This window comes from Micromonospora sp. NPDC050397 (genome assembly GCF_044901685.1).
GTDB lineage: Bacteria > Actinomycetota > Actinomycetes > Mycobacteriales > Micromonosporaceae > Micromonospora_G.
The window spans coordinates 55,623-112,352 of record NZ_JBJDPS010000008.1 but is presented as its reverse complement, the minus strand read 5'-3'; the positions used below and the strand labels follow the sequence as shown (position 1 = coordinate 112,352).

Genomic DNA, 56,730 nt, shown 5'->3' with positions numbered 1-56,730 from the left:
CACGGACCTGCTCGACGCCCCGGGCCGGGAGCGCTGGGCGGCCCTGGCCGGGACGGTCGCCGCGCCGCACCTGGTCGGCCGGGTGACCGTGGAGAGTGTGCTGGCCGCCTCGGACGCGTTCGCCGCCGCGCTCGACGCCGGTCAGGAGGGCGTCGTGGTCAAGTCACCGGAGGCGCCCTACGAGGCGGGGCGGCGCGGTGGCGGCTGGATCAAGGTCAAGCCCCGGCACACCCTGGACCTGGTGGTGCTCGCGGTGGAGTGGGGCAGCGGCCGGCGGCGGGGCTGGTTGTCGAACCTGCACCTCGGCGCGCGCGACCCGGACACCGGCGGGTTCGTGATGCTCGGCAAGACCTTCAAGGGGCTCACCGACGAGTTGCTGCGCTGGCAGACCGAGCGCTTCCTGGGGTTGGCGGTCGAGCGCGGCGACTGGGTGGTCCGGGTCCGGCCCGAGCAGGTGGTGGAGATCGCCTTCGACGGGGTGCAGACCAGTTCCCGCTATCCGGGCGGGATGGCGTTGCGGTTCGCCCGGGTGGTCCGCTACCGCGACGACAAGAGCGCCGCCGAGGCGGACACCGTGGACATGGTCCGAGCCATCCGCGACGGCCGGGTCAGCGGCTGAACCGTGGACGACGCTGTGGAGATCGCCGCCCGTGCCGGCGCGGTCAGGCGGGCGTGCTCGGGCTGGGCTCGGCGGCCCGGTCCCGGCTGAGCGGGCTGCCGTCGCCCGCCTTGGTCCGGCTGTCGCCGAGCGCCTCCCGGCGGGCCAGCCAGCCGAAGCCGTAGAGGGTCATCAGCGCGAACAGCCACCACTGGACCACGTAACCGGCGTTCTGCCAGTTGTTCTCGTGCTGGATCGGCACCGCCGCGAAAACCGGGTCGGCCGCCGGGGTCTGCTCGTCCAGCAGCAGGTACGCGCCGTAGAGCGGGTACGGCAACTCGCCGGCGAGCCGGGGCACGGCGATCCGCCTGGTCTCCAGCCGGCCGTCCCGACGCTCGACCGCGCCCGGCTTGCTCTCCGACATGTGCACCCGCCCCACCACGGTCACCTGCCCCGACGGGGTGGCCGGGAGCTGGGGCCGGGCGGTGGCCGAACCGGGCGGCGGCGGGACCCAGCCGTGGTCGACCAGGACCGCGCTGCCGTCGTCCATCAGCAGTGGGGTGACCACCTCGAAGCCGACCTTGCCGTCGACCGTACGGCCGCGTACGACGATGGTGTTGCCGCTGTCGTACCGCCCGGTCACGGTGACCCGGGTCCAGGCGTCCTCCTTCGCCGGGGCGGGTCCCGCCACCCCGGCCGCCCCGCCCGCCGTCGGCATCACCTCGGCCAGCGGGGCCGGTGCCACCCGGTCGGCGGCGTCGATCCGTTCGTTGATCGCGGACCGCTCCCGGTACCGACTGAGCTGCCAGTTGCCGAGCAGCACCATCACCGTCGCCGCGGCCAGCGTCAGGGCGAGGATGCCCAGCCAGCGTGGGGTGAGCAGGAAGCGGTACACGACATGAGATTACCCGTGTGACCGCAGCCACTACGCTGGCGCCCGGATCGGCGGCCGGCACGTGTCCCCGACGCCCGGTATCGTCACGGCCGGCGAACCGGTGCCGGCTTGGCCCGCTACGCCCGTGTCCGTCGAAGGCGGGTCGGGGGGACCGGGTGGGCAGGGCAACCGTTCTGCCGTACGACCACGTTCTTACCGGTAAGCGCTTGTCCGCAACTGACAGCTTCACCCCGCACCCTGACCCAGCCCGTCGTCGCCGATCCGTCCGCCCCCGAGGAGCCGATCATGACCGCCGTGCCGCGCGTGCTGGTGAGCGCGCCCTCCTCCGGACACGGCAAGACCGCGGTCGCCGTCGGTCTGCTCGCCGCGTACGCGGCCCGAGGGCTCGACGCCGCCGGATTCAAAGTCGGGCCGGACCAGACCGACGCCGCGTACCTCGGACTCGCCGCCAACCGGCCGGCGCGCAATCTCGATCCCCGGCTGGTCGGACCGCACCGGGTCGCGCCGATCTTCGCGTACGGCTCGGCCGGCGCCGACGTGGCCGTGGTCGAGGGGACCATGGGGCTCTTCGACAGCCTCGCCGGCCGTTCCGAGACCGACTCCACCGCCGCCGTGGCGACCGTGTTGCGTACGCCGGTGGTGCTGGTGGTCGACGTGTCGGCGATGGGGCAGTCGGTGGCCGCGCTGGTGCACGGGTTCCGCGCCTACGACGAGATGCTCTGGCTCGGCGGGGTGATCCTCAACCGGGTCGCCTCGGACCGGCACGAGCAACTGCTCCGGGAGGCGCTGGACGACATCGGCGTACCGGTCTTCGGTGCGCTGCGCCGGCATGAACTGCCTGCCGCGCTCCCGTCCCGCCAGCACGGTGTGGTGCCGGTGCTGCACCGGGGCGTGGAGGCGTACCGGGGGGTGCGCCGGCTCGGCGAGGCGATCTCCGCCACCATCGATTTCGAACGGCTCCTCTCCCTGGCCCGCTCGGCGCCCCGGCTCGCCACCGAACCGTGGTCGCCGCAGGAGGCGCTGGCCGGTCTCCGTACGCCGGCTCCGGGCCAACCCGGTCCCGGGCAGCGCGGCCCCGCTCCGGCCGGCCCCGGCGGTCCCCGGCGCCCGGTGGTCGCCCTCGCCGGCACCGCCGCGCTCTCCTTCTCCTACCCGGAGACGGCCGAGTTGCTGGCCGCCGCCGGCCTGGAGGTGGTGCCGGTCGACCCGCTCCACGACGAGCGGTTGCCGGAGGGGACCGAGGCGCTCGTCGTCGGCGGTGCCCTGCCCGAGTCGTACGCGGAGGAACTGTCGGCCAACCGGCGTCTCGGCGCGGACGTGGCCCAGCTCGCCCGGGGCGGCCGGCCGGTGCTGGCCGAGGGGGCCGGGGCGCTCTGGCTGGCCCGGGAGTACGACGGGCGGCCGATGTGCGGGGTGCTCGACGCCACCGGGGTGAGCACCGACCGGATCGTGGTCGGCTACCGCGAGGCGACGGCGCGGGCGGCGAGCGTGGTCGCCCCGCTCGGGGCCCGGCTGGTCGGTTACAAACAGCATCGCGGCCTGCTCGACCCGCGCGCCGGGCAGACACCGGCCTGGACCTGGGGCAGCGGTACGCCGGAGGGCTTCGTCTGGCGGCAGGTGCACGCGTCGCAGCTCATCCTGCACTGGGCGGGTGCGCCGGAGATCGCGGGCCGGTTGCTCGGCGCGCTCTCCGTACCGGGTCCGTTGGCGCCCCGGGCGGGGGCGGAGCCGGTTGCCGGTGGACGGGTCGGACCGGTGAGCGGGCCGCTGGCGCCCCGGGAGGGCGCCGAACCGGTCGCCGGCCCACGGGCGGTCCCGGTGGGGCGGCCGACGGTCACGGCGGAGTCGGGTGCCGGACCGGGGCGGGGGGAGCGGCCGGGGCCGGGTGGCCCGGACGGCGGGATGTCGGCGTGAGCGGGGAGGTGGCCGTCCGCCGCTTTCCGACCCTCACCGTCTCGACCCCGCGCGCGCACGTACGGCCGCTGATCGACACCGATGTCGAGGCGGTCGCGGCGATTTTCGCCGACAAGCTCACCCAGCGCTGGTTGCCGTTACCGGAATCCTCCGGTCCGATCGACGCGCGCGCGTGGTGTACCGAGATGGCCCAGGAACGGCGGGACAGTGGCAACGGTGACCACTACGGGGTGATCCGTCGCGAGGACGACCGGCTGGTCGGCTCGCTCTGGACCAAACGGACCGACTGGTCCGGCCGGGTCACCGAGGTCTGTTGCGCGATCGCCCCGGAGGCGCGCGGGTACGGACTCGCCGCAGAGTCGGTCCTCGCGCTCGCCATCGCGCTGATCCTGGAGCACGGCTTCCAGCGGGTGGAACTGCGAGTGGCGCCCGGCAACATCGCCTCCCGACGGGTGGCGGAGAAGGCCGGCTTCAGTTACGAGGGGCTGCTGCGCAACGCCGGCTACGCCCAGGGCGGCCGGGTCGACCTGGAATCCTGGTCGTTTGTCTCCGCCGACCTCCGCTGACCTCCACCCCACCACCGCGCCCCTCACTCTCTGAGGCGTTAGGAGGGGGCCCTTCCTATCCCTATGCGTTAATAGGGGGCCCTTCCTTACAGCTCAGCGGGTGATGTTGAGGGAGGGTGGGGCGAACTGGCGTACGGGTTGGTCCTTGAGCGCCTCTTTCAGGGTGTCCGAGACGGTGCTGACGGGTTTGTTCGACTGGGCGTCACCGACCGCGTTGAACGGGTTGTCCGGGTCGGCGAGGAAGCTCGCCATCGCGTACTCGGGGGTGTAGCCGACGAACCAGGCCGACCGGGTGCTGTCCGTGGTACCGGTCTTGCCGGCGACCGGGCGGCCGACCGTGCCCCTGACGCTGTCGGCGGTGGACCAGCCACCACACGAGCCGCGCGCCGGGGTGTCACCGGTCGGGCAGCGGGCCGCGTCGGTGGCGGCTCGGGCGGCGTCCGCGCTCACCTCCTGGTGGCACCGGGGCTTGGCGGCCTCGACCTGCGCACCGCTCTTGGTGGTGATCATCGTCGGGGTGCCGTCCGGGTTGCTGATCGAGGTGACCGGGATGGCCTCGCAGAACCGGCCGTCGGCGGCGATGGCCGCGTACGCGTTCGCCATCTCCAGCGGTGTGACGTCGGAGACGCCCAGCACGAAGGCGCCCCACTCCTTGCGCTTCTCCGGTGACGCCTGCCGCTTGTCGACGTCCGTACGCCACTGCAACCCCAGCCGTTCGGCCAGCTCGACCGCCTTGTCCGCGCCCACCGCCTGTTCGAGCTGGACGAAGTAGGTGTTGACCGACTTGCCGAAACCGGACCACATGGTCTGCCGGCCGGTCATCGCGGCGCTGGCGTTGGACGGGCACCAGAGCCCGCCGCAACTGCTGGTGGTGCCGCCACCAGGATAGATCGAGGTGATTTTCATGGGTGAGTCGTACGCGGTCGACAGCGGCATGCCGGCGTCGAGCGCGGCGAGCATGACGAACATCTTGAACGTCGAGCCGGCCTGGTAGCCGGGGAGGTCACCGCCGCCGAGCAGCGGGTTGACCGTGTTCGGGTAGTTGCCCTTCATCCGGGCCCGTTTGCTCGGGTCGGAGTGGGGGCCGTTGTCGCTGGAGTCGAGCGAGTAGACCCGGTTGACCGCCATCGCCTTGACCCGCCCGGTGCCGGGTTCCACGGCGACCAGGCCGTGCGCGAACGGGCTGCCCTCGCTCTCCTTGGCCAGTACGTTCTTCTCGGCGATCTCCTGGACCCGGGGGTCGATACTCGTGGTGATCTTGAAGCCGCCCCGCCGCAGCTTGTCCAGGCGCTCCATCGAGTTGGTGCCGAAGCCGGGCTGGACCGACCACCACGATTTGAGGTAGTCGCAGAAGAAGCCCCAACTGTTGTACTCCTTCGAGACCGAGGCACAGTCGTTCGGCGGGGTGGAGAGCTTGAGCTTGATCGGCTCGGCCTGCATCGCCACCGCCGAGTCCGGCGAGATGTAGCCCATGGCGCGCATCCGCTCGATCACGTAGTTGCGCCGGTCGGTGGCGGCCTTCTGGTCGTTGACCGCCGGGTCGTACTCGGAGGGGGCCTTGACCAGGCCGGCGAGGGTGGCCGCCTCGACCGGGCTGAGGTCCTTCGGGTGCTTGGAGAAGAAGATCTCCGAGGCGGCGTAGATGCCGTACGCGCGGTGACCGAAGTACGCGGAGTTGAGGTAGCGCTCCAGGATCTCGGTCTTGCTCATCTCCTTCTCCAGGTCGAGGGCGATCCGCATCTCGCGCAGCTTCCGGATGCTGGTCTGCTCGGTCGCCTCCTGCACCTCCAGCGGCGTCTGGGCGCTGTCCCGCAGCGCCATCCGGACGTACTGCATGGTCAGCGTCGAGGCGCCCTGGGAGACGCCGCCGGCCTGCTGGTTCGCCACGAAGGCGCGGGCCACGCCCTTGGCGTCGACGCCGTTGTGCTTGTAGAAGCGGGAGTCCTCGGAGGCGACGATCGCCTGTTGGATGTAGGGCGACATCTCCCCGATCGGGGTGTACTTCCGGTGCTCCTCGTAGAACGTGGTGAGCAGGGTCTTGCCGTCGGCGCCGTACACGTAGGTGGTCTGCGCGGGTGAGGTGTGGCGCAGGTCGCGGGGCCGGTCGCGGACCAGGTCCCCGGTCGCCTTGGCGCCGAGCCCGCCGATCGCGACCAACGGGAACGCGGCGGCGGCGAGGATGACGCCGGCGATGAGCCCGGCGCGTAGCAGGGGAAGGAAGCGGTTGCCTTCGGAAGGCGAGAGGGTGGGCTTCGTCACCCTCTTAAGCTATGACAAGGTCCGTTTTAACCTGATAAAAATTCGCGAACGTGGGCGTCGTTCTCCGCGCCGCAGCCCCAACCCCGTTGGCCAGCGGTTGTGCCGCCGGGCAGGATCGCCACCATGCATCCGCAGGTAACCGCGCCGCACCCGCCGGTGAGCGCGCCCCGGCCACCGGCGCCCGGCGAGGCGGTCCCCGATCGGCCCGGGGAGATCGAGATCGACCTCGGTCACCATGGTGACGTCGAGGTGGTGCCCGGTCTGGTGGACCTCGCGGTCAACGTCCGGCGGGCGCCGATGCCGGACTGGCTGGCCGACCCGATCACCGCGTCGCTGGGCGACCTCGCCAGCTACCCCGACCCCGGTCCGGCCCGCGCGGCGGTCGCCGCCCGGCACCGCCGGCCGAGCGAGGAGGTGCTGCTCACGGCGGGGGCCGCCGAGGGGTTCGTGCTGCTCGCCCAGGCGCTGCGCGGCGCCCGCCGGCCGGTCGTGGTGCATCCCCAGTTCACCGAGCCGGAGGCGGCGCTGCGGGCCGCCGGGCACCGGGTCGAGCGGGTGCTGCTGCCGGCCGAGACCGGATTCCGGCTCGACCCGGCGCTGGTGCCGGAGGATGCCGACCTGGTCTTCGTCGGCAACCCCACCAACCCGACCTCGGTCCTGCACCCCGCCGACGTACTCGCCGAACTGGCCCGACCGGGTCGGGTGCTGGTGGTCGACGAGGCGTTCGCGGACACCACCACAAATCCCGACGGGCCGGTCGGCGAGGAGCCCGAGTCCCTGGCGGCGCGGCGCGACCTGCCCGGCCTCGTGGTGGTGCGCAGCCTCACCAAGACCTGGGGACTGGCCGGGCTGCGGATCGGCTACCTGCTCGGACCGGCCGACCTGATCGGTCGGTTCGGCGCCGTACAGCCGCTCTGGGCGGTATCGACGCCGGCGCTCGCCGCCGCCTCGGCCTGCGCGACGCCGGTCGCGGTCGCGGCCGAACGGGAGATCGCGGTACGCCTCGCGGCCGACCGCGAGCACCTGGTCGCGCGCCTGGCGGCCCTGCCCGGCGTACGCGTCGAGGGCGCCCCGGCCAGCGCCTTTGTGCTCGTCCACCTGGCCGGTGCGGCCGAGGTACGACTCGCCCTGCGGACCCGTGGTTACGCGGTGCGCCGGGGCGACACCTTTCCGGGGCTGGGCGCCGACTGGCTCCGGGTGGCCGTACGGGACACTGCCACCACTGACGCGTTTGTCGCCGTGCTGGCGGAGATCCTGGAGGCATGATGTTGGAGGCGTTGATCGCCACGATCCGCCCACTCGACGCCGAGGCGATGGCGGCGGCCCGTGCCCTGCACAGCCGGCTGACCAAGCCCGCCGGGTCGCTCGGTGCGCTGGAGGAGCTGTCGGTACGCCTCGCCGGGCTGGCCGGCACCTGCCCGCCGCCGCTGCCCGCCCCCGCCGCCGTGGCGATCTTCGCGGCGGACCACGGCGTGCACGCCCAGGGTGTGACCCCGTGGCCGCGCGAGGTGACCGCGCAGATGGTGGGCAACTTCCTCGCCGGTGGCGCGGTGGTCAACGCGTTCGCCCGGGAGACCGGCGCGTCGGTCACCGTGGTCGACGTCGGGGTGGCCACCCCGCTGCCGGACTTCCAACCGGCCGGTGGTGACGAGCCGGCCGACCCGGAGCACCCGACCACGTACGACGAGCGCACCGCGCTGGACGATCTCGTCTCCCCGGACGCGCTGGTCGACCTGGACGGCCCCGCCACCGCCACCGGGGCGGGTACGGGCCGACCGACCGCACCGGCCACCATCTTCGACGAGCGCACCGCGCTGGACGATCTCACCTCCCCGGACGCCCTGGTCGACCTCGACGGCCCCACCCCCACCGCCGCCGTACCGCCCCAGCGGACCGCCGCCGGTCCCGTGGCGCCGGCCGGCAACGCCACCCGCGAGGAGCCCGGCAACGCCGGGTTCCGGGTGCCCGCCCTGATCCAGTCACGGGTCCGCCCCGGCACCCGGGACATGACCGTCGAGGCGGCGCTCACCAGGGACGAGGCGCTCGCCGCAGTCGAGGCGGGCGTACGGACCGCCGTCGAGTTGATCGACGCGGGGGCGGGCATCCTGCTCACCGGGGACATGGGCATCGCCAACACCACCGCTGCGGCCGCGCTGATCGCCGTACAGACCGGCCTCACGCCGGCCGAGGTGACCGGCCGTGGCACCGGGGTGGACGACTACACGTATGCCCGCAAGGTGGCCGTGGTGGCGGCGGCGCTGGCCCGGCACCGCCCCGACCCGGCCGACCCGCTCGGCGTGCTCGCCGCCTTCGGCGGTCTGGAGCACGCCGCGCTCACCGGGTTCATCCTCGGCGCCGCCGCCCGGCGGACCCCGGTGCTCCTGGACGGGGTCAGCGCGGTCGCCTCGGCCCTGGTCGCGGCGGCGTTCGCGCCGGACGCGGTGGGTGCCATGATCGCCGGACACCGGTCCGCCGAGCCGGGTGCCACCGCCGGCCTGCGCAAACTCGGTCTCGAGCCGCTGATCGACTTGGGGCTGCGGCTCGGCGAGGGGACCGGTGCGCTGCTCGCGCTGCCGGTGGTCGCCGGCTCGGTCCGGGTGCTGCACGAGGTGGCCACGTTCGACGCGGCGGGAGTATCGGAGAAGTGACCCAACAGATCGGTGCCAACCCCTACCCGCTCGGGCTACGGCTCGCGGGGCACCGGGTGCTCATGGTGGGTGGGGGTGCGGTGGCCACCCGCCGGGTGCCGGCGCTGCTCGACGCGGGCGCGCTGGTGGAGGTCGTGGCACCCGAGCTGACCCCCGCGCTGCGGGCGCAGGTCGACGCCGGCCGGGTCCGGTGGACCGAGCGCCGGTTCGAGCCCGCCGACGTGGACGGGGCCTGGCTGGTGCAGGTGGCCGTCGACGACCCGGTCGCCGCCGAGGAGGTGAGCGCCGCCGCACTGGAGCGCCGGGTCTTCTGCGTACGCGCCGACGACCGGACCGCCGCCAGCGCGTGGACCCCGGCGGTGGTCCGGCACGGCGCCGTGACCGTGGCCGTGCTCGGCGGCGGCGACCCGCACCGCGCGGTGGCCGTACGCGACGCCATCCGCGACCACCTCACCGACGGCACCCTGGTAAGGAAGGGCCCCCTGTTATCGGATTCGGTAGTAGAAGGGCCCCCTGTTAACGCCGAGCTCGGCCGGACGGGACGCGACGGCCGGACCGTCGGGCGGGTGGCGCTGGTCGGATCCGGGCCGGGTGACCCGGAGTTGATCACGGTCAAGGGGCGGCGGCTGCTCGCCGAGGCGGACGTGGTGGTCGCCGACCGCCTGGTGCCCGGACTGCTCCTGGACGAGCTGCGGCCGGACGCCGAGCTGGTCGACGCGTCGAAGATCCCCTATGGCCCGGCCCGTACCCAAGAGGAGATCAACCGGATCCTGGTCGAGCGCGCCCTGGCCGGCGCGTTCGTGGTCCGGCTCAAGGGCGGCGACCCGTACGTCTTCGGCCGTGGCGGCGAGGAGGCGCTCGCCTGTGCGGCGGCTGGCGTACCGGTGACTGTGATCCCCGGCGTGAGCAGTTCGATCGCGGCGCCGGCGCTCGCCGGCATCCCGGTCACCCACCGGGGGGTGGCGCACGAGTTCACCGTGGTCTCCGGACACCTGCCCCCCGACGACCCGGCCTCGCTGGTCGACTGGGCGGCGCTGGCCCGGCTGCGCGGGACGCTGGTGGTGCTGATGGGGCTGAAGAACCTGGCCGCGATCACCGCGACGCTGCTGGCCCACGGGCGGGAGCCGGGCACGCCGACCGCCGTGGTCCAGGAGGGTACGACCGGAGCCCAGCGATCCCTGCGGGCCACCCTCGGTACGGTGGCCGACGCCGCCCGTACCGCCAACATCAGGCCCCCCGCGGTGGTCGTGGTCGGCGACGTGGTCGGCACCCTGCCCACCACCGCCTCCGTGGCACCGACCCCGACTGCCTGACCCAGTGGCTCCGGCCGGTCCCCCTCCCGGCCGGAGCCCGAGGTCACACCGTCACCGTCGCGACCACCCTCACCAGGTCAGGCTCTGGGCGCACCGTGCCCGGCGCGGACATCAAGCCTGACGGTCCACGCCGGGCACGGTGCGCCCAGAGCCCACACCCAACTACCTCACTCCTTGACCATCTCGTCCAGCAGCAGCGCACACCGGATCAACCCCAGGTGGCTGTACGCCTGCGGATGGTTGCCCAACCCCCGCTCGGCCAGCGGGTCGTACTGCTCCGGCAGCAGCCCGGTCGGCCCGGCCGTGTCGACCATCTGCCCGAACAACTCCTCCGCGTCCGCCCGTCGGCCGGTACGCAGGTACGCCTCGATCAGCCAGGCGGTGCAGATGTGGAAGCCGCCCTCGCGCCCCGGCAGACCGTCGTCCCAGTGGTAGCGGTACACCACCGGCCCGCTGCGCAGATCCGCCTCGATCTTGAGGACCGTGGCGAGGAAGCGCGGGTCGTCGTCGGGGAGCAGACCGGAGAGCCCGATCCAGAGCGAGGAGGCGTCCATCTCCTCGTCGCCGTACGCGACGCTGTAGGCGCCGACGCCCTCGTGCCAGCCGTACTCGAGCACGTTGTGCCCGATCCGGTCACGCAGCTCGACCCAGTCCGGCCGGTCACCGTCGCCGTGGCGGCGGACGATGTGCAGCGCCCGGTCCACCGTCATCCAACACATGACCTTGGAGTAGACGTGGTGCCGGGGAGGGAGGCGGGCCTCCCAGAGCCCGTGGTCGGGCTCGTGCCAGCGCCGGCTGACCGCCTCGACCATCGACTCCAGCACCCGCCACTCGGTCTCCAGCACCTCACCGCGCAGGTCGGCGACGGCCGCGAGCAGGTCGGCGATCGGCCCGAAGACGTCGAGCTGGAGCTGGTGGTTGGCGAGGTTGCCGACCCGGACCGGCCGCGAACCGGCGTAACCGGGCAGGGTGTCGATGACCGCCTCGGCGCCGAGTTCGTAGCCGTCGACGGTGTAGAGCGGGTGCAGCCGTTCCGGGTGGCCGCCGGTGCGCTCGACGCAGCCGTCGACCCAGCGCAGGAAGGCTTCGGCCTCGGTGAGCGAGCCGAGGTCGACCAGGGCGCGCGCGGTCATCGCCGCGTCCCGCAGCCAGCAGTAGCGGTAGTCCCAGTTGCGTACCCCGCCGAGCTCCTCGGGGAGCGAGGTGGTCGCGGCGGCGAGGATCGAACCGGTGGCCTCGTGACAGAGCCCGCGCAGGGTGAGCGCGCTGCGGGCGACGAGTTCGCGGTCGTGCGAGGGAAGCTTCAGGCTGGCCACCCAGTCCCGCCACGGCTGCTCGGCGGCGGCCTGGCGTTCGGCCAGCGGGACCCGGTGATGCGCCAGGCTGTGCGAGCCGAAGCGGAGTTCCAGGGTGACCGATCCGCCGGCGGCGGCGAGGTCGACCACGGCCCGCGCGGTCTCGTAGCCGCCGTCGGCGACCACCTGCCACTCGATGCCCGGCGCGTAGAGCGCGATGGGCTCGTTGGAGCCGAGCACCAGCAGCCCGTCGGCGAGCGGTTGGAGTTGGACCGCCACCTGGCCGAACTCGGGGCGGGGGGCGAATTCGAGCCGGACCCGGCCGGAGCCGGTGAGCACCCGGACCAGGGTCGAGTCACCGGAGATGACCGCGGAGCCGGCCGGCACGTTGTCCGACGACGGCCGGTCGAGCCAGTCGGTCACGGTCAGCCCGGACCAGCGGGTCTCCACGGTCATGGTGCCGGGCCGGTAACGCTGGCCCAGCGGCAGTCCGCCCCGCTCCGGCCCCACGCTGAAGTGACCGGCCGGCGAGCCGCCGACCAGGTCGGCGAAGATCGCCGAGGCGTCGGGTTTCGGGTGGCAGAGCCAGGTGACCTTGGCCTCGGGGGTGAGCAGCGCGACGGTACGCCCGTTCGCCAGCATCGAGTGGCGCTCGATCGGCACCGCCCGCTCGCCGAAGAGCCAGGTGCGGCGTACCTGGAGCAGTAGGCCGAGCACCCGGGCGGCCTCGACCGGGTCGGCCACCCGGTACGCCGCCTGGGTTTCGCCGCTGCCGATCTTGATGCCCAGGTCGGGGCCGTGCAGGTTGGCGAAGGCGTTCTCGTCGGTCACGTCGTCGCCCATGAAGAGCACCGCGCTGGCCGAGATCTGGGTACGCAACTGGTCGACCGCGGTGCCCTTGTGGGTGGGGATCACCGACAGCTCGATGACCTCCTTGCCCTGGGTCACCGTCACGCCGGACCAGGTCGCCGGACCGTTGCGCACCGCGTCGACCACCCGGGACGCGACCTCGGGCTGCGCACCACGGGTGTGGACCGCGATGCTGGCCGGCTTGCTCTCCAGCCGTACGCCGGGCTGCTCGGCGGCGATCCGGCGCAGCTCGTTGCGGAGCCGGGTGCGGACCTCGACCAGTTCCGGTGCGAGGCGCTCCACGAAACCGATGTCGAACTCGGACCCGTGGCTGCCGACCAGGTGCACCTCGCTGGGGAGCCGGGAGAGCGTGGCGAGGTCCCGTAGCGCCCGGCCGGAGACCACGGCCACCGTGGTCTGCGGCAGGGCGGCGAGGGCGCGTACGGCGGCCACCGACTCGGGCAGCGGGACGGCCTTGCTCGGGTCCTCCACGATCGGCGCCAACGTGCCGTCGTAGTCGCACGCGACCAGCAAATTGGGGGAGCGTGCGATCCGGCCGATCGCGTCCCGCAGTGCGGGATCGATCGTGTCCAGGCTCATCGACCCGGTGTCCAGTACGGACGTGCTCACACTGCCTCCGTTTCGGGCACGCCCAGCTCGTTCAGGAAAGACCGGGCCCAGTGTTCGACGTCGTGGGTGCGCAGGTGGCGCTGCATGATGCGCATGCGCCGCCGAGCCTCCACCTTGTCGACGTGGACCGCGCGCAGCAGCGCGTCCTTCACCCCGTCGGGGTCGTGCGGGTTACAGAGGAAGGCCTGGCGCAACTCGGTGGCGGCGCCGGCAAACTCACTGAGCACGAGCGCGCCGCCAGAGTCGGCGCGCGATGCAACGTACTCCTTGGCCACCAGGTTCATTCCGTCTCGCAGTGGGGTCACCATCATCACATCAGCCGCGCAGTAGAGCGCGGCAAGTTCACTGCGACTGTACGACTGGTGCAGATAGTGAACAGCAGGTACACCGACACGCCCAAATTCGCCATTAATCCGGCCAACTTCGCGCTCGACCTTTACCCGTAGTGCCTGGTAGTGCTCGACCCGTTCGCGACTCGGGGTGGCGACCTGCACCATAACGGCATCCGGAACTGTCAACTTTCCGTCAGCCAGTAGCTCGCGGAAAGCCTTGAGGCGAAGTTCGATGCCCTTGGTGTAGTCGAGCCGGTCGACGCCGAGCACGACGGTCTTCGGGTCGCCCAGCTCGGCCCGGATCTGCTTGGCCCGGGCCTGCACCGCCGGGTCGGCGGCCATTCGCTCCATCTCGGCGACGTCGATCGAGATCGGGAAGGCGCCGGCCTTCACCTGACGCCCGTCGACCTGGATCATCTGTCCCTCGTACCGGAGGCCGAGCAGGTGCCGGGCGAGCCGGACGAAGTTCTGCGCGGCCAGCCGCTGCTGGAACCCGACCAGGTCGGCGCCGAGCAGGCCGCGCAGCACCTCGGCCCGGAGCGGCATCTGCATGAACAGCTCGATCGGGGGGAATGGGATGTGCAGGAAGAAACCGATCCTCAGGTCCGGCCGCAGCTCGCGCAGCATCGCCGGCACGAGTTGGAGCTGGTAGTCCTGCACCCAGACGGTGGCGCCCTCGGCGGCCACGTCGGCCGCGGCCTCCGCGAACCGGGCGTTGACCAGCCGGTACGCCTCGCGCCAGCGACGTTTGTAGGCCGGTGTCTCGACCGCGTCGTGGTAGAGCGGCCAGATGGTGGCGTTGGACTGGCCCTCGTAGTACCGCTCCAGTTCCTCGGCGCTCAGCGGAACCGGGTGCAGCCCGATGCCATCGAGGTTGAACGGTTCCGGGGCCGCGCCGACGCCGCCGGCCCACCCCACCCAGGTGCCCTGGTGCTGGACCAGGACCGGGTGCAGGGCGGTGACCAGGCCGCCCGGACTTCGGCGCCACTGGCGGCCCTCTGGGGTGGTCACCTCGTCGACCGGCAGACGATTCGCCACGACCACGAAAGAGCTACGTTCCGTCACGATCTGTGCACCTCCGGTGATTCCGCGGTCCACCGCTGAGCGTACTGAGCGTAGCTGCGGCGCCTACCTCGCGGTGCCACTCTTACTGCCCTGCGGGACGCTGTGGGCAAACCGGCAAGTGATCTTGACAATATCGCCCGTCGGCACCCGGCGCCCAGGGTCGGCGGGGTGATGTGGGCGTACGACGCTCCACCTGTCAGGATTGACGACGGCCCGCGCGGAGTTGACCCTGCGCTCGCGCCCCGTTCGCGGCGCTCCCGGGCTCGGGCAAGGCTCCCTGTTCCGCAGACTATGGAGGTAGGCCGCACCGTGGCCCAGTACATCTACGTTCTGGAAAAGGCGCGCAAGGCGCACGGCGACAAGGTCGTGCTCGACAACGTGACGCTGAGCTTCCTGCCCGGGGCCAAGATCGGTGTGGTCGGCCCGAACGGCGCCGGTAAGTCCAGCCTGTTCAAGATCATGGCGGGGCTGGACCGGCCGAGCAACGGCGAGGCCCGGCTGATGCCCGGCTACACCGTGGGCATGCTCGCCCAGGAACCGCCGCTGAACGACGCCAAGACCGTCCTCGGCAACATCGAGGAGGCGGTCGCGGAGACCAAGGCCAAGCTGGAGCGGTTCAACAAGATCGCCGAGCAGATGGCCACCGACTACTCCGACGAGCTGATGGAGGAGATGGGTCGGCTCCAGGAGGAGTTGGACAACGAGGACGCCTGGGACGTCGACTCCAAGCTCGAACTGGCGATGGACGCCCTGCGCTGCCCGCCCCCGGACGCCGACGTCACCCAGCTCTCCGGCGGTGAACGCCGCCGGGTCGCGCTCTGCAAGCTGCTGCTGGAGGCGCCCGACCTGCTCCTGCTCGACGAGCCCACCAACCACCTGGACGCGGAGAGCGTGCAGTGGCTGGAGCAGCACCTGGCCAAGTACGCCGGCACCGTCATGGCGATCACCCACGACCGGTACTTCCTGGACAAGGTCGCCGGCTGGATCCTGGAGCTGGACCGTGGCCGGGCCATCGGCTACGAGGGCAACTACTCCACCTACCTGGAGAAGAAGGCCGCCCGACTGGCCGTCGAGGGGCGCCGCGACGCCAAGATGAAGAAGCGGCTCACCGAGGAACTGGAGTGGGTCCGCTCGAACGCCAAGGCCCGGCAGACCAAGTCCAAGGCGCGGCTGGACCGCTACGAGGAGATGGCCACCGAGGCGGAGAAGACCCGAAAGCTCGACTTCGAGGAGATCCAGATCCCGCCGGGCCCGCGCCTGGGCAACACGGTGATCGAGGCGAACGACCTGACCAAGGGCTTCGGCGACCGGATCCTGATCGACGACCTCAGCTTCACCCTGCCGCGCAACGGCATCGTCGGCATCATCGGCCCCAACGGTGTCGGCAAGACCACCCTGTTCAAGACCATCGTCGGGCTGGAGCAGCCGACCGGCGGCTCGGTCCGGGTCGGCGAGACGGTGCACCTGTCCTACGTCGACCAGAACCGGGAGGGGCTCAACGGCGACAAGACCGTCTGGGAGGTGGTCTCCGACGGCCTCGACTACCTGATGGTCGGCAAGGTCGAGATGCCGTCCCGGGCGTACGTGGCCGCCTTCGGGTTCAAGGGCCCGGACCAGCAGAAGCCGACCAAGGTGCTCTCCGGTGGCGAGCGGAACCGGCTCAACCTCGCGCTCACGCTCAAGATCGGCGGGAACGTGATCCTGCTCGACGAGCCGACCAACGACCTCGACGTGGAGACGCTCTCCTCGCTGGAGAACGCGCTGCTGGAGTTCCCCGGCTGTGCCGTGGTGATCTCGCACGACCGAATGTTCCTGGACCGGGTGGCGACGCACATCCTGGCCTGGGAGGGCGACGACGAGAACATGGCCAAGTGGTTCTGGTTCGAGGGCAACTTCGAGGCGTACGAGAAGAACAAGATCGACCGCCTCGGCGCCGAAGCCGCCCGTCCGCACCGGATCACCTACCGCAAGCTCACCCGTGACTAGTCCGGTCGCCGCCGAGCACCCGCCGGCCGCCCGGTACGTCTACCACTGCGCCCTGCGCTGGTCCGACCTGGACGCGTACGGCCACGTCAACAACGCCCGCTTCCTCACGCTCTACGAGGAGGCCCGGGTGGCGCTGATGTTCGTCGGCGGGCGGGCCTGGGGGCTCAGCTCGTTCGCCGACGGGGTGGTGATCGCCCGGCACGAGGTGGACTACCTGCGACCGGTGGACTACGCCCTCGGCCGGGCCACCGCCGAGCAGGCGCCGACGGTCCGGATCGAGCTCTGGGTGGAGGAGATCCGGGCATCCCGGTTCACCATCGCCTACGAGCTCTTCGACGCCGACGTGCTGGCCAGCCGGGCCCGTTCGGTGCTGGTGCCGTACGACCTCGAACGGGCACAGCCCCGCCGGCTCTCCGAGGACGAGCGGGCCTTCCTGCGGCCGTACGTGTTGCCGTGAACGGTCCGGAGGTGGGTGCACCCCGAACCGGTGAGGAGTTCACCGGGACGGGGCACGGGCTGACCGGGATCGCCGACGCGGGCGCCTTCCTGGCCCGGCTGACCCGGCTGGACCCGGCCGCGGTGGTGCGGCTGCGTCCGGCCGGTACGGGTGGACGTACCACGCTCTGGGCCCGCCTGCCCTGGACCGTGCTGGTCAGCCGGACGGTGGCCGGCGCGGGCCCGGGTGACGTGACCGTCTCGGCGGCCGCCCTTCTGGCCGAACTGGCCCGGGGCGGCCCCGGCCTGCCGGCGGCACGCGACGCGGACTGGCGTTGGCCGTTGCCGCCGTCGAGCGGAGAACTAATCGACACGATGGCCGGCGCGGACGTACGCCGGATCGCCGTTGCGGCGGCCGGTGCGCTGCGCGACGCGGCCGAGCACGGGGTGAGCGGTCGGGCGGTGGGCCAACGCGTGGTCCGGGACGCGCTGCTCGACCACGTCGCGGTGGTGGCCAGCAGTTCGTCGCCGTCGGGTCCGAGCGGCCGGTTCGAGGTGTCGCAGCGACTGGTCCAGGCGGTGGTCCGGATGGGCTTTCTCGGTCCCGCCGCGCCCGCGCCCGCGGCCGATCCAGTCGGTCCGGCTGATCCAGTCGGTCTGGCCGAGCCGGTCGGTCCGGCCGAGTCAGTCGGTTCCGGTTCCGGTTCCGGTTCCGGTTCCGGTTCCGGTTCCGGTTCCGGTTCCGGTCCGGACCGGGCGGTCGGAACGGATCGGGGCGCAATCCCGCGACCCGACGGGGTCCAGGTCCGGACGACGGGGCGATGGATCGGCCTTTCCGCACCTTATGGAGCGGCTTGGCTGCAAAGGGTGAGCCAATTGTCGATCATGCCCATCCGAGATCCTCTGAACGGTTGATGCTATATAGTTCCTCTGGTCACGGGCGTCCGGTGGGGGGATGCCTCGGAACGGCTATCCGGGTACCGTCGTCCCTCGGATCCAACGCACCGTAGGCGACTGGATCCGCTGGGGAGCGAGGTGCGCGAGCAATGCCGTGGTGGTCATGGCGCCCCGGTCACACCGCCGCGAGCGGTGAGCCGGAGACTCGAAGCAGGATCTCCGTCGACGAGGCCGTGCGGGTCGGACCGCCCGCGCCCCGCGAGCCGCAGCACGACTGCGAGGCGGCGGAGCTACCAGCGATGAACGAACGCGCGACGGCCGTCGTGCCGCCCACCGCCGCCTCGGCGACGGTCGCGCCGGTCACCCTGCGCCGGCTCGGTGAGGCACTCGACCTGCTCGACGTCCGCTACCTGGCCGACGGCGACGGCAGCCTGCTGGCGATGTGGGAGCGGCACGCGGTGCTCTTCACGCTCGAGGGGCCGGAGGACGAGATCCTGGTGATGCGCGCCAGGCCGTACTCGACCGTGCCGCCGGACTGGGCCGATCGGGCGTACCGGGTGGTCAACGAGTGGAACCACGCCCAGCGCTTCGCCAAGGCGTACGTGGGCGACCCGACCGAGCGCGGCCAGTTGCCGATCTACGCCGAGATGCAGGTGCCGATGCGCTCCGGTGCGCACGACGCGCTCGTGGTCGAGGTGCTCGACTGCGGCGCGGCCATGGCCACCACCTTCGTCGACTGGCTGCACGACGAGGGTGCCCTGCTCTGACCCGCCGCGCCGAGGTGACCGAGGGGCGGTCCGGTCCGCCCGACGAGCCGATCGGTGCCGGCCCCCGGGTCAGCCGAGTCGGGGTGGGGGAGTGACATCACCCTCGTCCGTGTTGACCATGAAGTACGCGGCCCGCTCCAGGTAGTCCCAGAGCGTGCTCTCGTATTCCCGGGGCAGGTCCAGGCTCTCCACGGCCCGGCGCATCTGCCGCAGCCAGGCGTCCCGCTCGGCCGGGCCGACCCGGAACGGCGCGTGCCGCATCCGCAGCCGTGGGTGCCCCCGCTGCTCCGAGTAGGTGCTCGGGCCGCCCCAGTACTGCATCAGGAAGAGCGTCATCCGGTCGGCCGCCGGACGCAGGTCCTCCTCGGGATAGAGGGGGCGCAGCAGCGGATCGGTGGCGACGCCGACGTAGAACTCGTCGACCAGCTTGCGGAAGGTCGGCTCGCCGCCGATCGCCTCGAACAGGGTGGTCGGCGTACCGGTCGGGTCGCCCTCGGCTGGAGACGTCACCCTTCCATCCTGCCAGGTGCCCGTCGATCGGTCGTGCCACGGTCGGCGCGGCCTTGATCACAACGTACTGACGCCGCTCTGCGGGCTGGTCGAGCCGGTGGCCCGGTCGTCGACCGGTTCCTCGGCCGGGTGTCGCGCAGGCTGGCCCTGGCCACCCGTCCGGCTCTGTGTGGCGGCGTCCGCGATCGCGCTGTTGAACTGCGCGGCGCTGGGCCAGCGGGCCGAGACGAACAACATCAGCAGTACGCCACCGAGGCTCCAGAGCCCGACCACGACCGGAATCTCGAACCGACTGGCGAGGACGCCGGTGACCAGCACCGCGCCGCCCTGCAACACCTGCATCCCGCTGCTCATCACGCCGAACGCCCGGGCCCGGAACCCGGCCGGCAGGGCCTGCACGAACAGCCCGTTCGCCACCGGTAGCAGGCCGGCCACGGCAAAACCGCTGACCAGCGCCATCAGCGCGATCAGGGGCGGCGTCGGGCTGAGCAGGGCGGGCACCAGGGCGAGCGGTGCCAGCACGGCGAACGGCCGGATCAGGGTCCGGCGCAGGTCCGGCCGGAGTCCCCGCCCGATGGTCAGCCCGCCGAGGATGAAGCCGAGCGGGCTGGCGATCATGATCATGGCCTGGATCAGCCCTCGCCCGGGGTGATCCGGATCGGACGCCGAGGTGAATTCGGAGGCCCAGCCGGCGGCCAGCCCCTCGGGCACGATGGCGAAGAGCATCGAGGCGAAGACGATCACGGCGATGGAACGCAGCACCGGCGTACCGAAGACCAGCCGGAACCCCTCCGCCGTCTCGTGCAGCAGGTGGGTACGGTGTTCCACCGCCATCGCGGCCGGTCGGTGCCGTACGCCGAACCGGATCAGCGCCGCCGAGAGCGCGAAGGTGGCGGTGTTGACCAGCAGCGCGGTGGTCGGGTTCAGGGTGGCCGCGGAGGCGCCGATCACGTACCCGACGATCTGCGCCGCCTGGCCGGTGCTCGTGCTGACCGCGAGGCCGACCACCAGCCGGTCACCGCTGAGCAGCATCGGCAAGAGTGCCGACCGGGCCGCCTGACTGGGCGGGTTGGCCAGGGTGACGCCGAAGAGCAGGATCAGGATCACCGGCACCGGCAGGTCGGGGATGGCGATGAGGCCGATCAGCACCATCCGGGTGAGGTCGCAGATGACCATCACCGTCCGGTACGGATGACGTTCGGCCAGTGCCGCGAGCAGCGGACCCCCGACCAGCCAGGGCAGGAAGCTCACCGCGAAGGCGGCGGCGGAGAGCGCGACCGACTCGGTCTCCTGGAACACCAGTACGGTGACGGCGGCCCGCGCGAGGTAGTCGCCGAGCCAGGAGAACGCGTTGGCCGTGTACAGCGCCCGGAACTCCGGCTGGGCGAACACCTCGCGGAAGGTAGCCGGCCCTTCGGGCGTTCGTGTCGCGTCGGACACGGGGGGCCTCCATCGTTCTCGACCGCTGACCACTCGGAATGGGGCTGTCGGGAAACGCGTCAGACATTGGGGGGCAGCGAGGTCTTCGTTACGCTCCGAGAGGAGCTTGTCCCGGATTCTGCCCGATCGTCAGACATTTGGCTAGTGTGGATAGGTAGATCGTCGCATCACTGACTGAACGAACGGACGATACCTGACCACCCGTGCGGTCCGCGACCCCCGGCGCCCGGCGTGCCCCTCCGCTGCCCCGGACGCCCGGCTCAGGTCGCCCCGCCCTGACCCGTCTCGGTGCCGTTCGACGGTGGTGCGGGCGGGCGGACGTACATCCGCGAGGCGGCGATCTGGGCGGTGATACCGGAGTTCTCCAGCGCCTCGGCCAGCCGGCGGCGCAACTCGCGGCCGACCGCGAGCTGGCCGTCCGCGGTCGTCTTGACCACCGTACGGATCACCGCGCCGTCGACCGTGATCTGCTCGACGCCGAGCACCTCCGGCGCCTCGACGATCTCCGGGGCGAGTTCCGGGTCGACCGCGACCGAGGCCGCCGCCGTACGCAGCACCGCGGTCGCCTCCTCCGAGCCGGCGAACCCGATCGGCAGGTCGACGATGACCATCGCCCAACCCTGGCTCTTGTTGCCGACCCGGATGATCTCGCCGTTGCGGATGTACCAGAGCACCCCGCGACCGTCCCGGATCGTGGTGATCCGCAGGCCGACCGCCTCGACGATGCCGGTGGCCTCGCCCAGGTCGACCGTGTCGCCGACGCCGTACTGGTCCTCCAGCAGCATGAACAGCCCGGCGATCAGGTCCTTGACCAGCGTCTGCGCGCCGAAGCCGAGCGCGACGCCGGCGATGCCGGCACTGGCCAGCAGCGGCGCCAGGTCGAAGCTGAGCTCGCTGAGCACGAGCAGTACGGCGATCCCGAACACCACCGCCGTCACCAGGCTGCGCAGGACCGAACCGATCGCCTCCGCGCGCTGGCGGCGCCGCTCCGGTACGACCATCGCCGGATCCACCGCGGCCGTCGGGATCCGTTCCCGCAACGGCTTGAGGATGGTCGGTACCGAACCCTCCGCGGTCGCGCCCACCAGCCGCTTGATCGTGCGGTGCAGCAGGTAGCGGGTGAGCATCGCGATCAGCACGATCGCGATGATGCGAAGGGGCTTCACCAGCAGGTAGTAGCTGCCCTCCGCCAACCAGGGGACGTCGGTCCAGCGCCACAGCAGGTCGCAGGCGTAGCTGTTCAGGCAGTCCGGGCCGGGGCTGGGACTGCCGCTCGAAGCGCTCGGGCTCGGCGACGGGACGGCTAGGGGAAGCGCGAGATTCACGGTTGCCTTCGTACCGCACCCGGGGGCGTGGGCCTCGGCCGCCCCGCCGCGCGGTGGTGTCGCCCGCGTGCGTCGCGGCACCGGCGGGGCGCGGGCGGCGCCCAGGTTAACCGGGCGGAACCGGTCATCCTGCCACGCGACACAAAAGCTTCATGGGGGACCCCGGATTAGTGCGTGCAATCGGGGGTCCTATCGGGGACTATTGGCGCACGGACGCCGGTGATCTGCCGGCGTCGGCCGCGGTCGGCAGCGAACCGCGCCGTCGGTCGACACGGGCAGATGACAGGGGTGGGGTTAGACACAACCGGGAGGGTGATCGCGATGCCTGACATACGACCCACGGTGGGCTCCGGCTCGTTGGTGCTCAACGCGACGTATGAGCCGCTGTGTGTCGTTTCGGTGCGTCGAGCAGCGATTCTTGTGCTCTCGGCCAAAGCAGTCTGTGTCGCCGACGGTGAGGGGATGCTGCACAGCGCCCGCAACTCGCTGCCGGTCCCCTCGGTGGTGCGGCTGACCCGCTTCGTCCGGGTGCCGTACCGCAGCCACGTCGGCCTCTCCCGTCGCGCGATCTTCGCCCGGGACGGCTGGCGGTGCGCCTACTGCCGGGGTCCCGCCGAGACCATCGACCACGTCTTCCCGCGCAGCCGGGGCGGCCGGCACGCCTGGGAGAACGTCGTCGCGGCGTGCGCCAAGTGCAACCACAGCAAGGGCGACAAGACGCCGGCCGAGATGGGATGGCGGCTGCACGCCCTCCCCGCCCCGCCGAAGGGGACCGCCTGGCGGGTGCTCGGCCACCGGACACCGGACCCGCGCTGGGCCGACTGGCTCGACCTACGCGACGCCGGCCTCGCCGCCTGAGCGCGGATCACGGTGGGCGGGCGGAGACCAGCGAGGCGAAGACCACCACGTTGTCCGCGTACCCGGTGGTGCCGCCGACCCAGCGCCCGCCGCAGGTGATCAGGCGCAACCCGGGCCGGTTGAAGTCCTCGAAGACCTGGTCGGTCGGCAACTGGGACTTGTCGAACCGGCGTACGGAATTGACCTTGAAAACCGCCACCGAGCGGTCCATCCGGGTGATCTCGATCTGCGCCCCGGCCCTGACCTTCGCCAGGTCGTGGAAGACCGCCGGACCGGTGCGGGTGTCGACGTGCCCGACGATCACCGACGGACCGTACTGACCCGGGGTCGGGCTCTGGTCGTACCAGCCGGCCTCCTGGTAACGGTCCGGTGGTGGTACGGCGATCGAACCGTCCGGGGCGATCCCGACCCGGTGCACCCGGGCCCGTACGTCCAGTGACGGAATCGTGATCGCGGTCGGCGGGCTCTGGGCCATCACCGGGAACTTGCGGGGCGGTGGCTGGGTGCCCGAGGAGAACCCGGGCAGGAAGTTCCTCCCGGTGACGTACTGGACGCCGAAGCCGGTGACGATCAGGCCGATCAGCACGATGATGACCGGCACCGGTCCGGGTCGGCGGCGTACCTGACCACGAACCCGGGTGATCCGGTCGCGGGTCGGCCGGTGTCCCGGCGTACCGGCGGCCACCGGCGCCGCACCCGGGGGTCGGGCGGTGCCCACCGCGCGGCCACGGGTTCCGGGACCGGGGCCGACCGCCGGACCGGTGGCACCGGCCGTGCCGGGACGCAGCGTGCCCGGGGCGGTGCGATCGGCGGTGTCCGGGGTGACGATGCTCGCCGCCGACGCCTCGGTCACCAGCCGGGAGAACACCCGCCAGGCCCGGCCGTGGGCAGCCCGGACCGGAGCGAGGCGACCGGCCATCGTCGGGCGTCGACTCAGAGTCTCGTCTCGGCCCGGCGACGCGCGCTCACCAGCCAGAGCCCACCGCCCAGCACGACCACGGCGAGGCCGCCGACGAGCACCATCGGGCCACCGAAGCCGCCGGCCGTGCCACCACCGCCGGTGGCCGGACCCTGGGTCGGCTTGCTCATGTTCACCACGGTCAGGGTGGTGTGCGCGGTATTACCGTTCGGGCAGGTCAGGTTCACGTCGAAGGTGCCCGGCGCCCGGTTGCCCGGGATCGTCACCGCGCCGGTCAGGAAGCCGTTGTTGGGCCGTACGATGGCTCGCCCGAACGCCTGCGACTCCACCGTCGCCTGATTGTTGTTCGCCTGGTCACAACTGGCCCGGATGTTCACCCGGCTGCCCGCCTGGGCGGTATTCGGAGTGACCTCGACAAACGCGTTGGATGTCTGGGTCGGTGCCGGTGTCGGGGCCGCCGCCGCCGGCACCGCGGGCGCGCCGAGGGCGACCGCCCCGACCGCCGAGACGAGTGTCCGACGCAGTGTTGTCACACGCTGCATGACCTCCCCCTTCCGGCCGGTCCGGCCGGCTCGTATAAGGAGGGGGCCCTTTTTATCGTTTTCGGTAGAGGAAGGGCCCCTTCCTAACCCGTGCGCCAGGGGTGTTCCCACCCGGCTCCGGGAATCACGCCGGGGCGGCGGGTCAGGGGGCGTCCGGTCCGGGTTCCGCCGGAAGTGCGGTCACCGGGTGCCAGTTCAGCGGGGACGAGAGCACCATCGTGCTCGACGGCTGCCCGTACGGGGCGAGCCGGTCGATCACCTGCTCGAAGGCGTCGATCGACCCGGCGGCCACCTTGAGCACACTGCACGCGTCGCCGGTGATCCGGTGTATCTCCAGCACCTCCGGCCAGCCGGAGACGGACGGGTCGCGCAGGATGCACCGGGGGCCGTAACAGGACATCCGGATCAGCGCCACCACCGGGCGCCCGGCCCGCGTCAGGTCCACGTGCGCGTGATAGCCGGTCACCACGCCCGACTCCTCCAGTCGGCGGACCCGTTCGGCGACCGCGGGCGGTGACAGGTGCACGCGGCGGGACAGCTCGCTGAACGAGAGCCGGGCGTCGGCTTGAAGCTCGCGGAGCAGCGCCCAGTCCATGTCGTCCACAACACACCTTCCCTTCGTGAGGTGATTTCTCAAATTACCCCCTGGGTCGTGGGGCGGAAGTGGCTGTGCGCCGTTGGTTCGGCATTCCGCGCGACGCCCCCGCAGGGCGATCATGACGCTAGCGGGAACGGAAGGAGACGACGGTGCGGCAGCGGCAGGCAGGATCGACGGTCGGCGACGGCCCGGTGGGCGGCTACGGCGAGGTGTCGAGGGCAGGGACCGGCATCCGTCCGGTCGACGCGGACGAGCGCGCCGCCCGGGCGGCGGCGAACGAGGGCGAGCCGACGCTGGAGTTCGCCGACCGGACACCGTACGACGCGTACGTGCACGCCAGCACCCTGCACACGTTGCAGCAGACGCTGAGCAAGGACCCGGGCGAGATGTCCTTCCTGATGATCAGCCAGATCATGGAGCTCTACTTCGGGCTGACCTGCTTCGAGCTGCGCGAGGCGCGGCGCCTGCTCGGCGAGGACGAGGTGTGGGCCGCGCTCGCCCCGCTGCGCCGGGCCGCGTTGCACCTGGAGGGGCTGAACGCCGCCTGGCGCGGCCTGCGCTGGATGACCCCGGCCGACTTCAACACCTTCCGGGACCTGCTCGGCGAGGGCTCCGGGTTCCAGTCCGCGATGTACCGCCAGTTGGAGTTCCTGCTCGGCCTGAAGACCCCCGCGCTGATCCGCCCCTTCCGGCGGCAGCCGGCGGTGTACGACGCGCTGGCCGACGCCCTGCACGCGCCGAGCCTCTGGGACGAGGTGCTGCGGCTGCTGGCCCGGCGCGGGTTCGCCGTACCGGCCGAACTGCTGGCCCGCGACCTCACCGAGCCGGCCGAACCGAGCCCCGAGGTCGAGCGGTGCTGGGTGGAGATCTACCGCGACGCCGGACCGGACAACCACCTGCGCCTGCTCGGCGAGGCGCTGTCGGAGATCTCCGAGCAGTTCGGCGACTGGCGCTACCAGCACCTCAAGGCGACCCAGCGGGCGATGGGCGCCAAGCCCGGCACCGGCGGCTCGGGCGGTGTGGCCTGGCTGCAACGGAGCATGGCCCGTACGGTCTTTCCCGAGCTGTGGTCGGCCCGTACCGACATGTAGTGCGCGACGACCGATCGACGAACCGGGAACCGGAACGACACCGAGAGTGGAAACGACGATGCGTTCATCCGAAGAAGAAGCCCGCCGGCTCGACGCCGACGACCCGGGACACCGCGACCTGTTCCTGGTCCCGCCGGCCGAGGGCGGTCGGTACGCCCACAGCGCGTACCTGGTCGGCAACTCGCTCGGCCTGCAACCCCGGGCCACCCGGGGCGAGCTGATGGAGGAGCTGGACACCTGGGCCAGGCTGGCGATCGAGGGCCACTTCGAGGGCGACCGCCCCTGGACCCCGTACGTCGGTCTGCTCACCGAGCCGGCCGCGCGACTGGTCGGCGCCCTGCCGGCGGAGACCGTGGTGATGAACACCCTCACGGTCAACCTGCACCTGCTGATGGTCTCGTTCTACCGCCCGACCGGCAGCCGGAACCGGATCGTCATCGAGGACACCGCGTTCCCGTCGGACAGCTACGCGGTGCGCAGCCAGGCCGGCTTCCACGGGCTCGACCCGGACGACGTGGTGGTCCGGCTGCGGGCCCGTCCCGGCGAGGAGAACCTGCGCACCGCCGACGTGCTCGACTACCTGGAGCGGGAGGGGGACCGGGTCGCGCTGGTGCTGCTCGGCGGGGTCAACTACCTCACCGGCGAACTGCTGGACATCCCGGCGATCACCCGGGCCGGTCGGGCGGCCGGCGCGGTGGTCGGCTGGGACCTGGCCCACGCCGCCGGCAACGTGCCGTTGCGGTTGCACGACTGGGACGTCGACTTCGCCGCCTGGTGCACGTACAAGTACCTGAACTCCGGCCCCGGTTCGGTGGCCGCCGCGTTTGTGCACGAACGGCACCTCGGCGACCGGGGACTGCCCCGGTTCGAGGGCTGGTGGGGCAACGAGCCGGCGACCCGGTTCGAGATGACCTCGCGGATCCGGCCCCCGGCCACCGCCGACGCGTGGCAGATCTCCAATCCGCCGATCCTGGCCATGGGCCCGGTCCGGACCTCGCTGGAGCTCTTCGACAAGATCGGCATGGCCGCGCTGCGCGAGCGGAGCGTCCGGCTCACCGGGTACGCCGAGCGGCTGCTCGACGAGGTTGTCGCCACCCGTCCGATCAGCCTGCTGACCCCGCGCGACCCGCAGCGCCGCGGCGCCCAGCTCTCGCTGCGGATCGGCTCGGGCAGCGCCGCCGAACTGGCCCGCCGGCTGCGGTTCGAGCACGGGGTGCTCACCGACTCGCGCGAACCGGACGTGATCCGGGCCGCCCCGGTGCCGCTCTACTCGACGTACCACGACTGCTGGCGGCTCGCCGACGCGCTCGCCCGTACGGTCGACGAATGATCCGTCGAGTGGTATGGCACCGGCAGCCGGCCGGTGTCCGGTTGCCCGCGATGTGGTGAAAACCGGGCCGCGATACGGCGACAGCGGCCGATCCGCGTCGCCGTCGGGCAACCGCGAGCAGGTCAGCGGCAGTCGGGTTCGCCACCCCGAGATACACCGCGCCTCGCACTCCGATACCGTTGACATCGTCTGAGTCGGAGCGGACCGGCAACCTGGCCGCCCAACCCTGGGCCGGGTTTTTGGTCCCTATCACGCCTGGGAGCGTTGAGGTTGTCTGCTACCGAGCAGTGGACGGTTACCGACACCTTGCTGTATTTCGTCGGGATCCCGGCTGCCGTGGTGCTGGTGATCGCCGTGCTGGCGTTCGCCGGTAGCGGCCGGAGCGCCCGACGTTATCGGCCGGGACGGCCATTCGACTTCACCCCGGTCTGGTTCCTGTCCGCACCGGAGAACCTGGCCGGTTCGGCCGCCGCCGCGCTGCGGGGCAGTGGTCGGGCGGCCGAGTTGACCGGAGCCCAGACCGAGAGCACGGGTACGCCGAGTCAGGCGGGCACAACGGGAGGCGCAAGTGACCGCTGGTGAGCAGGCCATGACGACCTACAGTCCGGCCGAGCCGGAGCCGGCCGGTCGGCCGGACGTCCTCGACGGTCCGTTCTCGACCCGTCAGCTTCTCCGCATCGACGAGGCACTGCGCCTGGCCGACCAGGGCAGCGGTCTGGTCTTCACGGTCTACGTCGGCGCACTCGACGAGCCGGTGCGCGAGCACGCCGTACGGCTGCTGGACCAGCTCGCCGAGCCGTCCCGGTCGGTGCTGGTCGCGGTCTCGCCGAACCAGCGGGTGCTGGAGGTGGTGACCGGCTCCGAGTCACGCAAGCGCATCCCGGACCGGGACGCCAAGCTGGCGGCACTCTCCATGGTGGCCGCGTTCGGCGGTGGTGACCTGGCCGGTGGCATCATCAGCGGCCTGGACCAGCTTGCCAGCCGCGCCGGCAAGGCGTGACCGACCCACACCGTCCCGCCCGCAGGGCCTGACCGCCCACAGCGTAAAGAACCCGGCCGCGTCACCGGATCGAACCGGTGCCGCGGCCGGGTTTCTTCTGCCTCGGGCAGTGGCCCCGCGACTCAGGCCGCGGCGGCGTCGCGGGCGCGGGCGGCGAGGGCCCGGACCACGCCGTCCCGCCCCTCGCTGACCAGGCGGCGCAGCGGCGCCGGGTGGCCCTCCTGGGCCAGCCAGTTGTCGGTGGCGGCGATCGTGTCGGCGCTCACCTGGTAGGCCGGGTAGGCCAGGACGACAAACTCCTGCGCGGGCTCGCTGTCCCGGCTCGCCCACAGCCGGCTCACCGACTCGAAGAACCGCGCGGCGTACGGCGCCGTCAGCTCCACCTGCGCCGGGTGCTGGAAGCCCTGCAACAGCGCCCGGTTGCGCCAGTTCGGCAGCACCTCGTCGCCGGTCAGCGCCTGCCACACCTCGGCCTTCTGCTCCGGGGTGGGCAGCAGCGCGCGGGTCAGCGCGGCCTCGCGCTCACCACTCGCGGTCCGGTCACCGGCCAGTTCGGCGTCGACGTCGGCGGCATCGGCGGCACTGCAGGCGACCAGGGCCCGCAGCAGCGTCCAGCGCAGTTCGGTGTCGATGGTCAGACCATCGGGCACCTCGGCACCGTCGAGCCAGGCCCGGATCGCGGCCAGATCCTCGTCCGACCGGGCGGCGGAGGCGTAGGCGCGGGCCCAGGCCAGTTGCAGGCCGCTGCCCGGCTCGGCCAGCCGGAGCGCGGTCCTGGCCGTGCGCGCCAGATCGGCCCAGCCGGTCGGGGCCCAGTCCGGGTCCGCGTACATGGCCAGCGTGCTGCTCGCCTGGCGCAGCGTCTGGGTGACCAGGTTGATGTCGGTCTCGGCCGGCAGTCCCGCCAGCACCAGGGCGACGTAGTCACGGGCCGACAACTCGGCGTCCCGCACCATGTCCCAGGCGGCGGCCCAGCAGAGCGCCCGGGGCAGCGAGGACTCGAACGCGCCGACGTGCTGCACCACGGTCGCCATCGACCGCTCGTCGAGCCGGAGCTTCGCGTACGTCAGGTCGTCGTCGTTGAGCAGCAGCACGTCCGGCGCCGGCACACCGACGAGCTGGGGCAGCTCGGTCGACTCCCCGGTCACGTCGACCTCGATCCGCTCCCGCCGGACCAGCCGGCCGTCGCGCAGGTCGTAGAGGCCGACACCGATCCGGTGCGTACGCAGCGTCGGGTAGTCCGACGGCGCCTCCTGACGTACGACGACCCGCTGGTAGTTGCCGTCGGCGTCGATCGCCACCGCCGGACGAAGCGTGTTGACCTGGGCCGTCTCCAACCACTGGGCGGCGAACTTGCGCAGCTCCCGGCCGGAGGCCGACTCCAGTTCGCTGAGCAGGTCGTCGAAGGTGGCGTTGCCCCAGGCGTACCGGGCGAAGTAGTTGCGCAGGCCGGCGACGAACGGCTCCTCGCCGACGTACGCGACGAGCTGCTTGAGCACGCTCGCCCCCTTGGCGTACGTGATGCCGTCGAAGTTGACCTCGACCGCCTCCAGGTCCGGCATCTCGCAGTAGACCGGGTGGGTGGAGGAGAGCTGGTCCTGCCGGTAGCCCCAGTTCTTGCGGATGGACAGGAAGGTGGTCCACGCGTCGGAGAACCGGGTGGCGTTGGTGTTGGCCCAGTGGCTGGCCCACTCGGCGAACGACTCGTTCAGCCACAGGTCGTTCCACCACCGCATCGTGACCAGGTCACCGAACCACATGTGGGCGAGTTCGTGCAGGATCGTGTTCGCCCGCTGCTCGTACTCGAAGTCGGTGACCTGCGAGCGGAAGACGTAGTGCGTCTCGGAGTGGGTGACACAGCCGAAGTTCTCCATCGCGCCCGCGTTGAAGTCCGGCACCCAGAGCTGGTCGTACTTGGGCAGCGGGTAGCGGACCCCGAACTGCTCGTGGAAGAAGTCGAATCCCTGCGTGGTCACCAGGTGCAGCTCGTCCGGGTCGAGGTACTCCGCCATGCTGGCCCGGCAGTAGTAGCCCATGCTGATGCCGTCGTGGGTGTAGCGGACCTCGTGGTACGGGCCGGCGCAGAGCGCGGTGATGTACGTGCTCATCCGGGCCGACTCGGCGAAGTGGAGGGTCTTGGTGTCGCCGTGCGACTCCTCGGCCGAGACCGGCATGTTCGAGATCGCCCGCCAGTGCGCCGGCACGGTGGCGTGCCAGGTGTAGACGCTCTTCAGGTCGGGCTGGTCGAAGCAGGCGAAGACCCGCTGCGCGTCGGCCGTCTCGAACTGGCTGTAGAGGTAGGTCTCGCCGTCCACCGGGTCGACGCTGCGGTGCAGGCCCTGCCCACTCGCCGAGTAGAGGTAGTCGGCCTCGACCACCAGGGTGTTCTCGGCGGCCAGGCCGGTCAGGACGAGCCCGTTCTCCGCCGACCAGGTGCCCAGGTCGACCGGGGCGCCGTTCAGCGTGGCCGACCGTACCGCGTCGGCGGCGACCTCGATGAAGGTGCTGGCGCCGGGCTCGGAGCAGCGGAACCGCACCTCGGTCACGGACCGGAACGTGCGATTGTCGGCGGCCTGGCCGCCGGAGGTCAGGTCCAGGCTGATGTCGTACCCGTTGACGTCGAGCAGGCGGGCCCGCTCGGTCGCCTCGACCTGGGTAAGGTTGCGCACTCCCGGCACGTCATTTCTCCATCCGCTGCTAGCCCGCTGTCCTCGCTGACAGCGAAGATCCACCCCCGGTGGCTCCCGGTCGAGTGTTTCACGGGCGGGAGCGAGCGGGGGTGGTCTAACTCACGGTCTCATCCCGGTGCCTTTGCGGCACCCCCGGGGTGAGGATTCACAAAGGTGGATACGATTCACCTTTCGTGAATAGTGGAGGGAGTCGCCGTGTCCGAACGGGCGAGCGTCACCATGTACTTCGATCCGTCCTGTCCCTGGGCGTGGATGACCTCCCGCTGGTTGCTGGAGGTGGAGAAGGTCCGTCCGGTCGACATCGAGTTCCGGGTGATGAGTCTCGGGGTGCTGAACGAGGGCCGGGACGGACTCCCGGCGGACTACCGGGAGTCGATGAAGACCACGTGGGGACCGGTGCGGCTGAGCATCGCGGTCGAGCAGAAGTACGGGCAGCGGACGCTGCGCGACTTCTACACCGCCATCGGCACCCGGATCCACCCCGGACGGCAGGAGCGTGGACCGGAGTTGTACGCCGCCGTCCTCGCGGACCTCGGTCTGGACCCGGCGTTGGCCTCGGCCGCCGGCTCCACCGGGTACGACGAGGCACTGCGGGCCAGCCACGAGGCCGGCATGCGCCCGGTCGGCAACGATGTCGGCACCCCGGTGATCCACGCCCCCGGTCCGGTCGAGGGCGAGACGGTCGCCTTCTTCGGCCCGGTTGTCACCCCGGCGCCCAAGGGGGAGGCGGCCGGTCGCCTCTGGGACGGTGTCCTGCTGGTTGCCGGCACGCCCGGCTTCTACGAGTTGAAGCGGTCCCGGACCCTGGGCCCGATCTTCGACTGACGCCCCGGCACGGCCGGCCGGGGGAGACCCGGTCGGCCCTCGGACTCTCCGTACGCGTTGCGGTGCGACGTACGCCGGGGTGCCGAACGTGACCGGACGGTGGGCGCGCTCGTTGGACCGGGCGTCCGTCGCGGCGGTCGCACCGGCCGCCCGGTCACGTCCGACCACCGGAGAGGCCCCGATGCCCAAGCACCACCAGGATCGTGAGCAGTCCGTCGCGCCGCCCGCCGAGGCGGTGGCCCGCAACCTCGGCGGCGCCTACTGGTCCGTGGACGACTGCCGGTGGCCGGCACTCCACCCCGGGCTGCCCGAACACCTCGCCGACCTGGTCGCCCCGCCGATCGTGGTCGGGGTGGCGCCGGTGCCGACCAGCGCGCTGGTCGCCGGGGCGGCCGTACCGCGCCGCCGGGCCGGGCGGCACCGCCGCCGTACGCCGGCCAACTGAACGCGACGTGTCGAGCACGTCCAGCCGGTGGACTCGCCCGGGGGATCGACGGCCGCGGGCGGCACCCGCCCGGTAGCGTCACCGGGCATGACGGTCGTACACCCGATCGCCCGGGCCTGGATCACCACCGGCGGCACCGGCGCGCAGAACTATGACGAGTTCGCCGACGACGCGGAGATCACCGCGATCATCGAGGCCAACCCGCACAGCGCTCTCGCCATCGAGATGCCCCACCGGGCGCCGGAGAGTCTCGGCAGGTCCTTCGCCGACTCCCTGCCCGACGCGGTGGCCCGGCTGGCCGAGGCGAAGGCGGACGGCAGCTACACCCCGGCGGACCGGGTGGTGGTCCTCTACCGGATCAGCTCGCCGGTCGACGAACCCGGTTACGGCATGTTCGCCCTGGTCGACACCGACCAGATCTCCACCAGCGCGGACGAGCCGGGGCTGGTGATCCGCAACGAGGACGTCTTCATCGCCAAGGTCAGGGAGCGGGTGGCGCTGGCGCAGGCGACCGGTCACCTGCTCTCTCCCGTACTGCTGCTCCAGACCGGGCGCGGCGACGAGCTGCACGCCGCGCTGGCGGCGGCGACCGAGGCGGCCGGGGCGCCCGCCGCGACCGACACCGACCAGTCCGGCCGGACGCACGCGATCTGGCTGCTCGGCCCCGGGCAGACCCAGGACGAGCTGTGCGCCCTGGCCGGCGGCGGCGAGCTGGTCGTGGCGGACGGCAACCACCGGAGCCTGGCCGCGCAGACCGGCGGCCTGCCGCGCTTCCTCGCCGTGGTCACCACCCCCGCGTCGGTGGCGATCCAGCCCTACAACCGACTGGTCAGCGAGCTGACCAGCAGCCCGGCGGAGCTGCTCGACCGGCTCCGCGCGGCGGGCGCCCGGGTGGAACCGCTCGCCGGGGCGCCGACCGGACCCACCCCGGGCGAGCCGGTCCAGCTCTACCTCGACGGCCGGACGTTCGCGGTGACACTGCCGGCCGGTCCGGGCACGGCGGTGGAGAACCTCGACCACGCCCTGGTCGAGCGGGTGCTGCTGCGGGACGCGCTCGGCCTCGACCCGGGCGACAAGCGGATCACGTACGTCGGCGGCGACTACCCCGCCTCCTGGCTGGCCGGCGAGGTCGACCGGGGCCGGGCGGAACTGGCAATCCTGGTCGCCCCGGTGACCGTGGAGGACTTCGTGGCGGTGAACCTCGCCCGGCAGAAGATGCCACGCAAGAGCACCTGGTTCACCCCGAAGGCCCGGGGCGGTCTGGTGCTGGCGGAGCTGGACGCGTGAGCCGCGCCGGTACGGGTGTGAGCCCGGTCAGCTTGCCGGCGCCTGCGCGTCGTGCCGCCGTGGTCGACTGAGAGACTGCCCTCATGCGCGTCTACCTGGGATCCGACCACGCCGGCTACGAGTTGAAGGTGCACCTGGTCAACCACCTGGCCAAGCAGGGCTACGAGGTGGTTGACGTCGGACCGCACGTGTTCGACCCGGACGACGACTACCCGGCGTTCTGCCTGCACACCGGCGACCACGTGGTCGACGACCCGGACAGCCTCGGGGTGGTGATCGGCGGCTCCGGCAACGGCGAGCAGATCGCCGCGAACAAGGTCGCCGGGGTCCGCGCGGCGCTGGCCTGGAGCGTCGAGACGGCGCAGCTCTCGCGTCAGCACAACGACGCGAACGTGGTCGCGGTCGGTGCCCGGCAGCACACCCTCGACGAGGCGACCGCGATCGTCGAGGCGTTCCTGACCACGCCGTTCTCCGGCAACATCCGGCACGCCCGGCGGATCGCCCAGGTCACCGAGTACGAGGAGACCGGCGCGCTGCCGTCGCTGCCCTCCTGAGACGGGATCACCGGTGGCCGCCGGAGCGGATGCTCCGACGGCCACCGGATCGGGTGTGACGCGACGACCCTGACGGGTCGGATGCGGTGACGGGTCAGTGCCGGCGACGGGTCAGTGCCGGCGACGGGTCAGAGCCCGCCCACCCGGTTTCCGCACGAGCGGACCGGGTCGAGGGTGAAGTCGACCGTCGAGACCACTCCGGCGGTGATCGGCAACCGCCGGGTCTGCGGCTTCCAGCCGTCCCGGGCGACGATCACCTCGTACCGTCCCCGGGGCAGCCAGAGGGCGTACCGGCCATGTTCGTCGGCGGTCACGGTGTAGCCGGTGCCCGGGTCGCTGACCACGTTGACCTGGACCGTGGCCGGCACCGGGACCGGCGCTCCGGCGCACGGTCGACCCAGCACGGTCCCCTGGATCTTGCCCCAGTTCGGCGGGGGCGCGACGTTCGCGGTGACCGCTACCTTCGGCGACGGGTACGGCGTGTCCGCCTGGAGCACCACCCCGGCGCGGTAGGCACCGGGCTGGGTGATCGTGTTCGCCGAGGTGGCGGTCAGGGTCAGGGTCAGCACCCGCGACTGCCCGGGTGCCAGCGTGAACGTGGCCGGGGCCGCCGCCAGCCACGGTACGTCGACCGGGTCGTCGCAGGACTCCAACCCGCCCAGCCGCTCGGACTCGACCGACGGGGTGAACGGCTCCGGCATCCCGCCGAACTTGTACGCCCCGCACGCCCCGGCGCCCCGGAACTGGGCGAACCGTGAGTTGGGCAGGTCGAGCCAACTCCCGCTGGCCGGGTCGAAGGCGATGGTGCGGTTGGTGACCTCGTCCCGGTCGGCCGCGATCCCACCGTTGACCACCAGCAGCCGGCCGGCGGCGGCGTACTGCGAGCCCCAGAGCGGCACCGGCGGGGCGGGCAGCGGACTCCAGGTGTCGGTCCTGGGGTCGTACACGTGGGCGTCGTTGACCGGCTCGTCGCCGCTGCCACCGGAGCAGTACACGTGGCCGTCGATGCCGCCGCAGGAGGCCCAGGAGACGTTGCGGGGATAGTTCGCGCCGGTGCTGAACTCGCGGGTGGCGAGGTCGAAGACAACCAGGTCGTCCGAGTTCTCGCAGCCGGCGTCCACGCATCCGCCGACCAGGTAGAGCTTGCCGCCGACCACGGCGGTGCCGGCGGCGGCGCGCGGCGCCGGGTTGACCGCCCCGGGCAACGGCTGCCACTCGCCGCCGCCGGCCAGGTCGTAGCTGACCACGCCGGGCAGCGGGGGAGCGTCCCAGTTGCCCTCGTCGTCCTCCCAGCCGCCGACCACGTAGAGCTTGTCGTCGGCGACCGCCACCGACGGCTTGCCCCGCCCGACCGGCAGGTCCGGCAACCGGTTCCAGGCGTCGGCCCCGGGGTCGTAGACGGAGGCGTGTCGCGCGTTGCCGACGCCGACCCCGCCACCGACGGAGTAGACCTTCCCGTCCCAGGTGACGGCCGCGCTGTCGTACGCCGCCGAGGGCAGGTCGGAGATCCGTTGCCAGTTCTTCTCCGCCTCCGTACCGGGAACGGACGCGGGCGCGAGGTCGGCACCGGTACGGCGGACGGCCTGGCCGGGCCGGGCGGCGGTGCTGGCGCCGACCACCTTCCGCTGGTTGAGCGGCGGTCCGGCGCTCGGCTTTCCGGAAAGCGGCGTTCCGGGGAGTGGCGTTCCGGAAAGCGGCGTTCCGGGAAGCGCGAGCAGGTCGAAACCGCCGATCCGCTCCACCGGTGTGACCTGCGCCGGGGCGCTGCCGGTGTTGCGGACGGTGACCTTGGCGGTGCGGGTGCTGCCGTACGGCTGGTGGGTGACCACACCGGTGGGGTCGACGGTCAGCCGGCCGGCGCGCAGCGCGAAGTCGGCCCGCCGGACGTCGTCCGCGAGTACGTCAACCGGGCCGGTCGAGGTGGCGTACCCGGAGCGGCCAGCCTGGAACTGGAGTGGGCCGACCCGGTTGGAGAAGAGCCAGTAGAGGCCGTCGGGCAGGTTCGGGTCCTCCGGCGTCGCCGCCGAGAGGCCGTACGGGTGCCCGTCGGCGTAGTCGGCGCGTACCACCCGGACCCCGTTCAGCGCGGCTCCGGTGTTGTGGTCGGTGGTGAGGCCGACGACCAGGCCACCCGGGACCGGGGCGCAGGCGCCGCCAGCCGTGGCGTAGCCGGGAGCGGCACAGTCGGCCCCGACCGGCAGCGCGACGTTCGTGGTCTTGTCCACCCAGCCGAGCTTCAGGGTGGTGGTGACCGGTGGATAACCGGGATAGCGGGCGGTGGTGGTGACCTGGTAGGTGGCGTGGCCGGCGACGGTGAAGCTGAACCGGCCGGTGACCGGGTCGGTGAAGACCGGCCCGCCGGGACGACCGGGCACCGCGATCGTGGCGTAGAGCGGCCAGCGGTGGGCGGAGCCGTCGGCGACCCGTCCCGAGACGGTCACCGTCGGCGCCACCGCCAGGGCGAAGTTCTGGGTGACCGTGCCGTCGGTGGGGACGACCACCGGCACGGTCTGCGCGACGAACCCGTAGCTCGCCGCGGTGACCTGGTGCCGTCCGGCCGGCAGGGTGAAGCGGTAGCGGCCGTTGTCGTCGGTGCTCACCGTGCGGCCGTCGGCGCTGACCGTGGCACCGACGACCGGGGCGCCGCCGGCCGCGCTGGTCACCGTGCCACCCACCTCGCCGACCGGTCCGCGCGGAGCGAGCTTGACCGCCTGGTACGCGTCCAGCCGGCCCTCGCCGAAGGTGTTGTTGTCGTCCACCGTTCCGCCGCACTCCACCGCGTCGACGTCGATCGCGGTGTCGTCGAGCAGGGTCTGGGTCGCGGGCAGGTTGCCGCGCAGCGTCGGCGCCGCCGACCAGAGCAGCGCCACCGTGCCGGCGACGTGCGGGGCGGCCATCGAGGTGCCGCTGAACCAACCGTACGAGTGCCCCGGCACGCTGGACCGGATGTCCACCCCGGGGGCGGCGATGTTCGGCTTGATCCCGTCGTCCACCGAGGAGGCGCCCCGGCTGGAGAACTCGGCGATGACGTTGTCGACGTCGTACGCGCCGGCGGCGTACGACCGGGGGTAGTCGCCGGGGGAGCCGGCGGTGCCGCAGTCGGGGCCCTCGTTGCCGGTGGAGAAGCTCGGGAAGATGCCGACCGCGCGCCAGGCGTCGACGGTGTCGGCGTACCAGCGGTCGCCGGAACCACCGCCCCACGAGTTGTTGACGATGTCGGCGTGCAGGTCGGGGCGGGGGTTCTTGCCGTCGCGGTCGGTCGGGGCGAGCACCCACTGGCCGGCGGCGAGCAGGCTGGCGTCGGAGCAGCTACTGGACTCGCAACCCTTGGCGGCGATCCAGCGCGCGCCCGGCGCCACCCCGACCCGGTTCTCGGGGCCGTCGTCGCCCACCATGGTGCCCATGGTGTGGGTGCCGTGCCCGTCGTTGTCGCAGGGGGCGGCGTCGGTGCAGACGGCCGCCGGGTCGTACCAGTTGTAGTCGTGGTCGAAGCCGCCGTCGCCCCGGTTGCCCCGGTAGCTGTCGACCAGTGCGGGGTGGTCGTACTCGACCCCGGTGTCGATGTTCGCCACCACCACGGTCTCACCGCGTACGTCGAACTCGTCCCAGACCCGGGGTGCTCCGATGTTGAGCAGGCCCCATTCCGCCTCGGCGGCACCGGCCCGGTCGACCGGCTCCGCCGGCTTCGGCTCGACGACCGGGTAGCTCCGGGACGGCTCGATCCGCTCCACCTCGGGTCGGGCGGCGATGGTGTCGACCAGGTCACGGTCGCCGCGTACCCGGACGGCGTTGCTGATCCAGTACGCGGTGTGTGCCGTCTTCCGCGCGCCCAACTCCGCCAGCAGCCCGCGCTGGGCGTGCCGGGCGGTGTCGGTTAGCCGGCGGTACACCTCGGCGGCCCGGTCGTCGGAGCCACCCAGCCGGGCGGCGGCGGTCAGGTCGGCCCGCTCGCGCAGGTAGACCAGGAAGGTGGTGCTGCCGGTGCCGCGGAGCGCGGCGGAGACCTCCGGACTGACCGGTGCCGTCGTCCGGGCGCCGGTGCCGGCCACCGTTCCCGTCGCCCGGCCGGCGTCCGGTCGCCCGGTACGGGAATCGGCGCCGGCCGCTGCCGGTGACGCGGTCACGGCGAGTAGGGCACCGAGCGTCACGACCAGTGATCGCCACCGCCCACCGCGCCTACCGCCGGGATTGTTCCGTGGATCCGACATCCGTGCCCCCTACCTGCGGCCCCACTGCCCGGCGTCGGCGCCCGTCGAGTCGATGGGCCCGGAGTACGACCATCAGTGCCGCGGCGGATTGTCCGGCGTGGGTGGGCTTGGGGCATCGCTCTGTGCGGAACGTACGGCTCGGATTTACGCAGAGTCATTGGTCGACGGGCAACAAGAGTGACCGATCTGCGACAATTAGGTGATCCGTTCGGTCTGCCCCTCGGTGGGCGTCCGGCCGATTCCGGCGAGTGCCGGCAAGCCCCGGTGGAACCGGGAACGGCTCAGCGGCCGTTGCGGGGGAGGTCCTCGCGGGGCGTCCAGTTGCGGCGGATCACCACCACCCGTTGCTCGGCCTCGGCCAGGTCGGCCTCGGTCGGACGGGACGCGTCCCGCGCCCGCATGGCCGCGCTCACCCCGACCTGGGACGCCCCCGAGCCGATCAGGCCCCGCAGCCCCCGCTCGCTGTCCCGCTCGTCGGCGCCCGCGCCGTGCCCGCCACCCGAACCGTGACCGGACGCGCCGCCACCGCCACCGCCGTTCCCGCCCCGGTGCCCGACCGCGTTGTCGGCCCGGTGTCCGCCGCTGCTGTCCGCCCGGTGTCCGCTGCTGTCCGCCCGGTGTCCGGCGGCGCTTTCGGCCCGTTGTCCGCCGGTGGCGGGTGGGCGTCGTGGCGCGTCGGCCTCGGGCACCGGATCGTGCACCTCGGAGGTGGTCGCCGACCGCCCCTCCGGGGCCCACTCGTCCGGGCTCTCGGTGCCCGGGGTGGGGCCGTGCCGCAGCCGGCGCCGACGACGCTCAGGATCAGCCATGTGCCGACGGTACCCGCGACCGGCCGACCGGTTAAGGGTGCGGGCGGACGATCGCCGGTCACCACGGGCGACAGTGGCGCCGCTCTCCGTGGATATCGTGTTCGGTGGTCGATCGATGCCGGCGAGGCGGATGGTTTGTCGGCTGGTTACCCTCGAATCGGGACGGGTCACCCGGCCCCGATGGGGGAGGACTGGAACAGATGGCAGACCAGACGCAGCCGTGGTCCGAACAGACGGTCCCGTGGGCCGAGCGGACCGTCGAGGTGCCACCGCAGCGGGACGGTTTCCAGCGCGGTGTGGCCTCGGTCAGCCCGCGTACCGCCCGGACCGAGCGGAGCACCGAGTCGTTCCCGGTCGCCCCGCACGAGGAGACCGGGACCGGCTGGCCGATCGAGGACGAGCCGAGGGAGCGGATGCCGCTCGCGTACCACATCCGGCAACTGCGCAAGGGCAGGCACTGGAGCATGCTCGGTGGCCTGTTCGCCTTTGTCTGTTGGGGCATCTGGGCGATCTCGGCCCGGGGCGACTTCACCAGCCCGGTGGTGGCGTTCCTGCTCACCCTGCTGGTGGCGGTCGGCCTCTTCGCGCTGGCCCGCCTGCTCGGTCGGGTGGTGCTGGAGCGGCAGCTCGGCCGCGTACGTCGCAGTGCCCGGGGTGCGCACCTGGTCGCCGGGGTCTTCCTGACCGGCGTCGGCGTGGCCTACCTGCGCCAGACCGAGTGGGTGGTCAACGCCTGGAACTGGATCGCCGGCCTCTGACCCGATCCGGCCGCTGACCCGATCCGGCCACCGCCCACTTCCGACTCCGACTCCGACTCCGAGCGAATTCGACTCCGGGACGTACGCGACACGGCGTGCGGCCGGCTGGTTGCGTACTGTCGGCTATTCGACAGGTACGCAACGTAGCCAACCGTCCGGTCGTGATACATGTGCCTGATTCCTCGTCAGGCCAGCCGGGGGGCAGCGACCGTCCGGTCCCGTGTGCCCGGAGGTCGAGACGATGGCCCTGCTCAGTGTGATCATCCCGGTCTTCCGGGTCGAGGAGTACCTGTCCCGATGCCTGGACTCGGTGCTGCGTCAGTCCTTCACCGATGTCGAGGTGGTCGCGGTGGACGATGCCTCGGACGACGGGTGCGCCGACATCCTCGCCCGGTACGCGGCGAGCGAGCCTCGGCTGCGGGTGGTCACGCTCGACCGCAACCGAGGACTGGGCGCGGCGCGTAACGCCGGCCTGGCCCGGGCGACCGGGACCTACGTCTGGTTCGTGGACAGCGACGACTGGCTGCCCGACGGCACTCTCGCGGCGGTCGCCGACCGGCTCGCCGAGACCCGGCCCGACCTGCTGGTCACCGGGTTCAGCCGGGTCTACTGGGACGGCCGGGTCCGGACCGAGTCGGTCTCCGGGGTGGCCGGGCAGCCGGGTGCGCCGCAGATGTTCTCGCTGCGGGACCGACCGGCGCTTCTCTCCGTACTGCACATCGCCTGTAACAAGGTGGTCCGTCGGGGCTTCCTCACCGAGCTGGGGTTGTCCTTCGGCGACGGCTGGTACGAGGACGTGTCGTTCAGCTTCCCGCTGATGCTGGCGGCCGAACGGATCAGCCTGCTCGACCGGGACTGTTACGCGTACCGGCAGCGGCGCAGCGGCGCGATCACCCACACGGTCAGCGAACGCCACTTCGAACTCTTCCCGCACTGGGACCGGGTCTTCGCGTTCCTGGAGGCGCACCCGGAGATCCCGGCCGGGCTGCGCGGGTTGGTCTTCCAGCGGATGGTCTGGCACTTCCTCCAGGTGCTCGGGCACGCCCAGCGGGTGCCGACCGCGCGCCGCCGGGAGTTCTTCGCCACCATGGTCGACCGGTTCCGCCGGTACCGGCCGGTCGCCGGTTACCGGGTGCCGCCGGGTGCGGCCGGGCTCAAGCACCGGCTGGTCGCGAGCGGGGCGTACCGGTTGTTCGAGGCGCTGCGCCGGGCCAACCGGGTCGGCGGCGCGCTGGCTCGGCGACGTCCCGCCCCGGTCCGGGCCGTCCGGGTCCACCCGGCGGCCCCGACCGCCGGGCCCGCGACGAACCCGGGTCGTTCCTGGCCGCCCAACGAGGTGATCATCCCCGGCGAGGTACGCGACCGGGTGCGCTGACGCCGTCGCTGGATCGGCTGGTGGCGGACGAGGGACAGCGGCGGGCGCGCCCCGGGCCGGGGAGGAACGGGCGGGTCACCCCACCGGCGTGCGCCACCCGGTCGGGCCGTTCCGGGCCGACCGCCCCGGCGGCAACCCGTGCTCACCCAGCGGCCCCACCCGCCAGCCCCGCCGGGCACACTCGTCCAGCAGGTACGGCAGCGCGGCCAGGCTCGACCGCCAGGCGCCGGGCGCGGAGGCGCAGTCGGAGTCGTGCAGCAGGATCGTGCCGCCCCCGTCCAACCCGTCGCGCAAAGTGGCGAGCACCGAGGCGGGTGTGGCCGTACGTGTCCAGTCCCGCCCCCAGCAGGTCCAGAGCACCGGACTCAGGGCCAGCCGACGTGCCGCCAGCAGGGCCGACGCGCTCAGCACCCCGTACGGCGGGCGGTAGAAACGCGGCGTCTGCCCGGTTGTCTCCTGCACCAGGTCCCGGGCGCGGGCCAGGTCGTGATGGGTCGAGTACGGCCCGCGCAACAGCAGGTTCCGGTGCGCCCACCCGTGCACCGCGACCTCGTGCCCGGCGGCGACGAGGTCCCGGCCCACCGAGGGCGCGTCGGCCAGGGTGGAGCCGAGCATGAAGAACGTCGCCCGTACCCGGTGGGCGGCTAGCGCCTCGGCGAACCGGGGTGTGGAGGCCGGGTCCGGCCCGTCGTCGAAGGTCAACGCCACGTGGTCGACCGCGCCGAAACCGCTGAGCCGGGGAAAGAGCCGCAGTCGGATCCTGGGCAGGACGGTGACGGCGGGAACGGCGTTGGCGACCGCGCCGAGCGTGGCCATCAGGGCGGCCCGCCGACCGGATCGACGGGCGGGGATGCCGGTCATGTCGGCCCGCCGGGCCCGGGGGTGGCACCGGGCCCGGAGTCGACCGGCGCCGGACGCGCCACCGGGACCCGGTGTGCCCCGATCGTCGCCCTCCACCACGTCACGCGGCCTTTTACCCGCTTCGCGCCCGGCCATTCCCTCGCCGCCGGACATTCTTCTTACCGCCCGGACATTCTCCGCACCGCCCCGACGGTTCGCCGCGCCCGGGACCCCGGTGCAGCTTAATGAAAATGACTACCGTTATCGTGGCGGGGTCGAAAGGAGCCCCCGATGGCCGGTGGTAAGACCACGATGACCGTCCCCGTACGCCTGCCGGTGACCGTGCTCTCCGGGTTTCTCGGTGCGGGCAAGACCAGTCTGCTCAACCACGTGCTCGCCAACCGGGACGGGCTGCGGGTCGCCGTGATCGTCAACGACATGAGCGAGGTCAACATCGACGCCGCGCTGGTCCGCGACGGGGGAGCCCTTTCCCGTACGGAGGAACGCCTGGTCGAGATGACCAACGGCTGCATCTGCTGCACCCTCCGGGACGACCTGCTCGACGAGGTCGCCCGGTTGGCCCGGCAGGGCCGGTTCGACTACCTGCTGATCGAGTCCAGCGGCATCTCCGAACCGCTGCCGGTCGCGGCCACCTTCGCCTTCGGCATCGAGCCGGATGCCGGGCCGGAAGCCGGGCCGGAAGGTGCCGGCGGGACCGGCGGCGTGCTGGCCGATCTGGCCCGGCTGGACACGATGGTCACCGTCGTGGACGCCCCGAACCTGATCGCCCAGATCGACGCCGGGGAGTCGCTGGAGGAGCGCGGGCTCTCCGCGTACGACGATGACGACCGGACCATCGCGGACCTGTTGGTCGACCAGATCGAGTTCGCCGACGTGATCGTGGTCAACAAGACCGACCTGGTCGACCCGGCGGCGCTGGTGACCGTCGAGGCCCTGGTCACCCGGCTCAACCCGGTCGCCCGGCAGGTGCGCGCGACGTACGGTCGGGTGCCGCTGCCGGAGATCCTGGACACCGGGCGCTTCGACCTGGAACGGGCCGAGACGGCACCCGGCTGGGTCGCCGAGCTGAACGGCACCCACATACCGGAAACCATCGAGTACGGCATCAGCAGCACCGTGTTCCGGGAGTCGGCCCCGTTCCACCCCGGACGGCTCTGGGACCTGCTCACCAGCGGCCGGCTCGCCGAGTACGGCGTACTGCGCTCCAAGGGTTTCCTCTGGCTGGCGAGCCGACCCGGCGTACAGGCGCTCTGGTCCCAGGCCGGGCCGTCGGGCCGGTGCGACCCCGTCGGAGTGCCGGTGGCCGTCTCCGGCGAGTGGCCGGACGACCCGGTGGAGCGCGCCGAACTGGACGCGCGCTGGCACCCCGACTACGGGGACCGTCAGCAGGAGCTTGTCTTCATCGGCGTCGACCTGGCCGTCGACCCGCTCCGCCTCGCCCTCTCCGAGTGCCTGCTCACCGATGAAGAACTCGCCACCGGTGAGCAGAACTGGTCGAGACTTCCCGACCCCTTCCCGGCCTGGGACCACCCCGACCACCCCTGACCACCCCACCCGTCCACCCCACCCCCCGCCCTCGCCCCGCCCCCCTCGCTCCGTTGACCATGAAGTTGTCGCAGAGGTTCGCGCGCCGGAACAGCGATAAATTCATGATCAACGGGGGCGGGTGGCGGGAGCGGGTGGGGTCAGCGCTTGGCGTACCTGGCGCGGAACTTCTCCACCTGGCCGGCGGTGTCCATCAGGCGTTGGCGGCCGGTCCAGAAGGGGTGGCTGGCCGATGATATGTCCACGTCGATCACCGGGTACGTGTTGCCGTCCGTCCATTCGACCGTCTTCTCGCTGGTCGCGGTGGAACGGGTGAGGAAGGCGAAGTCGGCGTTGCGGTCGCGGTAGACGACGGGGCGGTAGGCGGGATGGATGTTCGGTTTCACTGTGGTTCGTTTCCTCTCGAGATTGATCCGGGTTCAAGTGGCCCGGCGGTCGGTACCACGGGCGCCTCGGCGCTCGGGACCACCGGCGGACCGGCGCTCGGGGGGACGGGCGGGAAGTGGTCGGCGAACGGGTCCGGATAGGCCCGCCAGCCGGCCTCCCCGTCGGCCAACTCGCTGTCGGTGAGCAGGCAATCGGTGAGCAGCCGGTGTGTCTCCACCGGGTCGAGGCCGAGACCGATGAAGACAAGATGGGTGTGCCGGTCCCCGTAGTAGGGGTCCCAGTCCAGGTCGGCGGCGAATCGGCGCTGGTCGCTCGCCTCGGTCCAGCGCTCCGGCGGCAGGCCGACCAGCCAGCGGTCGAGTGTGCGGAGGGTCAGGGCGCCGCCGGCGAACTCCCAGGCGACCACGGTCTCTGGCTGGCTGGCCAGCCAGAGGTGCCCGCGCGAGCGCAGCGCCTCGCCGGTCACCGTCTCCAGGGTGGAGTGCAACCGGGTCGGGTGGAACGGCCGGCGGGCGCGGAAGAGCGCGGAGACCACCCCGGAGTCGGGCAGCGGTTCGTGTACGCCGATCGAAAAGCCCTCGATGCCCCGGGCGAGTACGCCGGGTGTCCACGGCCGGTGTCGGTTGGTGTGCCGTAGCTGGTTGCGCAGGGCGGTCACGTCGACCAGCCGCTCGGTGGCGGCGCTGACGTGTCCGGCCCACGGGGCCATCCGGCGCAGCAGCACCCCCACCTGCCCGGTCTCGTACGCGCCGTCGCGGGACCGTCCCCACAGCACGACGGTGTCGGCGTACTCGATCTGACGGGCGATGACGTCGGCGAGCGCGCGGTCGTCGTCCGGTGCCGCCGCGATGCCGAGGGTCACCAGGTCGTCGGTGTTGGCCAGACCGTCGAGCAGGTGTTCGGCGGCGACCACGGTGACGTACGAGTCGAAGCGCACCAGGTCGGTCACCGGCACCCCGTCGACCAGGCAGTACGCGCAGGCGTCGGCGACCGCCTCGGGCTCGACCACCTCGGGCAGCATCAGCAGCAGGTCCCGGCCGGGTCGGGTGGCGGCCAGTCGGGCCAGGGTGGGCAGCACGTCCTCGCGGAGTGTGCACGAGACGCAGCCGTGCGCGAGGGTGATGGTCTTGTCCTCGACGATTCCGGCGTGGTCGCGTACCACTCGGCGCACCTTTCCGTCCCGTACGTCGGTCAGGTCGTGCCTGACCAGCAGCAGCGACGGATCGTCGGCGAGCAGGGCGCGGGCCACCGCGAAGGTGGCCGTGGGCCAGAACCCGGAGAGCACGGTGACCGCCGGTCGCAGGTCGGTACGGGCCTGCGGGGCGCCCGTCGGGGCAAGCGGTGACGACATGCGGCTCCCTTCGGTCTAAATGAAAACGGTTGTCATTATAGGCAGACTCGTCCTGCCTACCGACCGTCGGCCCGGGGGTGAAAATGAAAACGGTTTCCGTTACGGTGGGAGCTCCACCCTGGATCGAAGGAGGAACACCGTGTCCAGACGATGCGACGTCACCGGTGCCGAACCGAGCTTCGGCAACGCCGTCTCCCACTCGCACCGGCGCACCCGCCGCCGGTGGAACCCCAACCTCCAGAGCCACCGCTACTGGCTCGCCAGCGAACGGCGCTGGATCCGGCTGAACCTCACCGCCAAGGCGTTGCGCACGGTCGACCGCAAGGGAATCGACAGGGTCGTCGCGGAACTGCGGGCCCGTGGGGTGCGGCTCTGATGGCCCGCCAGACCGACGTCCGACCGGTGGTCAAGCTGAAGAGCACCGCCGGGACCGGCTACACGTACGTCACCCGGAAGAACCGCCGCAACGACCCGGACCGGCTGGTGCTGCGCAAGTACGACCCGCTCGTACGCCGGCACGTCGACTTCCGCGAGGAGCGCTGATGGCGCGACCGCGCCCGCCCCGGCGGTACGCGTTCGTGGCCGGCGTGGCCGCCACCGTGGGACTGCTCCCGGCCTGTGCCGCGCCGGTCACCTTCACCGGCAGCGGTGACCGCCTCCAGGTCGTCACCACCACCGGCATCCTGGCCGACCTGGTGCGCAACGTCGGCGGCGACCGGGTCCTGGTCGATTCGGTCGTGCCGGACAACGCTGACTCGCACGGGTACGAGCCGACCCTGCGGGACGTGCGCAACATCGTCTACGCCGACGTCGCCTTCAGCAACTACCTCCTGCTGGAGGCGCAGTCCGTGATCAGGACGTTGGACGCGAACCTGCGGGAGGGTACGCCGAACATCTCGCTCGCCGAGGGCGCCACCAAGTACGCCGCCGAGGTCATCCCGATGGTCGAGGACGCGTCGCTCGACACCATCTGGCTCGGCCTGCGGGTGCGCGGGACCGGCCAGCGGTTCCAGGCCACCCGGTCGTCGGACGTACTGCTGACGGCGACCGAGGTGACCGGTCCGGGGCGGCTGGTCGGGTACCTCACCGAGTCGTTCGGCACGCCCGACGTGACCTTCGACTCGGCCGACGGGTTCGACCCCGCCAACGGCTACCGGGACGACACGGCTACCCTGCCACCGGACGCGCACACCCACATGAGCTGGGCGTTCACCGAACCGGGTGTCTACCGGCTCACCGTCAGGGCGGAGCTGCGGGTCTCCCAGCGGTCCGCGCCGATCCCGCTCGGGCAGCAGCGGTTCACCTTCGCCGTCGGCGTCGACCCGCACACGGTGCCCGGGTTCGCCGACCCGGCGGTGCTCGGCCGGGGACACGCCGACATCACGGTCGACGTCGACTCCGGACGCCTCTACCTGTACGCGGACCCGCACGGCGGCGGCGAGGCCAGCCAGCGGGTGTACGACCCCGCCAGCACCGTGGTCGAGGTGCCGAACAAGGCCCTGCTGGAGGTGCCCGCCGGCCGGGGCTTCCGGTTCCTCGGCCGGGCCGGCGCACGGGTGTTCCAGTTGCCGCAGGCCGTCCTCGGTCGGCACGTGCACGGCGAGATCGACCCACACCTCTGGCAGGACGTACGCAACGTCCAGTCCTACGTGGAGCTGATCCGGGACACGCTGATCGGCGCGGACCCGCCCGGGGCGGTGACGTACCGGCGGAACGCCGACGCGTACCTGGCCCGGTTGAGCGACCTGGACGCGTACGTGGCCGCGACGATCGCCGCCATCCCGCCGGCCGAGCGGTACCTGGTGACCACGCACGACGCGTTCGCCTACCTGTCCCGGGCGTACGGCATCCCGGTCGCCGGTTTTGTCACCCCGAACCCGGCGACCGAGCCGAGCCTGGCCGACCGGGTCAGGTTGACCGGGACGATCAGGAACCTGCGGGTGGGCGCGGTCTTTCTCGAACCGAACCTCCGGGCACGCTCCGCGACGCTGGTCGAGGTGGCCAGGGAACAGGGCGTCCAGGTCTGCCCGATCTACGGCGACGCGTTCGACGCGACCGTCGACACCTACCTGAAGATGATGCGCTTCAACGCCGACTCCCTCGCGAGGTGCCTGCGCCGATGACCGCGACACTGACTCGGACGACCCGGGACGGCACCCGTGCCCGGGGCTACCGATCCCGGCGGCTGGCCGCCGCCACCGCCGCGATCCTCGCGGCGATCCTGCTGGTGCCGCCACCGGCGGCGGCGGACGACCGACGGGGTCAGACGCTCGACCCGGAGCAGCACGAGGCCGCCGGCCGGGTGGTCCTGCACGGCGGACACGTCGACATCGGCCCGCACTACCGGGACGGCAGGTGGACGGTCCAGGTCCACGACGACACCGTCGAACCGTCCGTCTGGCGGCAGCCGTCGGACGCGGTGATCCAGGTACGCGACCCGGCCGTCCTGCGCGTCCCGGACGACCCGGCGTACGCGTTCCTCGGCCGACGTCCCGGCACCCCGGTGTACGTCGTGCCGCAGACCCAGAACCAGGACGTGGTGTGGGTCGGGTGGAACACCCAGGACCCGGCGGTGATGGACGTGATCCAGCGTGGCGTGACGATGCGGCTGACCGGCGTACGGGGTCCGGGGAGCCTGGTCGTCTACCTCCAGTCCGGAAACCTCGGCGCCCCGCAGGTGCTCTGGGACTCCACCCGGGCGTTCCCGCAGGACCTCTGGGTGGAGACGAACACGCACACCCACGCGAACTGGGTCTTCGCCGAGCCCGGCGTCTACCTGGTGGCGATCGAGATCACGGCTGATCTGGCCGGTGGCGGGTCGGCCACCGGGACCGGCGTGCTGCGCTTCGCGGTCGGCGACGGCACCAGCACCGACGAGGCGTTCGCCGCCGGTTACGCCGACGTGGCCGCCCCGGCGACCGGCGGCACCCCGACCCCGGCGCCGACCTCGGCGGCCACCTCGTCCTCCGGCGGCACCCGCCCCCGCCCCGCCGTCCTGGCCGGCGTCGTGACCGGCGTCGCCGGAGTGCTCCTGGTGGCGGCGGTGAGCGGAGTGCTGGTACGCGGCAGCCGGGCCAAGCGGCGGGCCGAGGCGGAACGTACCGCCGGCCGTACCGGGTCGGCGGTCGGCCCGGCCGGCGCCGTGGGTCCGGACGGTGACCGATGAGTACGGTGCTCGCGATCGAGGGTCTCGGCGTGGAACTCGGTGGTCGGCTCGCCCTGGACGGGGTGGACCTGACCGTCGAGGCCGGCGAGCTGGTGGGCCTGGTCGGGCCGAACGGCGCCGGCAAGACCACCCTGCTCCGCTCCGTCCTCGGCCTGGTCCGGGCGAGGGCCGGTCGGGTCACCGTGGCCGGTGCTCCGGCGCGCGCGGGCCGGGCGGCGGTCGGTTACGTGCCGCAGCGGCACGAGTTCACCTGGGACTTCCCGATCTCCGTGGAGGACGCGGTGATGACCGGCCGGACCGGCCGGCTGGGGTTGCTCCGGCGCCCCCGGGTGGCGGACTGGCACGTGGTGGGCGAGGCACTGGACCGGGTACGCCTCACCGAACTGCGCCGCCGCCCGGTCGGCGAACTCTCCGGCGGTCAACGGCAGCGGGTCCTCGTCGCCCGCGCGCTCGCCGTCGACCCGAAGATCCTCCTGCTCGACGAGCCGTTCACCGGGCTGGACATGCCCACCCAGGAACTGCTCGGCGAGTTGTTCGCCGCGCTCGCCCGGGAGATCGCGGTCCTGATGGCCACCCACGACCTGGCGGCGGCGGTGTACGGGTGCGACAGGCTGGCCCTGCTCAACCGCACCCTGGTCGCCGTCGGCACCCCCGACGAACTGCGCGACCGTCGGGTCTGGATGGAGACGTTCCAGGTGGGCGAGCGGAGCCACCTGTTGCGCACGCTCGGTCTGGCCTCACCGACCACGACCGTGGGGGTCTGACTTGTCGCCGTTCGAGTTCCTCGCCGACCTGGTCAACCCCGACCTCGCCTTCCTACCCAAGGCCCTCTTCGTCGCGGTGGTGTCGGCCGTCGTCTGCGGTGTGATCGGCTGCCACGTGGTCCTGCGCGGCATGGCGTTCATCGGGGACGCGGTCGCCCACGCCGTCTTCCCGGGCCTCGCGGTCGCCTTTGTCGTCTCCGGCAACCTGGTGCTCGGCGGCACCGTCGCGGGCGTGCTCACCGCGCTGCTGATCGCGGTGTTCGCGCAGAACCGGCGGTTGCGGGAGGACTCGGTGATCGGTGTCTTCTTCGTCGCCGCGTTCGCGCTCGGCGTCGTGGTCATCTCGCGGGCGCCGGGTTACGCCGGGTCGCTGCAACAGTTCCTGTTCGGCTCGATCACCGGCATCCCGGACCGGGACCTCTACGTCGTCGGCCTGACCGGGCTGACCCTGCTGCTGGTGGCGTTCCTGCTGCACAAGGAGTTCGTCGCGGTCAGCCTGGACCGGGAGATGGCCCGAGCGGTCGGCCTGCGTACGTTCTGGCTCGACCTCGCGCTCTACGTGATGGTGACGCTGGCGGTGGTCATCTCGGTCCAGACCATCGGCAACATCCTCGTCCTCGCCCTGCTGGTCACCCCGGCCTCGGCGGCGCGGCTGATGACCGACCGGCTGGGCGTGATGATGCTGCTGGCCCCGGTGATCGGTGGTCTGTCCGCCCTGCTCGGTCTCTACGTCTCGTGGTCGTGGGACCTGCCCGTCGGCGGCACCATAGTGCTCGTCCTCACCGCGGTCTTCCTGACCGCCTGGCTGCTCGCGCCCCGGCACGGGCTGCTCGCCCGACGCCTGCGCTGACGCCGCCCGGCCCCGGCCGGACGGTACGGTGCCGGGACAGGGCTCGTTCGCCTGTCCCGGCACCGGGGGTACCGCCGCTGGTCGTCAGCCGATCATCGGTCCGTCGACGACCGCCCGGCGCCGACGTACCCGGGTCAGGACGATCATCGCGGTGCCGAGCACGAGCAGGCCGGCACCGACGACGATCGGTCGGAGCAGTGCGGTGCCGGTGGTCGGTAGCTGACCACCCGTGCCGCCGCAGCCGCTGGCGGTCGTCTTCGGCAACAGTCCGGCCGGATCGGTGTCGCCCACGGCCACGGTCAGCACCTGGGTGTCGGTCGAGACGCTGCCCGAGGCGAGCCTCGCCGACTGGGTGAAGGTCAGCCGATAGCCGCCCGGCCTGGTGAACGCCCAGTTGCCGTGGGCGTGCGTGCCGAGCGGGATGTCGTAGCCGTCGGGCAGCCCGTTCGCGCTGTCGAAGACGACCATCGGCTTGCCGAACGCGTCGAGCTGGTAGACCGCCACCGCCCCGGGACCGCTCACCCCGGTGAGCTTCCAGGTCACCGGCCCGGTCACCTGCGACGGCTTCAGCTCCTCGGTGTTCCAACCGGCCCAGAGCACGTCCTGCTTCTGGGTCTGCGGGATCTGCCACACCGTCGCGGCCGGGGGGCCGAGGAAGCCGAAGTCGCCCCCGGTCGGAATGGTGATCGCCGCCGCCGACCGGAGCTGGAGCACCACCTGGGCGGGACTGCGCCAGACCGGGCCGCCGGTGCCCGTACCGTCCTTGATCTGGGAGACCAACCGGCCGTCGACGATCCGGGCGGCGTAGTCCACGTGTCCCTGGCGCAGCACCACCCCGCTGGTCCGGGTGGTCGGTACGCAGCCCGGCGTGGTCGCGGCGGCGCTGGTCGGACGGGCGGACGCGGTGCTCGTCGGCCCGGTGGTACGCGGTGGGCCGGACGTCCCGGTGGCGGTGCGCGTGGGCGTGGGGGTGCCGCTCGGGCTCGCCGACCCGGTCGGGCTCGGGGTGGGCGGGAAGGTGGGCGGTGGGCTGCCCTGACCGGGCGTCACCCGGTACGTCAGCGGCGTCGACGTGGAGGAGCGGTAGTCGTTGCCGTACCTGGGGGAGAAGCGGGCCCTGATCGGGTGCTCGCCCGGGGCCAGCGCGCTGGTGGTCAGGGTCGCGGTCCCGGCCGCGCCGACCTCGGTGAAGCCGAGCGGGGTGTCGCCGTCGAGGAACTCGATCCAACCGGCCGCCCCGGCCGGCGCGACCGTGCCGGTCAACGCCACCGGCGACCCCGACGGGGCGACCGGGGGAGCGGCCGTGACCGTGGTCGTGGTCGGCTCGGCCAGCACGTCCCCGGCGGCGGTGCCGCCGACGTACCAGGTGTAGTCGACCGGTCCCGAACGCAGTGCCGCGCCGCCCGGCAGGGTCGCGGTCGCCTCGAAGGTCAGCGTGTAGCGGCCCAGGGCGGAGAACGCCCAGTTGGCGTGTACGTGCGAGTTCACCGCCTGGCGCAGCGAGCCGTACGCGGGGTCGACCGAGCTGAGCGTACGGATGGGCATGCCGAACTCGTCCCACTGGAACACCTCGACCCGTCCCGGGCCGCGTACCGCGCGCAGGTGCAGGTCCACCACGTCGTCGGCGAACAGCCCGACCGGCAGGCTCTCGGTGTCCCAGCCGGGCCAGAGCACCCCGTCGACCTGGGTCTGGGGGGCGAGCCAGAGCGGTGCCCCGACCGGTCCCAGGAACCCGTACTCGGGTATGTCCGGCACCGCCACGGCCGAGGATTCGTTGTCGAGGAGCTGGAAGAGGACCTCGTCCGGTTCGGCGTGCAGGTAGTCCGGGGCGTTGCCGATCCGGCTCTTCAACCGCAGGTCGCCGTCCACGTACCTTAGGTCGATCACGTCGGTGTGGCCGTCGTTGACGACGGTCCGTTCGGTGCTCGCGGGGGGCGCCGCCATCACCTCGGTGGCGGGCAGCGCCCACGGGGACAGGGCCGCCGTCACCGCCACCGCGGCGGCCAACGTGGCGAGGTGAAGTCTCGCCGTGCCTAGCATCGTTGTCTCTCCTTGTTCCTCACGGCCGTGGGGGCCGACTCCCGGCGGAATCGGCCCCCACGGTGTTGGTCGGGTCAGGTGCCGCTCAGCCGGCCTGGAAGGTGTACGTGACCAGGCCCGAGCTGGCGCCGGCGCCGTTGCGGGCGGTCGCCCGGAAGGTCAGCGTGTAGGTGCCGGCGGTGGAGAAGGCCCAGTTGCCGTGCGCGTGCGTACCGGCGGCGACACCGCTGGGCCAGACGGTGACCGGGCAGCCGGCGGCCGTGTTGGTGTTGAACTTGAAGCTGGGCGTGGCCGGGAACCCGGCGGTGGTGTAGAGCGCGAATCGCGAGCCCGCCGGCCCCGACCAGCCGGTCAGTTCGAGCTTGACCGGTCCCTGCGCGGCCGGCAGGTCGGTGCTGTTCCAGCCGGCGTAGAGCCGGTCCGCGACCAGGGTCTGCGGGGCCACGTACACGGTGCTGCCCGCCGCGCCGAGGCACTGCCAGGCGGTGCCGCCGGGGATGGTGGCCGTGGAGGTGGGCGCCACCCGGATCACCGTGCCGGCCGGCGAGACGTCGTCGTTCTCCGGCGCGTACGTCTTGATGTCGAGGGTGAGGCTGTCGTTCGCGGCGTCGTAGTCGAGGTCGAAGACGTCGACGTGACCGGTCTCGACGGTGGCCGCCATGGCGGGTGACGAGCCGAAGACGGTCGCGGCCAGGGTCAGGACGGCCGCCAGGCCGAGCATTCGGATTCTGCGGTGCATGCTGCTCCTTCTCGGGTTTCGGGACTGGTTCAGGGGAGGACGGCGAAGGTGATCCACGCCGGGGCGGAGGTGACGGTGGCGCCGGTCGTCGCCAGCGTGGCGGTCGCGTCGACCCTGATCCGGTAGACGCCGGCCTTCTCGAAGGCCCAGTTCGCGTGCTGGTGCAGACCCGCCGGCAGGGTGACCACGTCGGGCAGTCCGTCCTCGCTGTCGACCAGGACGCTCGGCGTACCGACCGGGTCGGTGGTGAACAGGCTCAGCCCGTCCGGACCCCGTACCTGCTTGAACCGGATCCGGATGCTGTCGTCGACGAACACGCCGGGCTCGATCTCCTCGCCGGAGAGACCCGGCCAGAGCAGGTTCGGGTCCTGTGTCTCGGGCAGCACCCAGACGGCCGCACCGGGGCTACCCAGGAACGCGTACGCCGGGTCGGCCGGCACGGTGCTCCGCGCCTGCGACCTGGCCACCAGGATGACGTCGGCCGGGTCGCGCTCGACGTCCGGCTCGACCGTCTCGTCGTGGATGGTGATCCCCAACTCGCCGTCCTCGTAGGCCACGTCGATCGCGTCGACGTGACCCTGCGAGATCACCGTGACGGCGTCGGCGTGTGCCGGCACGGAGAAGGCCAGGACCCCGGTGGTGATCGCCGCCGTCGTGGCGACAAACGCGCTGACTCTGGAACGCATGCGTGCTCCTTCGTGGACGGAGACACAATCCGTGTCTCGCTCCAAAACGATAATCATTTTCATTTAGCTGTCAAGGGCGTACCGGTGCCACGACAGGCTTCGGCGGTGCGCGCAGTGAAACGCGCCACGGTCGGCCCCGTACACTTGGGTGCGCCCGTAGGCCGAGTCGGAAGGTGTCCACTCGTGATCAAGTCAATGCCGGGGGTGACCCGCAACACCCGCCAGCGAGGCGAGGTGGTCGCGTTGCTCGAGGAGCTGAACGAGTTTCGCAGCGCCCAGCAACTCCACGCCGACCTGCGTCAACGCGGCGTCGGGGTCGGGTTGACCACGGTCTACCGGACCCTGCAGACGCTGGTCGACGCGGGCGAGATCGACGTGATGCGGCTGCCGAACGGTGAGCAGCTCTACCGCCGGTGCAGCCCCACCCACCACCACCACCTGGTCTGCCGGGACTGTGCGCGTACGGTCGAGGTCGCCGGGCCGACGGTCGAGACCTGGACCAAGCGGGTCGCCGACGAGCACGGCTTCACCGACGTGGGGCACACCCTGGAGATCTTCGGCACCTGCGCCGGGTGCGCGGCCCGGGGACGGGAGAGCTGAGCGGCCGGCTGCGGGAGATCGCCCGGCAGACCGTGGAGATCGCCGAGTCGGGCCGCTACCGTGACCGTTCCGGGCGGGAGGTCGACATCGCCGAGGCGGTCACGGCGGCGGTGACCGGCACCCGGCACTACCCGCCGGACGCCCCGCTGCCCGATCCGACGGGTGGCCGTCCACCGGTCGGTGCGCCGCTGGTCACGGTGACCCGGGAGTCCACCCTGGCCGCCGCCCGCCGACTCGCCCCGGACGTGGCCTGCCTGGTGTTCGCGTCGGCCAAGAACCCCGGCGGAGGTTTCCTCGGCGGTGCGAAGGCGCAGGAGGAGGGGATCGCCCGCGCGTCCGCGCTCTACCCGTGCCTGCGCGCGGCGGGGGAGTTCTACGACTTCCACCGCTCCCAGGCGGACCTGCGCTACAGCGACCGGGTGATCTATTCACCGGCGGTGCCGGTGTTCCGGGACGACCGGGGAGAACTGCTCGACCGGCCGTACCGGGCCACGTTCCTCACCTCGGCCGCGCCGAACCTCGGTGCGATCCTGGCCAACCAGCCGGCGTACGCGGCGGACGTGCCGGCGGTGCTGCGCCGTCGGGCGGTGCGCGTGCTGCGGATCGCCGCCGCCCACGGGCACCACCGTCTGGTGCTCGGGGCCTGGGGCTGCGGCGTGTTCCGCAACGACCCGGCCACCGTGGCGGGTGCGTTCGCCGAGGCGCTCGCCGAGGTCGACCGGTTCGACGAGGTGGTCTTCGCGATCTACGACAGGCTGCCCGGCACCCCGGTCCACACGGCCTTCGCCCGGGAGTTCGGCGCCTGACCGGTCTCAGTGCGCCTGACCGGTCTCAGTGCGCCTGACCGGGTCTCAGTGCGCGGGAGCGGGGAGCGCCGTCAGGATGGCGCGGAGGATGACGTACGCGTCCTCGCCGTGCCGGGCCACCTCGTGCAGCCGGTCGAAGATCCGGCCGAACCGTTCCGCGTCGGCGGAGGTCTGCCAGGTCTGCTCCTCACCCCAGGTCTCCACGGTGACCGCGTCGTCGAACATGACAAAACCGTGCAGCGGGGCCAGGGGCAGGCGCGCGCTGGTGGGGATGACGCCCAACTCGACGTTGCTCATGCCGATCAGGGCGGTGAGCCGGTCGAGTTGCCCGCGCATCACGTCGACCGGGCAGAGCGACATCCGCAGTACGGACTCGGTCACCAGGAACCGGAACTGCTTGCTGGAGTCGTAGAGCACCTGCTGGCGTTGGATCCGCAGCAGCAGCGCCTCCTCCAGGTCGTCCCGGGGCGCGCCGTGGAACTCGACGTTCTCGGCGAGGCGTACCCGCGCGTAGTCGGCGGTCTGGAGCAGTCCGGGGACCACACCGAGTTCGAAGTTGCGCACCAGGGTCGCCTCGGCGGCAAGCTCCATCATGGAGCGTTGGGTGCCGGACTGGGCCGGGTCGTTGGCCCCGCGCCGCCACGGTATGTGCTCGCCACGCACCTCCCGTAGCTGCCGTAACAGCTCGTCGAGCAGGGAGTCGTCGAGGTTGACCGCCTCGCCCCAGGCGCGTACGTCGTCCTCGGTGGGCAACTGCCGACCGGTCTCGATCCGGGACACCTTCGACTGGACCCAGCCCAGTCGGCCCGCCAGGTTGATGCCCGAGATGCCCTCGCGCGCCCGCAGCTCCCGCAGTCTCGCCCCTAGCACCCCTCGATCGTTACCGGTCTGGTTGCTGGACATCACCTGCTCCTAAGCTGCGCTTGGGTAGGCGTCACGGTACCGCTCGAACGCCATCGCTCGCTGTAGGGCAGGCGGCCTGGCCCGCCGGTACCGGTACGGCTTGACCGGGTGGGGAGGGCGCTCCGGCCCGGGTGGGAGGCGCCACGGCCGCCTCGGTGGTGCCCGCATCCGCCGTCCGGTGACCGGCCGAGGTCGTTCGGCTCACCGACCAGTACGCGTCGCGTCCGACTGGTCGGTGAGCCGAACGCCCATGACTACATCGCCTTGGCGATCTCCGCCAACACGTCGACCGGAACCTCGACCACGGTCTCGTGCGCGGGTACGTCGAGCTGCGCCAGGGCCTCCGGATCCGACACCCGCCATCCCTGTACGACAAACGTGTCGCGGTCGGTGCGGTATAGCGACGGGCAGTTGTTCACCTGGGACAGCGCAGTCTTGCGAACGAAGGTGAGCTTCACGGCTCCACCTTTCACTCTTGGTTTGTCGCTTTTGGCCGGATGCCTGGCGACCTGCGAAGCATTATGCGGCGCGGCGTTCGACGGCCAACCGAGTTTGCCGCACGACACGGCATCAAAACTGCCTTAACTTTAGCTTAGTCTCACATATCCGACAAGTACCGTAATCATGCATGATCCATTCCCGGTACGTTCCCGGTCAGCGGTGGTCGTTTGCCGCCGGCATCGCCCCGACGTGCATCTTGTAGATCCACACCGGATACTCGATCGCCTGCTCACCACCGTTGAAGCCCGCGCTGCGGTTGAGCTGGGGCACCGGGATCCAGAGGTCACCCTGGCCGTCGAGCCACATCGCGTCGGCCCAGACCAGGCGGGGATCGGCGACCAGCGTCTCCACCTCGCGGTCCGGGGTGATCGCGAGCAACCGCCGCTGGTTGGCGTCGTTGAGGTAGATGACGCCGTTCGCGTCGATCGCGGTGCCGCCGGTTGTGGGAGTGTCCAACCACGTCTCGACCTGGTCGGACAGCTCGCCGGGGGTGGCCAGCGGGTCGTCCAGCCAGCGGG

The 56,730-nt window shown here is 72.0% G+C and carries 49 protein-coding genes and 4 pseudogenes (2 of these 53 running past the window's edge); 31 read left to right on the top strand and 22 right to left on the bottom strand.

Going from position 1 to position 56,730, the window contains the following annotated elements; translation table 11 throughout:
• Positions 1-619: the final stretch of an ATP-dependent DNA ligase gene (locus ACI2K4_RS24890; RefSeq protein ID WP_404514578.1), read on the top strand. 1,193 nt of this gene lie to the left of the window's left edge; the window shows 619 of its 1,812 coding nt (coding positions 1,194-1,812); its start codon lies off the left edge, out of view; it ends in the stop codon at positions 617-619.
• Positions 620-662: 43 nt separating this feature from the next.
• Here ACI2K4_RS24890 and ACI2K4_RS24885 read toward each other — a convergent pair whose 3' ends face one another.
• Entirely contained in the window at positions 663-1,493 is an 831-nt protein-coding gene (locus ACI2K4_RS24885; protein ID WP_404514576.1) for an SURF1 family protein, read from the bottom strand.
• 285 nt (positions 1,494-1,778) lie between these two features.
• On the opposite strand from ACI2K4_RS24885, the gene ACI2K4_RS24880 reads away from it, so the two are divergent.
• Together ACI2K4_RS24880 and ACI2K4_RS24875 are read left to right on the top strand one after the other, a co-directional pair.
• A complete protein-coding gene (locus ACI2K4_RS24880) occupies positions 1,779-3,407 on the top strand; it encodes a cobyrinate a,c-diamide synthase (protein WP_404514574.1) in 1,629 nt (542 codons plus the stop codon).
• Positions 3,404-3,973 carry a GNAT family N-acetyltransferase gene (locus tag ACI2K4_RS24875; protein WP_404514572.1) on the top strand — a complete coding sequence of 190 codons (570 nt, stop codon included), beginning with the start codon at positions 3,404-3,406 and terminating at the stop codon, positions 3,971-3,973. The genes ACI2K4_RS24880 and ACI2K4_RS24875 overlap by 4 nt, the downstream gene beginning before the upstream one ends.
• A 93-nt stretch (positions 3,974-4,066) precedes the next feature.
• Here the strand turns inward: ACI2K4_RS24875 and ACI2K4_RS24870 are convergent, their stop codons facing one another.
• On the bottom strand, positions 4,067-6,232 hold the full coding sequence (locus ACI2K4_RS24870) for a transglycosylase domain-containing protein (RefSeq protein ID WP_404514570.1): 2,166 nt from the start codon (positions 6,230-6,232) through the stop codon (positions 4,067-4,069).
• Between the two features lie 123 nt (positions 6,233-6,355).
• On the opposite strand from ACI2K4_RS24870, the gene cobC reads away from it, so the two are divergent.
• Genes cobC through cobA form a run of 3 tightly spaced genes read left to right on the top strand, consistent with a single transcriptional unit; the run spans position 6,356 to position 10,193 of the window.
• Positions 6,356-7,498 (top strand): Rv2231c family pyridoxal phosphate-dependent protein CobC, encoded by a 1,143-nt coding sequence (gene cobC, locus ACI2K4_RS24865; RefSeq protein WP_404514567.1) that lies wholly within the window; start codon positions 6,356-6,358, stop codon positions 7,496-7,498.
• Positions 7,495-8,880, top strand: coding sequence for a nicotinate-nucleotide--dimethylbenzimidazole phosphoribosyltransferase (locus ACI2K4_RS24860; protein WP_404514566.1), 1,386 nt, complete (start codon positions 7,495-7,497; stop codon positions 8,878-8,880). The genes cobC and ACI2K4_RS24860 overlap by 4 nt, the downstream gene beginning before the upstream one ends.
• 8 nt (positions 8,881-8,888) lie before the next feature.
• Entirely contained in the window at positions 8,889-10,193 is a 1,305-nt protein-coding gene (gene cobA / locus ACI2K4_RS24855) for a uroporphyrinogen-III C-methyltransferase (RefSeq protein ID WP_404514780.1), read from the top strand.
• 167 nt (positions 10,194-10,360) lie between these two features.
• Here cobA and otsB read toward each other — a convergent pair whose 3' ends face one another.
• Together otsB and ACI2K4_RS24845 are read right to left on the bottom strand one after the other, a co-directional pair.
• Complete coding sequence (otsB, locus tag ACI2K4_RS24850) at positions 10,361-12,937, bottom strand: trehalose-phosphatase (RefSeq protein ID WP_404514779.1); 2,577 nt, start codon at positions 12,935-12,937, stop codon at positions 10,361-10,363.
• Between the two features lie 26 nt (positions 12,938-12,963).
• On the bottom strand, positions 12,964-14,364 hold the full coding sequence (locus ACI2K4_RS24845; RefSeq protein ID WP_404514565.1) for a trehalose-6-phosphate synthase: 1,401 nt from the start codon (positions 14,362-14,364) through the stop codon (positions 12,964-12,966).
• Between the two features lie 309 nt (positions 14,365-14,673).
• On the opposite strand from ACI2K4_RS24845, the gene ettA reads away from it, so the two are divergent.
• The 4 genes and pseudogenes from ettA (at position 14,674) to ACI2K4_RS24825 (ending at position 18,449) form a co-directional block, all read left to right on the top strand.
• Positions 14,674-16,350 carry an energy-dependent translational throttle protein EttA gene (gene ettA, locus ACI2K4_RS24840; protein WP_404514563.1) on the top strand — a complete coding sequence of 559 codons (1,677 nt, stop codon included), beginning with the start codon at positions 14,674-14,676 and terminating at the stop codon, positions 16,348-16,350.
• Positions 16,343-16,807, top strand: coding sequence for an acyl-CoA thioesterase (locus tag ACI2K4_RS24835; protein ID WP_404514561.1), 465 nt, complete (start codon positions 16,343-16,345; stop codon positions 16,805-16,807). The genes ettA and ACI2K4_RS24835 overlap by 8 nt, the downstream gene beginning before the upstream one ends.
• Positions 16,804-17,400 (top strand): annotated as a pseudogene (locus ACI2K4_RS24830) (hypothetical protein); the annotation flags it as partial. The gene ACI2K4_RS24835 and the pseudogene ACI2K4_RS24830, both read left to right, overlap by 4 nt.
• Before the next feature lie 431 nt (positions 17,401-17,831).
• Complete coding sequence (locus ACI2K4_RS24825) at positions 17,832-18,449, top strand: YbjN domain-containing protein (protein WP_404514560.1); 618 nt, start codon at positions 17,832-17,834, stop codon at positions 18,447-18,449.
• A gap of 69 nt (positions 18,450-18,518) precedes the next feature.
• Here the strand turns inward: ACI2K4_RS24825 and ACI2K4_RS24820 are convergent, their stop codons facing one another.
• The 3 genes from ACI2K4_RS24820 to ACI2K4_RS24810 form a co-directional block, all read right to left on the bottom strand.
• Positions 18,519-18,959, bottom strand: a complete 441-nt coding sequence (locus ACI2K4_RS24820) for a globin (protein ID WP_404514559.1) — start codon at positions 18,957-18,959, stop codon at positions 18,519-18,521.
• A 57-nt stretch (positions 18,960-19,016) separates the two neighbouring features.
• Positions 19,017-20,399 carry an MFS transporter gene (locus tag ACI2K4_RS24815; protein ID WP_404514557.1) on the bottom strand — a complete coding sequence of 461 codons (1,383 nt, stop codon included), beginning with the start codon at positions 20,397-20,399 and terminating at the stop codon, positions 19,017-19,019.
• A gap of 260 nt (positions 20,400-20,659) precedes the next feature.
• Positions 20,660-21,724 (bottom strand): mechanosensitive ion channel family protein, encoded by a 1,065-nt coding sequence (locus ACI2K4_RS24810; protein WP_404514556.1) that lies wholly within the window; start codon positions 21,722-21,724, stop codon positions 20,660-20,662.
• Between the two features lie 321 nt (positions 21,725-22,045).
• Between ACI2K4_RS24810 and ACI2K4_RS24805 the strand changes: the two genes are divergently transcribed.
• Positions 22,046-22,582 (top strand): HNH endonuclease, encoded by a 537-nt coding sequence (locus ACI2K4_RS24805; protein WP_404514554.1) that lies wholly within the window; start codon positions 22,046-22,048, stop codon positions 22,580-22,582.
• Between the two features lie 7 nt (positions 22,583-22,589).
• Here the strand turns inward: ACI2K4_RS24805 and ACI2K4_RS24800 are convergent, their stop codons facing one another.
• The 3 genes from ACI2K4_RS24800 to ACI2K4_RS24790 all read right to left on the bottom strand — a co-directional run bounded on the left by ACI2K4_RS24800 (position 22,590) and on the right by ACI2K4_RS24790 (position 24,647).
• Positions 22,590-23,501, bottom strand: coding sequence for a class F sortase (locus ACI2K4_RS24800; RefSeq protein WP_404514552.1), 912 nt, complete (start codon positions 23,499-23,501; stop codon positions 22,590-22,592).
• 14 nt (positions 23,502-23,515) lie between these two features.
• The gene (locus ACI2K4_RS24795) at positions 23,516-24,043 is read right to left on the bottom strand and encodes a hypothetical protein (protein ID WP_404514550.1); all 528 of its coding nucleotides are present in this window, start codon (positions 24,041-24,043) and stop codon (positions 23,516-23,518) included.
• Positions 24,044-24,185: 142 nt separating this feature from the next.
• Positions 24,186-24,647 carry an Lrp/AsnC family transcriptional regulator gene (locus ACI2K4_RS24790; RefSeq protein ID WP_404514548.1) on the bottom strand — a complete coding sequence of 154 codons (462 nt, stop codon included), beginning with the start codon at positions 24,645-24,647 and terminating at the stop codon, positions 24,186-24,188.
• 203 nt (positions 24,648-24,850) lie between these two features.
• Here ACI2K4_RS24790 and ACI2K4_RS24785 point away from each other — a divergent pair, with 203 nt between their 5' ends.
• The 4 genes from ACI2K4_RS24785 to ACI2K4_RS24770 all read left to right on the top strand — a co-directional run bounded on the left by ACI2K4_RS24785 (position 24,851) and on the right by ACI2K4_RS24770 (position 28,062).
• Positions 24,851-25,732, top strand: a complete 882-nt coding sequence (locus tag ACI2K4_RS24785; protein WP_404514778.1) for a tryptophan 2,3-dioxygenase — start codon at positions 24,851-24,853, stop codon at positions 25,730-25,732.
• Positions 25,733-25,790: 58 nt separating this feature from the next.
• A complete protein-coding gene (gene kynU, locus ACI2K4_RS24780) occupies positions 25,791-27,062 on the top strand; it encodes a kynureninase (protein ID WP_404514546.1) in 1,272 nt (423 codons plus the stop codon).
• Between the two features lie 306 nt (positions 27,063-27,368).
• Positions 27,369-27,644: a hypothetical protein gene (locus ACI2K4_RS24775; RefSeq protein ID WP_404514777.1), complete on the top strand. Its 276-nt coding sequence runs from the start codon at positions 27,369-27,371 to the stop codon at positions 27,642-27,644.
• Positions 27,645-27,651: 7 nt separating this feature from the next.
• On the top strand, positions 27,652-28,062 hold the full coding sequence (locus tag ACI2K4_RS24770) for a DUF5130 family protein (protein WP_404514544.1): 411 nt from the start codon (positions 27,652-27,654) through the stop codon (positions 28,060-28,062).
• A gap of 122 nt (positions 28,063-28,184) precedes the next feature.
• On the opposite strand, the gene pepN is transcribed toward ACI2K4_RS24770, so the two are convergent.
• Positions 28,185-30,731: an aminopeptidase N gene (gene pepN / locus ACI2K4_RS24765; RefSeq protein ID WP_404514776.1), complete on the bottom strand. Its 2,547-nt coding sequence runs from the start codon at positions 30,729-30,731 to the stop codon at positions 28,185-28,187.
• 216 nt (positions 30,732-30,947) lie between these two features.
• Between pepN and ACI2K4_RS24760 the strand changes: the two genes are divergently transcribed.
• From ACI2K4_RS24760 to ACI2K4_RS24740, 5 genes and pseudogenes are all read left to right on the top strand, one after another.
• Positions 30,948-31,577: a DsbA family protein gene (locus ACI2K4_RS24760; RefSeq protein WP_404514542.1), complete on the top strand. Its 630-nt coding sequence runs from the start codon at positions 30,948-30,950 to the stop codon at positions 31,575-31,577.
• An 88-nt stretch (positions 31,578-31,665) separates the two neighbouring features.
• On the top strand, positions 31,666-32,022 hold the full coding sequence (locus tag ACI2K4_RS24755) for a hypothetical protein (protein ID WP_404514540.1): 357 nt from the start codon (positions 31,666-31,668) through the stop codon (positions 32,020-32,022).
• Positions 32,023-32,109: 87 nt separating this feature from the next.
• Positions 32,110-32,979 (top strand): annotated as a pseudogene (locus ACI2K4_RS24750) (DUF1015 family protein); the annotation flags it as partial.
• A gap of 45 nt (positions 32,980-33,024) precedes the next feature.
• A pseudogene (locus ACI2K4_RS24745) lies at positions 33,025-33,309 on the top strand (DUF1015 domain-containing protein); the annotation flags it as partial.
• Between the two features lie 83 nt (positions 33,310-33,392).
• On the top strand, positions 33,393-33,863 hold the full coding sequence (locus ACI2K4_RS24740) for a ribose-5-phosphate isomerase (RefSeq protein ID WP_404514538.1): 471 nt from the start codon (positions 33,393-33,395) through the stop codon (positions 33,861-33,863).
• A gap of 128 nt (positions 33,864-33,991) precedes the next feature.
• On the opposite strand, the gene ACI2K4_RS24735 is transcribed toward ACI2K4_RS24740, so the two are convergent.
• Both ACI2K4_RS24735 and ACI2K4_RS24730 read right to left on the bottom strand, forming a co-directional pair.
• Positions 33,992-38,071: a S8 family serine peptidase gene (locus ACI2K4_RS24735; protein ID WP_404514536.1), complete on the bottom strand. Its 4,080-nt coding sequence runs from the start codon at positions 38,069-38,071 to the stop codon at positions 33,992-33,994.
• A gap of 281 nt (positions 38,072-38,352) precedes the next feature.
• Positions 38,353-38,595 (bottom strand): annotated as a pseudogene (locus tag ACI2K4_RS24730) (hypothetical protein); the annotation flags it as partial.
• A gap of 485 nt (positions 38,596-39,080) precedes the next feature.
• Here ACI2K4_RS24730 and ACI2K4_RS24725 point away from each other — a divergent pair.
• Both ACI2K4_RS24725 and ACI2K4_RS24720 read left to right on the top strand, forming a co-directional pair.
• Positions 39,081-39,638, top strand: coding sequence for a hypothetical protein (locus ACI2K4_RS24725; RefSeq protein ID WP_404514534.1), 558 nt, complete (start codon positions 39,081-39,083; stop codon positions 39,636-39,638).
• Positions 39,639-39,879: 241 nt separating this feature from the next.
• A complete protein-coding gene (locus ACI2K4_RS24720) occupies positions 39,880-41,013 on the top strand; it encodes a glycosyltransferase family 2 protein (RefSeq protein WP_404514532.1) in 1,134 nt (377 codons plus the stop codon).
• A gap of 75 nt (positions 41,014-41,088) precedes the next feature.
• On the opposite strand, the gene ACI2K4_RS24715 is transcribed toward ACI2K4_RS24720, so the two are convergent.
• Positions 41,089-41,874 (bottom strand): polysaccharide deacetylase family protein, encoded by a 786-nt coding sequence (locus ACI2K4_RS24715; protein WP_404514775.1) that lies wholly within the window; start codon positions 41,872-41,874, stop codon positions 41,089-41,091.
• Between the two features lie 270 nt (positions 41,875-42,144).
• Between ACI2K4_RS24715 and ACI2K4_RS24710 the strand changes: the two genes are divergently transcribed.
• Positions 42,145-43,419, top strand: a complete 1,275-nt coding sequence (locus ACI2K4_RS24710) for a GTP-binding protein (protein WP_404514530.1) — start codon at positions 42,145-42,147, stop codon at positions 43,417-43,419.
• A 140-nt stretch (positions 43,420-43,559) separates the two neighbouring features.
• Here the strand turns inward: ACI2K4_RS24710 and ACI2K4_RS24705 are convergent, their stop codons facing one another.
• Together ACI2K4_RS24705 and ACI2K4_RS24700 are read right to left on the bottom strand one after the other, a co-directional pair.
• Positions 43,560-43,805: a type B 50S ribosomal protein L31 gene (locus ACI2K4_RS24705; RefSeq protein WP_404514528.1), complete on the bottom strand. Its 246-nt coding sequence runs from the start codon at positions 43,803-43,805 to the stop codon at positions 43,560-43,562.
• Positions 43,802-45,157, bottom strand: a complete 1,356-nt coding sequence (locus tag ACI2K4_RS24700) for a CobW family GTP-binding protein (protein WP_404514526.1) — start codon at positions 45,155-45,157, stop codon at positions 43,802-43,804. Before ACI2K4_RS24700 ends, ACI2K4_RS24705 begins: the two co-directional genes overlap by 4 nt.
• Positions 45,158-45,296: 139 nt before the next feature.
• Here ACI2K4_RS24700 and rpmB point away from each other — a divergent pair, with 139 nt between their 5' ends.
• From rpmB to ACI2K4_RS24670, 6 genes are read left to right on the top strand one after another with little or no spacing between them, the layout of a single operon-like run.
• Positions 45,297-45,533, top strand: coding sequence for a 50S ribosomal protein L28 (gene rpmB / locus ACI2K4_RS24695; RefSeq protein ID WP_404514524.1), 237 nt, complete (start codon positions 45,297-45,299; stop codon positions 45,531-45,533).
• Complete coding sequence (gene rpmG / locus ACI2K4_RS24690) at positions 45,533-45,700, top strand: 50S ribosomal protein L33 (protein ID WP_121156558.1); 168 nt, start codon at positions 45,533-45,535, stop codon at positions 45,698-45,700. Before rpmB ends, rpmG begins: the two co-directional genes overlap by 1 nt.
• Positions 45,700-47,280, top strand: coding sequence for an anchored repeat ABC transporter, substrate-binding protein (locus ACI2K4_RS24685; RefSeq protein WP_404514521.1), 1,581 nt, complete (start codon positions 45,700-45,702; stop codon positions 47,278-47,280). Before rpmG ends, ACI2K4_RS24685 begins: the two co-directional genes overlap by 1 nt.
• A complete protein-coding gene (locus tag ACI2K4_RS24680) occupies positions 47,277-48,323 on the top strand; it encodes a choice-of-anchor M domain-containing protein (protein ID WP_404514519.1) in 1,047 nt (348 codons plus the stop codon). Before ACI2K4_RS24685 ends, ACI2K4_RS24680 begins: the two co-directional genes overlap by 4 nt.
• Positions 48,320-49,087, top strand: coding sequence for an anchored repeat-type ABC transporter ATP-binding subunit (locus tag ACI2K4_RS24675; protein ID WP_404514517.1), 768 nt, complete (start codon positions 48,320-48,322; stop codon positions 49,085-49,087). Before ACI2K4_RS24680 ends, ACI2K4_RS24675 begins: the two co-directional genes overlap by 4 nt.
• A gap of 1 nt (position 49,088) precedes the next feature.
• Positions 49,089-49,937, top strand: a complete 849-nt coding sequence (locus tag ACI2K4_RS24670; RefSeq protein WP_404514516.1) for an anchored repeat-type ABC transporter permease subunit — start codon at positions 49,089-49,091, stop codon at positions 49,935-49,937.
• Between the two features lie 84 nt (positions 49,938-50,021).
• Here the strand turns inward: ACI2K4_RS24670 and ACI2K4_RS24665 are convergent, their stop codons facing one another.
• From ACI2K4_RS24665 to ACI2K4_RS24655, 3 genes are all read right to left on the bottom strand, one after another.
• Positions 50,022-51,977, bottom strand: a complete 1,956-nt coding sequence (locus tag ACI2K4_RS24665; RefSeq protein ID WP_404514515.1) for a TIGR03773 family transporter-associated surface protein — start codon at positions 51,975-51,977, stop codon at positions 50,022-50,024.
• 85 nt (positions 51,978-52,062) lie between these two features.
• Positions 52,063-52,716, bottom strand: a complete 654-nt coding sequence (locus ACI2K4_RS24660; RefSeq protein ID WP_404514513.1) for a choice-of-anchor M domain-containing protein — start codon at positions 52,714-52,716, stop codon at positions 52,063-52,065.
• Between the two features lie 29 nt (positions 52,717-52,745).
• Positions 52,746-53,402, bottom strand: a complete 657-nt coding sequence (locus tag ACI2K4_RS24655; RefSeq protein ID WP_404514512.1) for a choice-of-anchor M domain-containing protein — start codon at positions 53,400-53,402, stop codon at positions 52,746-52,748.
• Between the two features lie 195 nt (positions 53,403-53,597).
• Between ACI2K4_RS24655 and ACI2K4_RS24650 the strand changes: the two genes are divergently transcribed.
• The gene (locus ACI2K4_RS24650) at positions 53,598-54,002 is read left to right on the top strand and encodes a Fur family transcriptional regulator (protein ID WP_404514774.1); all 405 of its coding nucleotides are present in this window, start codon (positions 53,598-53,600) and stop codon (positions 54,000-54,002) included.
• On the top strand, positions 53,999-54,808 hold the full coding sequence (locus tag ACI2K4_RS24645) for a TIGR02452 family protein (RefSeq protein ID WP_404514773.1): 810 nt from the start codon (positions 53,999-54,001) through the stop codon (positions 54,806-54,808). The genes ACI2K4_RS24650 and ACI2K4_RS24645 overlap by 4 nt, the downstream gene beginning before the upstream one ends.
• Before the next feature lie 45 nt (positions 54,809-54,853).
• Here ACI2K4_RS24645 and ACI2K4_RS24640 read toward each other — a convergent pair whose 3' ends face one another.
• The 3 genes from ACI2K4_RS24640 to ACI2K4_RS24630 all read right to left on the bottom strand — a co-directional run.
• Positions 54,854-55,711: a helix-turn-helix domain-containing protein gene (locus ACI2K4_RS24640; RefSeq protein ID WP_404514511.1), complete on the bottom strand. Its 858-nt coding sequence runs from the start codon at positions 55,709-55,711 to the stop codon at positions 54,854-54,856.
• 254 nt (positions 55,712-55,965) lie between these two features.
• On the bottom strand, positions 55,966-56,169 hold the full coding sequence (locus ACI2K4_RS24635) for a hypothetical protein (protein ID WP_363600691.1): 204 nt from the start codon (positions 56,167-56,169) through the stop codon (positions 55,966-55,968).
• A 196-nt stretch (positions 56,170-56,365) separates the two neighbouring features.
• Positions 56,366-56,730, bottom strand: partial view of an SMP-30/gluconolactonase/LRE family protein gene (locus ACI2K4_RS24630; protein WP_404514509.1) — the 3' portion only. 685 nt of this gene lie beyond the right edge of the window; only the last 365 of its 1,050 coding nucleotides appear in the window; its start codon lies beyond the right edge, outside the window; it ends in the stop codon at positions 56,366-56,368.

Excerpts from the sequence above, each read along its gene's own strand:
- ACI2K4_RS24710 (WP_404514530.1), top strand. The coding sequence starts at position 42,145 with ATGGCCGGTGGTAAGACCACGATGACCGTCCCCGTACGCCTGCCGGTG.
- kynU (WP_404514546.1), top strand. The coding sequence starts at position 25,791 with ATGCGTTCATCCGAAGAAGAAGCCCGCCGGCTCGACGCCGACGACCCG.
- ACI2K4_RS24655 (WP_404514512.1), bottom strand. The coding sequence starts at position 53,402 with ATGCGTTCCAGAGTCAGCGCGTTTGTCGCCACGACGGCGGCGATCACC.
- otsB (WP_404514779.1), bottom strand. The coding sequence starts at position 12,937 with ATGAGCCTGGACACGATCGATCCCGCACTGCGGGACGCGATCGGCCGG.
- ACI2K4_RS24800 (WP_404514552.1), bottom strand. The coding sequence starts at position 23,501 with ATGGCCGGTCGCCTCGCTCCGGTCCGGGCTGCCCACGGCCGGGCCTGG.
- ACI2K4_RS24795 (WP_404514550.1), bottom strand. The coding sequence starts at position 24,043 with ATGCAGCGTGTGACAACACTGCGTCGGACACTCGTCTCGGCGGTCGGG.
- ACI2K4_RS24675 (WP_404514517.1), top strand. The coding sequence starts at position 48,320 with ATGAGTACGGTGCTCGCGATCGAGGGTCTCGGCGTGGAACTCGGTGGT.
- ACI2K4_RS24650 (WP_404514774.1), top strand. The coding sequence starts at position 53,598 with ATGCCGGGGGTGACCCGCAACACCCGCCAGCGAGGCGAGGTGGTCGCG.
- ACI2K4_RS24660 (WP_404514513.1), bottom strand. The coding sequence starts at position 52,716 with ATGCACCGCAGAATCCGAATGCTCGGCCTGGCGGCCGTCCTGACCCTG.
- ACI2K4_RS24880 (WP_404514574.1), top strand. The coding sequence starts at position 1,779 with ATGACCGCCGTGCCGCGCGTGCTGGTGAGCGCGCCCTCCTCCGGACAC.
- rpmG (WP_121156558.1), top strand. The coding sequence starts at position 45,533 with ATGGCCCGCCAGACCGACGTCCGACCGGTGGTCAAGCTGAAGAGCACC.
- ACI2K4_RS24720 (WP_404514532.1), top strand. The coding sequence starts at position 39,880 with ATGGCCCTGCTCAGTGTGATCATCCCGGTCTTCCGGGTCGAGGAGTAC.
- ACI2K4_RS24735 (WP_404514536.1), bottom strand. The coding sequence starts at position 38,071 with ATGTCGGATCCACGGAACAATCCCGGCGGTAGGCGCGGTGGGCGGTGG.
- ACI2K4_RS24805 (WP_404514554.1), top strand. The coding sequence starts at position 22,046 with ATGCCTGACATACGACCCACGGTGGGCTCCGGCTCGTTGGTGCTCAAC.
- ACI2K4_RS24740 (WP_404514538.1), top strand. The coding sequence starts at position 33,393 with ATGCGCGTCTACCTGGGATCCGACCACGCCGGCTACGAGTTGAAGGTG.
- ACI2K4_RS24680 (WP_404514519.1), top strand. The coding sequence starts at position 47,277 with ATGACCGCGACACTGACTCGGACGACCCGGGACGGCACCCGTGCCCGG.
- ACI2K4_RS24715 (WP_404514775.1), bottom strand. The coding sequence starts at position 41,874 with ATGACCGGCATCCCCGCCCGTCGATCCGGTCGGCGGGCCGCCCTGATG.
- ACI2K4_RS24770 (WP_404514544.1), top strand. The coding sequence starts at position 27,652 with ATGACGACCTACAGTCCGGCCGAGCCGGAGCCGGCCGGTCGGCCGGAC.
- ACI2K4_RS24860 (WP_404514566.1), top strand. The coding sequence starts at position 7,495 with ATGATGTTGGAGGCGTTGATCGCCACGATCCGCCCACTCGACGCCGAG.
- cobC (WP_404514567.1), top strand. The coding sequence starts at position 6,356 with ATGCATCCGCAGGTAACCGCGCCGCACCCGCCGGTGAGCGCGCCCCGG.
- ACI2K4_RS24640 (WP_404514511.1), bottom strand. The coding sequence starts at position 55,711 with ATGTCCAGCAACCAGACCGGTAACGATCGAGGGGTGCTAGGGGCGAGA.
- ACI2K4_RS24665 (WP_404514515.1), bottom strand. The coding sequence starts at position 51,977 with ATGCTAGGCACGGCGAGACTTCACCTCGCCACGTTGGCCGCCGCGGTG.
- ACI2K4_RS24700 (WP_404514526.1), bottom strand. The coding sequence starts at position 45,157 with ATGTCGTCACCGCTTGCCCCGACGGGCGCCCCGCAGGCCCGTACCGAC.
- ACI2K4_RS24725 (WP_404514534.1), top strand. The coding sequence starts at position 39,081 with ATGGCAGACCAGACGCAGCCGTGGTCCGAACAGACGGTCCCGTGGGCC.
- ACI2K4_RS24685 (WP_404514521.1), top strand. The coding sequence starts at position 45,700 with ATGGCGCGACCGCGCCCGCCCCGGCGGTACGCGTTCGTGGCCGGCGTG.
- ACI2K4_RS24825 (WP_404514560.1), top strand. The coding sequence starts at position 17,832 with ATGCCGTGGTGGTCATGGCGCCCCGGTCACACCGCCGCGAGCGGTGAG.